This is a genomic window from Paenibacillus sp. ICGEB2008 (assembly GCF_000307675.1).
Taxonomy (GTDB): Bacteria; Bacillota; Bacilli; order Paenibacillales; family Paenibacillaceae; genus Paenibacillus; species Paenibacillus polymyxa.
In genome coordinates this window covers 1-57,671 of sequence record NZ_AMQU01000030.1, presented here as the reverse complement: position 1 = coordinate 57,671, position 57,671 = coordinate 1, and the positions used below count along the sequence as shown (strand labels likewise).

Sequence of the window (57,671 nt, the reverse complement as noted above, 5' to 3'; positions counted from 1 at the left end):
CAGGAAACATGCCTTTGAGGAGTTGCACATACTCCTGCACATCAGATGGGATATCAATGATCTGCCTTCCCAGCGAATGGAGTAAGGGTGCTTTTTACGGAGAGGAACGATTTGCTGGTCCACATGGCAGTCCTTTAACATCCGACCGAAGCTGCCTTCTTCGAGTCCGCCGACGCCGTGCAAGGAGACATCAAAGGTATATCCCTTTCGTGTGAATTTAGTAGCAAAGCCGCCAGCCAAAGTATGACTTTCAAACACAGCTGTCCGGTAACCCAACGCAGAAAGTCTGGCTGCACAAGACAAACCACCCAGCCCAGCACCAATGACAATAACATCATATTGGTTCATGATTTCATCTCCCTCGTTAACGTCGTTATATAAGTTAACAGTGTTAAGTTAAGGAGATTATATACCATCTCATCCCGGTTGAGAAGGAAAATTTTTTATAAAAACATCCAAAATTGTAGCGCTTTCACTTGTCAGATTCCAATGAGGATGCTATCCTTCAATTGGGATTGTTACTGAAAAGGCAAAACCCGAGTACACTTGTGTACCCGGAGTTTGCCTTTTTTTGATTTGTATGAGTTCCACAGCATACAGTCAAGCATCCTGAGCATATAGTAAGCGCTTTAAAAAAACAGCAAAGGAGATTATCTTATGCAAAAAAGACGTTTCGCCCTTGTTCTACTATCTTTCGTGCTCCTGCTTACGATCTTTTATCCATCCTCCAGCTCTGCCGCAGCAGCCGATGTTCCAGCACCACAGGCAACCCTGCTTACTGAGGTACAGCCTCTGGGTGAGGTTGTTTCTGCCGTTGTACTGAAATACAGCACCAATATTGACGGATCATCCCTGTCGACTTCCAGTTTTCAGGTTCAATCTGTGCTTAATGATGTATACGCAGACAGAACTGTGACTGGTGTATACACCAATGATACTGGTGCCATCACCAACCGCAGCACTTATGGCAAATATGTCGTGATCGAGCTGGATACACAGGATAAAAATGCAAGCACCCTTACTTACGATTCGACAAGCGCAGTCAATCGTATTAATCCGCTGAACTATTACATTAGCCAAAAGAAAGATATTGCAACTTCGAAGAAAACAGTCGTTCCAGCGACTGCACAGACTGTAAAAGCAACCGATAAAGTGACACCCATCGTAGACGATTTTCAAAAAAACACTTTTGAAAATAAAGACGGCTTCAAACTGAACTACTTTACGTTTGAGCCTAAAGTAGAACCTGGCAAAACCTATCCGCTGGTAGTATTCCTGCACGGAAACGGCGAACGTGGTGACGGAAACGGGGTTAACCTGTTAGCGAATGCCGGGGCCGTTACTTGGGCTTCTCCTGAGCAGCAAGCCAAGCACCCATCCTTCGTCATCGCTCCTCAAAGCCCGATTGACCTAGAGCATAAATTTATTTGGGCAGATGAACCGCGCAACAGTGCTGTTGCCGATTTGGTACGTGAAACGGCCTTGAAATATCCGATCGACACCAACCGCATCTATATCGTAGGTATTTCTCAAGGTGCCATGGGGACATGGAGATTGTTAGAAAAAAATCTTGATCTGTTCGCTGCTGGCGTACCAATTGCTGGTCTGACCAACTATGAAAAAGCTGTTAACATGTATGCCCCTGTTGACCCTACACACGTTGAAGTATTGAAGAACGTTCCTATTTGGGCCTTCCATGCAGCGGACGATACCACAGTAAGTCCTAAGAACTCAGAAGAAATGGTTGCTGCTATCAAAGCACAGAACGGAAACCTCATTCACTTCACTGAATACGAAGCAGGGATTATCAAACCTACAGGACACTTCTCCTGGGTTCCGGCTTTACAAAATCAGGATATGATTGAATGGCTGTTTGCACAAAAGAAATAAAAAAAGGCACCTGCCTTCCTGTATACCACCATCAGGAAGGCAGGTGCAATATCAAAATGAGGAGACTAAAAAATTTGACACTGGTATTGCCATTTGCAGTTAACTTGAAGCTTGTTACTTCGCGCGCTTCGCAGCTTTGGTCGTTCTTAAAGCCCGTCTGCGCGTTACCTTGTTCGGACTGCTGAGCTGTCTTCTGGCAGTAGCCACATCCGTTTTAGCCATGTGTAAAGCACCATCCTATTCACTTAGGCTCATATTGGGAGTCTGCGCCTAAAGGCTTAAATGATAATGAGAATCATAATCATTTAAAATTATATAATGAAATTTACGAGCATGCAAGAGATTTTGGGGAAGTATTATCTCGATTAAAAACTTGCGAATCTCCCTTTGCCCATATGAAAGAAGCGTCGGGACAGCAAGCCCAACGCTTTTTTATACTTAATAGCAATTTATACGATGATTAATTAACCTTGCCGCCCTCCACAACCAATTGATCCGTAAAGCCTTCTCCGTAAACGGAGGTCAGTGTGTCCTTATAGGCTTGATGGACAAAATTTTCTTTACCCAACGTAGCCAGTTCGTTGTTGATCCAATCCAACAGTTCCTTATTTCCCTTCGCTACTGCAGGGGCAATCGTATCTTGACCACCGAAGGCTGGAATGCTTACGGTAAAGCCGGGATTGGCCTTAGCCCAAGCGATCAGCTCTGTATTATCGTTCGCAATGGCGGCACCGCGTTTGTCTTTGAGAGCCGAGAAGATTTCGGTGTATTGATCGAATTTGAGCAGCTTGATGTCAGGATAATTTTTCGTGAAATAGGTCTCTGCTGTCGTTCCCTTGGCAACAATCAGCTTTTGATCCGAGCCCTTCAATTGGTCAATCGTGGTGATGGGAGCACTGTCGGGTGACACAATGCCAAAGGATAATTTCATGTACGGGTTAGCAAAATCGACTTTTTCTTTACGTTCATCGGTCACAGTAAAGTTAGCCATGATGATATCTACCTTGTTGGATTCCAAATAGGCAACCCGGCTGGCGGCATCCACCAGAACGAACTCCACCTTCGACTCGTCGCCCAAGAGGTCTTTGGCAAATCGTTTCGCAATATACACATCAAAGCCTTGATTTTTCCCTTCTGAATCTACGTAGCCAAAAGGCGGCTTATCCGCAAATACACCGATTCGAATCTTGCCATTCTTTTTAATGTCCTCAATTGAAGCAAATTTAGCCGAGCCTGAACTACCGTTGGTATTGCCAGCCCCTGCACATCCTGCCAAGCCGACAATCAGCAAGCTCAAAGCCAGTAATAACGTTGTGAACTTCATTCCTTTTCTCATCTGTATTCATCCCCTTATTTGTCAACATTTTGCATCATTCGGTTTCTTTCGCTTCTGGGTGCAATATAGAGACCAATAGAAACATTTCGATCTCTATATTGTGATTGGAAGTCGCTCATGGGATTGATGCAAAATGCTCATATCGTTTCGTACTGAAATATATCCAGAAAGTGCTGGGCACGCTCTGTTTCCGGTTGGGTAAAAAATTGCTGTGGTGTAGTCATTTCACATATCTGTCCTTGATCCATAAAAACGATACGATCTCCTACCGACTTGGCAAACCCCATCTCATGCGTCACGATAATCATCGTCATCCCCTGTTGGGCCAGCTCTCGCATGACATCCAGCACCTCTCTGACCATTTCCGGGTCCAAGGATGCGGTGACCTCATCAAAAAGCATAATTTCAGGATTCATACACAGGGCGCGCACAATCGCAATCCGTTGCTTTTGCCCGCCTGATAATTGTCGCGGATATGCATCCTTGCGGTCCAGCAAACCGACTCGCTCCAATAGCTGCTCCGCTTGTTTAAGCGCCTCCTGCTTGTTTCGCCGCTGAACTTTAAGCGGGCCGAGCAATATATTTTCCAAGACGGTCATATGCGGAAACAGCTCATAGTTTTGGAACACCATTCCGATATGCTGCCGCACCTCACGCCAATTCACTTTTCTATCCGTCAGATCCTGTCCTCTATAACGGATATCTCCGCCCTGAACTGGCTCCAGACCATTGAGGCACCGAAGAAGCGTGCTTTTTCCACATCCCGAAGGACCGAGAATGACCACGACTTCCCCTTTCCTTACGTCCAGACTAATCTGCTGCAGCACTTTTCGGTCGCCGAAGCTTTTGTCCAGCCCTCGAATTTCCAATAAAACCTCCACAGCCTCTTCCATGACACCACCCCATCCTGCTAATTTTGCCATCTGCGTTCAAATCTTTTGGAAAGTCTGGATAACGGATAGCATACAAGAAAATACAATATAAAAATAAAGCCATACACCCAAAAGGATGCCGAAGGCGCTTTGATTACACCAAGCTCAATAATCTGCTGCCCAACCTTGACCACTTCCACTACACCGATCAGTACCACGAGTGACGTGGTTTTGATCATCCGTGTCGCCAGATTAATAGAACCCGGAAGCATTCGGCGCACCGCTTGGGGAATGAGCACATGACGGTATAATTGCCAATAGGTTAGCCCTAATGCCTGCCCGGATTCCACCTGATGCTTAGGCAGTGATTCCAGCGCACCACGTACGATGTCACCAATCTCGGCTGCTCCCCACAGACTGAATACGATAACGGCCGTTAGTTCCCCGCTGATATTCACATTCAGCAAAGGCGTAAATCCAAAATACACGACATACAACCACACTAAAATCGGAATAATGCGAAATGTCTCCAAATAAAATCTCAGCACAAATCGAATCGGTCTTGATTGTAAAGTGCGGAGCAGACCCATCAAAATGCCTAGCAGCGTACCGATAATAATGGAGAGTAATGCAATTTCCAGCGTAACGAGCAATCCCCCTAACAGACGCTCAAAATTCGAACCCTCAAAAAGCACATTAATCCCCGAACTCAGCATATCGCACCTTCCTTTCCACCCACGTCAGCAGCATCGACAAAGGTAAAAGCAGAACGAGATATGCCAATACCAGCAGAATCAACGATTCTGTCGTTTTGTAGTACATACCGATCAGGTCCTTTGCCACATTCATCAGATCTAGTAAAGCAATGGCACCCACAATGGAAGTCTCCTTGAGAAGAAAAATTGCATTGGCTCCCAAAGACGGAATACTGATGGCAAATGCCTGCGGCAAAATAACATATCTCGCCAGTTGTATCTTGGACAGTCCGAGACTCAGCCCGGATTCCGTTTGGGTTTTACTCACGGCTTCGATTCCACCACGGAACGCCTCAGCCATATAGCCCCCGCCCAAAAAGGTCATGCCCACAATGGCACATGTCATTTCGCTCATATGCAGACCTATTTTGGTAAACCCGTAGTACAGAAAATATAACTGTACAAGCAGCGGCGTATTTCGGGAAAGCTCGATATAGGCTACAATAATTCCACTAATTCCTCTCACCCTGTAATACAGCACTATGCTACACAGCAAACCGACGACTAATGAAAACAGAATAGCAAAAAAGGCAATCTTCAACGTCAGCCACATGGCTTCTCCATATAGCGGCAAGCTTTCTACAATAAACTCCCAGTCTAAGTTCATATGTACATACCTTTCAATTTTCAATTATTCCTATGTATTTGCTATGCTTAATAACAATGATTGTATTCCTGCCCATTTATTACGTCAATACTTTGCTGAAAATTTGTCATATTTATCTATGATTAAGAAAGAAAACTGTTATTTCATTTCAGAAATAAATAAAAAAAGCCCAAAATGGATGAATTCCATTTTAGGCTTTGCTTTATGCTATACGATTCATCACACGATCGGCTCTGTAACTACAGGACCACCGAGCTTTTCTACAATTAAACGACTTTCCTCATTTAACCCTTGTAAGGTAATAGATTTACCTGCGTTTCTGTATTTTTGCAGCACCTTGCCAATGGCAGTAACCGCCGAGTGATCCCACACATGTGAATGGCTAAAGTCCACTACAACGCGCTCCGGATCATCCGAAGGTTCAAAATGATCGACAAAATGAGTCGTTGAGGCGAAAAACATCGGCCCTCTGACATGGTACACCTTTGCTTCCTGATCCTCAGTCGCACTGATACGGATTTTAGCCATTTTCCAGCCAAAATGCAGGGCACTCAACAGTACGCCTACGATCACGCCCTTGGACAAATCGTTCGTGGCCACCACGATGATGACCGTGACCACCATAATAAACGTATCTGCTTTGGGAACCTTGGCGATGTTTCGGAGCGACTTCCAATCCACGGTTCCGATACACACCATGAACATGACTCCCACCAATGCGCCCATAGGTACTTCCTTTACAACACCGCCAAGCACAAGCAGCAGAAAAGCCAAGAACACCCCCGCCGTGAAAGTGGACAGTCGTCCTCTTCCGCCTGAGCTTACATTAATGACGGATTGTCCGATCATGGCACAGCCACCCATACCCCCAAAAAAGCCATTTACAAAGTTGGCAATCCCTTGCCCACGGGCTTCCCGGTTTTTATTGCTTTTCGTTTCGGTCATTTCATCCAAAATACTGGCTGTCAGCAGTGATTCCAGCAGTCCAACCAGCGCCATCGTAAAGGAATATGGCAGCAATATCCGCAACGTGTGCCACGACCACTCAATTTGCGGCAAATGGAATGAAGGCAGCGAGCTGGTCAGCGTACCGATATCCCCTACCGTTTTGACATTCAATCCAAAAACATACGTAATGATCGTCATGATGATGATTGCTGTCAACGGGGCGGGAATGCTTTTCACAAATCTCGGTAAAATATACACAATGAGCAATGTCCCCGCTACCATCGCGTACATGATCCAATTGGCTCCATGAAAGTGGGTTAGCTGTGCCATAAAGACGAGGATCGCCAGCGCATTCACAAACCCGGTCATGACCGGCTGTGAAATAAAGCTAATAAAGCGACCAATTCTCAAAACACCCAGCAGTACCTGAATGATCCCAGCCAAAATAGTAGCTGCAAACAAATACTCCACGCCATAATCTTTGACCAAACCAACAACCACTACAGCTACAGCCCCGGTTGCTGCCGAGATCATCGCCGGACGTCCACCTGCAAAAGAAATGACAATCGCCATCGAGATGGAGGCATACAGTCCGACCATAGGGTTGACACCTGCAATGATGGAGAAGGCAATCGCCTCTGGTATCAATGCCAGCGCCACGGTCATGCCCGCAAGTATATCAGCCCGGATATTACCGAACCATTGTTGTCTAAGATTCATACTGTTTCGTTCCAGCCTCCTATATTCACAGAGAACAGCATTTTGACCCGCAACCCGATCTTGCTTTGGGCATCCGTCCAGCGGTCAAACACTAAGGCTCTCCTATCATTCAGCTCGTCTCTCTCAAACGAACCCCTTCCGTTACATCCAGTCCATCATTATAACGCAAGGGATTCGCAGAGACGAATGAGTTAAAAGGCTGTTTACAGAATGAAAACGTCTATTTACTTGAAATAGCGCCCGTTTTCTTTATCTAATTCGTTTTCTTATATTTAAAATTTTCGTAATTGCTGCACAAGCTCTGATAGGGATTCAGCAATCTCTGAGTCCGCATAGCGCTGGAGCAAACTCTCAAAATCAGGCAGCGCTTGCTTTAGTAACCGACAGCTATAGACATAATAGCTCCAAAAAGCTACCGGATCATAGCCACGTGCTTCTTCCTCTTCCCACTCCACTTCATCATCTTCTGGAGCGCTGTCTACCGGCCACAAATATTTCTCTTCTAGCAGCATAGTCAAGGATTCTACAGACTTCTGTGAGTCCGCTTGTAGATTTTCCATGTCCAATGCTTGAACAACCGTATGGTACAAATCCAACTCACTCAGCGTGATATCCTGCGGGCTTCTCGCATGCATATTCCGCAATAAGAATAGTAGCGCCCATGGGGTAACCTGCCACAATGTACCTTGATGCTCTATCAGATCAGCGATGGCTGCATACTCCCTATTGGATATCAATTGCGGCAATTCCGTGCCCCTACCATAAGGAGTAGTCAGGCGGTGCCACGGTACATCTGTAATTTGAAGAGTATTCATTGAGACAGTGTTCATCTTATGAGTGTCCATGACGCCTCCTTTGTTGTCGATATCTAGAATCTTCCTGATTTAAAAATTGAATATAGTAAAAAGGCAACCATCAAGAGCGCTACAACAAAACCAATTTCAATCGCAGGTACGTTCCACAGCATGGTCGCCTGGTGATTTAGCGATGAACCGATAATCAGCCCGACCATAATAATGCTGAATGCTAACAGCACAATACTGAATGACAGGCGATTGCTGATCTGATCCAGCTTGCGCAAAAGCTGTTCCAGCTCTGGTACAGTAACTTCCAGTTTAAGCTTACCCTTGCTGATAATTGAGGCCAGATGCCTCGTCTGTCTCGGCAGTTCCATCAGCGTCTCCATCAGCTCGGTTGCACTCCCCAACAGCTTGCCCCGAATACGGCGACCGCTGAAGCGTTCCTTCAGCAGCTTATTGCCAAAAGGCTCGGCCAAAGCAATAATGCTGAGATCAGGGTCCAGATGCTCTACAACCCCTTCCAGTGTCAGCAGCGCCTTGCCCAGCAGCAGGACGTCTGATGGCAAACCAATCCGATGGCGCTGTGCTGCGCCAAACAGGTCGTTCAAGGCATCGCCAATACTGACCTGTGAGAAAGGAACATCCGAGTAATCTTCGCGTATTTTGTCCAGATCAGCTCGCAGCGCATTCAGGTCAGCATCCGGGTCGACCAGCCCCAGTCGTTCGATGGCCCGAACCATAGCATCGGTATTTTTGCGCATCAGGGCGATCATGAGGGAAGCGAGATGATTCTTCATCTCTTCGCTCAGCCTACCCGCCATGCCAAAATCCAAGTAGGCGAGACCTCCATTTCTCAGGACGAGCAAATTGCCCGGATGGGGATCGGCATGAAAAAAGCCCTCTATAAAAATTTGATGCAGCATGCTGTTGACCAGCCGCTGCGCCAGTTCTTTCAAGTTGTAACCACGGTGTAATAACTCTTCACGACTCCCCAAGTGAGTCCCGTCCAGAAACTCCATGGTCAGTATACGTGAGGAGGTATGATCCCAGTATATTTTCGGAATATAGATATGTGGGTCCTGCTCAAATTGGAGCGCAATCTTCTCTGTGTTACGGGCTTCATGGTTGTAATCCAGCTCCTGAATGAGCGATCTCCCCAGCTCTTCCACCATCTGGCGAAGCTGATAACGCTCCACCCATTCCCAGCGCTTGGCTGCCATTGCGGTCAGTTCCCGTAAAATGTCCAAATCCCGCCGAATGATGCGATTAACGCCTGGACGCTGGATTTTAATCGCGACCATCTCGCCGCTGTGCAGCTTGCCCAGATGCACTTGCCCGATCGAAGCAGCCGCCAGCGGATCATCGTCAAAACGAACCAGTATGTTCTCTAATGACGTATCCAGCTCCTGTTCCAGAATGCCCCGCGCTGTTTCAGGCGAAAAAGGCGGTACCTGATCCTGGAGCTTGACCAGTTCGCGAATAATAGGCTCTGGCAGCAGGTCAGCACGTGTACTTGCCAACTGTCCAAGCTTGATGAATGCAGGCCCCAGGTCCTCCAGCACAAGCCGAATCCGTTCACCTAGCGTTTTCGACTCGGGGGTTTCTCTCGTCAGCCACTTGCGGGGCAGGGATAGCAGCTGGAACAGTCCCATTTCTTCCACCATATAACCAAAGCCATGACGCGCCAGCGCCATGGCAATTTCCCGGTAACGACCGGCGTGCTTCATGCGAACGGCCATTTTAATCCAACCGGTTCGCTTCTTCAGCGTCACTCGAACCCGTAAGCGCCGCCTTTTCTTTTTCCAGCTCCGCTACCTTTTTTTCCAACAATGCCACACGCTGCTCCAAACTTGTGACATCATTTTCGGTAGGTACTTCCAGTTCCTGCAAAATGCGGCTAACCTGCTCGCGGATCATGGTTTTGAATTGTCCCTGCTCCTCTGCTCCTCGTTCGATCAGACGATCGACCAGCGCTTTGGATTCCGAGGGCGCAAGTTCTCCCCGATTTACAAGATCCTCGACGGCTTTCTCCACCTTTTCTTTGCTGACAACGGTGAGGCCCCACCCCAATGAGATGGCTTTTTTGAACAAATCGCTCATAATATATCCTCCCCTACCTGTGATTACCTATAGTATAACCTGAAAAGGGGAGCCGCATAAAGCTCGCAGCTCCCCTCCCATAATGGTTGGAATGAATGATTATACTTAACCCGGAAAGCGTCCGGCCCACTTAGCAGCCTGAAGCAGCAGCTTACGGTATCCCTCGTGCTGGAAACTTGGCTGATTATGTCCAGGCATCAGGTAGACGACCCGGCCCAAGCCATAGGACAATGACCATGCAGCCGGCCACCACTGACCTTCATACTCGTATTCCATCAACAGTGTTTTTTCGGTGAATGGGTCAAAATCAAAACGATACGGCTCCTCCTGAATCTCGAACGGCTCGATCCCTTCCATAATTGGATGATCCGGCTCTGTTACCTTGAAGGAAAGCTGCTCCGCTGCCGGATGCCGCAGGAAGCGCGCTCCCATGAGCTGTGCTATTTCATAACGTCCTTGCAATGTGATTCCGTTATGCAGCACAAGCAGTCCACCTCCGCCGCTGACGTAGGACAGCAGTCCTGCTGTTTGTTGAGGAGACAGAACCTCCTTACGGCTATCACAATACGAGATGCATAGATCGAATGAGGCTAGATTTTCCTTGAGCAGCATTTTACGATTTTCACTGCATTGTACCGTCATCCAATCTTGTAAAATATGGCTAATCTCTTCGTCCACCCCTTGTAGCGGGTGAAACTCTGGATATGAATAATCTCCTAGCAGCAATGCTTTTCTTTTTTCCATCATAAATCCTCCTTGCCTGACTTGTATATAAGGACTTTAAAGGCGGGTCCCGTGCCAACGGTCTCTTGTTTGTGGGGTCAAAAAGCTCTAAAAAATTCCTTTGGCCCTCATCTTTTTCCCATAACACCGCCATCGTTGTCCAAGCTACGGCATATATAAATAATTCTACAGACGGCCTATTAAATCCTTTAGCAGAAGATTATAGCATATATGTTCGCTCGGAATAAACTAATTATAAATTTATAAACATGAACGCTGGCGATTCCGCCCGTTTATGGTATACTCGTAAGAAAAAAAGTGCGTCCATGCTCTATTAGCAATGAGGGGCCGCTTTTCGTAAGAAATCTATGCTTGCGGTTATAGAATTGATAAGAATTGCCTCAAAGCTTATACATTCTATAAATCTTAAAACACTGGGGAGGTTGCATGAATGAAAAGGACTGGAATGACCCGGCCCTTGGACAGCTTGGGACGAATTGTGCTTCCTAAAGAGTTGCGCATGACGATGGAGATTGACATCGGCGATCCATTAGAGTTTTTTATTGAAGGCCAAACACTCATGCTCCGTAAGTACAAATCAACCAATTGTATATTTTGCGGTTCGGTTGATACCAACACCTATTTTAAAGATCAGTTTATCTGCGATGCATGTGCCACCTCGATGAAAACGGAAGATTTACTTCCAGTCACAGCGACTGAAACCCAGTCACCTCCACTGAAGCAAAACATGCATATGAAAAAGATTTATCAGCGCACGGATGTTATTTTGGAGAAAATGAGAGAGCTTATGGAAGAACATCCGGCATCTTCACAAAAACAACTCGCGTCCATGCTTGGCGTGAGTCAGGGAAGGATTTCCCAACTGAAAAAGCTTATGTAGGCGAATCGTCCAAAAAACAATGTATACGCTTCCATGTTATGTAAGATTTAATTCATTTTATTTAGAACAGCCGGACCCTTATAGGGACCCGGCTTTTTTGTGTTTTAGTGGTAAGCCCGACATTTTTCAACCCAGCGTGCTGCTGCCTTGGGTAGAGAAGCGAGATGAATGTGTGTGTAGGCTGCCAAAAGGTTCCCTTTGGCATAACCTTCACTCTGAAGTCCGCGCATCCCCTTGGTTTGATAGGCAAAGGGATAGGGGGCGGCAGATTCATCATAGCTCATGACCGAATAATGAAATTCATGTCCACGAATCGTCTCTCCAGCCTTCAGCAGCAAGCAATCATGCAATGCGGTTGCTTCCCGGTATCCCAATGCAGCCCGCTTCTCCTGCATGCGAACGTCCGAAGGGATCACCCCGGCCATGTGGTGGGCGTGACCCGCCCGATCCGTAAGTGTCCGGGCCAGTATCATATAACCACCGCACTCGGCGAATACAGGCATATCCCGGCTCACTGCGTTGCGGATATCTTGCAGAAAGCCCGTATTGGCAGCGATATCTGCCGCAAACTCCTCGGGAAAGCCGCCGCCCAGATATAGGCCGTTGGCGTGCTCAGGGACGCGTTCTCCCGCCAGCGGACTAAAATAGACAATCTCTGCTCCCGCTTGGCGCAGCAAATCCATATTTTCGGGGTAGTAGAAATTGAACGCCGCATCTCTGGCGACAGCAATGATGGGACGTTCCCCAGTCTCGACTTCATGTCCTGCTGTGGGAGGCTGATCTGGAGGAAATAATGGGTGCTCGGGCAGACTGAGCGGCGGAGCCGAATCCGCCAATGCCCGGAGTGCATCCAGATCCGTACCCGCGCGAATCAGCTCTGCCGCCCGTTGGAAGAGCGGCTCCAGCTCGCCGCGTTCTACAGCAGGCACCAGGCCCAGATGACGCTCGGGAATATCCAATCCGTCATCGCGCTTTAACCAGCCGAGCACAGGGATGCCGCATTCCTGCTCGATTGCCCTTTTGACTATGCTGTAATGCCCCTGGCTACCGCAGCGATTCACGATTACACCCACAATGCGCAGCTTGGGCTCCAAACGCTGAAAGCCAAGCACGATGGCGGCCGCGCTGCGTGCCATGCTGCGCACGTCGACGACCAGCAATACCGGGCTATCCGTCAGCATGGCGATTTCGGCGGTCGAGCCAATATTGCTGAGCGGGTCCTTGCCGTCATATAGCCCCATGACGCCTTCAATCACGGAGATATCTGCGCCTTCAGATGCGCGGATAAAGGTTTCACGCACCGTATCCGGCGAGGTCATCCAGGAATCGAGATTACGGGAAGGCGTTCCGGTCGCGGCCGTATGATAGGTCGGATCAATATAATCCGGACCGCACTTAAACCCCTGCACTCGCAGGCCGCTGTCGGCGAACGCCTTCATCAGCCCGAGAGTCACAGTCGTTTTGCCCGCGCCGCTGCCCGTACCGGCGACAACGATACGACTTCTGCGTGCCGTGGCAGACGAGTCTGGCTGTATAGCCTGCTTCATATCGTCAGTCATAGGAAATCCGCGCTACAGACAACGTCATATTTCCGCTTTTTTTCTTCTCCAGCAGCCAATGGTCCGCACCGGAAGACAACAGGCTGATGGTTCGCTGACCCCATAGGCGCCAGTGTATTTGAAGACAGTTTCCGATGGATTGGGAAGCTGCACCGTGTTCAGCTCTGACGGAGTGTACGTCACCAGCTCCCAGCCGTATTTGGCGCAGAGGGCGAGCAAGCCCTCTTCATCCTTTTTCAGGTCAATCGTAGCAATATTCCGTACGCTTTTTACAGACAAACGCAGCTCTTGCAAGGTGTTCAGCACCCCAGCCTCCAGCTCCTCCAATGCAGTTCCCCGATTGCAGCCAATGCCAAGCACCAAGCTTTTAGGACGATACAACACGCCATTAGAAAGAAACCTCTCCTCTTCCTCAGGCTCCAACAAACGGTCACTTACGACCAACGCGGCGTTGAACGGTTCTTGTGCCGCTTCCGCCATTGAGGCATATACCTTGATATGTGCAGGTACTGGCTTGTCATAGCGCCACCAGTTCCGTTCGCCTGTCTCTTGTATGAGTACAACGGGCTCCTCGTTCACAACAGCGGCGCTCACAGGCGTGGCCTTATCGAAGCTATCGACCACCCAACCCAATTCCCGCCCCAACATATCCACTGGAATCGTGCCCTGCACGTCCGATGCAGTCGTGATTACCGCACGTGCCCCCAGTACAGCGGCTACATGACGGGTCAATTCATTTGCGCCGCCCAAATGCCCAGACAGTACGCTAATGACATGTTCTCCGCGATCATCAATGACGACCACGGCGGGGTCTACCTTTTTATCCACCAAAATCGGTGCAATCATACGAACCACCGCACCGAGGGAAATAAATAAAATAATACCGTTATATTGTTTGAATAAATCCGGCAAAATCAGTTTGACCGAACCTTCGAACAATTGAATGCCACGCTCCTGCTCGTCTCCACGCTCAAACTTGGACATGTAATACACATCCGTACCCGGAAAGCTGGCTCCCAAATTGCGGACCATCTCGACTCCATGCTTCGTGATCGCCACAGCGGCAAATGGATTACTCACCAGGCTTCACTCCCTTTCGGTAGCCGTGGGTGAACGACTTGTCATACAGCTTGGAACGATGTGCGTCCTTGTCCACTAACCCCGGGTCGAGCGCCCACCCTGCCAAAATCATGGCATGCATCGTAATGCCTGCTGCACGCAGATCGGCTGGCAATTGGGCAAGCGTCGTGCGCACGATTTTTTGGTCTGGCCAAGTTGCGCGCTGCACAACGGCTACAGGCGTGTCTTCGCTCCAGCCAGCCGCCAAAAATTCAACGACTACCTTCTTCGCCAGCGTTGCACTGAGGAACAGCGCCACTGTACAGTGATGGGATGCCAGATCACGCAGCTTTTCCCGATCCGGTACAGGTGTACGGCCTTCGGCACGCGTCAGAATGACCGTCTGCGTCAAGTCAGGCACGGTTAGCTCTGCACCCAGCACGGCCGCAGAAGCAAAGACCGAGCTCACGCCCGGTACGATTTCGTAGGCTACTCCGCGCTGCTTCAGCAGCACCATTTGCTCCAAAATCGCACCGTATACTGCCGGATCACCTGTATGTACACGGGCTACACTGCGCCCAGCCTGCACAGCCTCGCTCATAATCTCGACCTGCCGCTCCAAATCCATGCCTGAGCTTTGCAGTACCTGTGCCTCGGGCTTAGCCGTAGCAATCAGCTCATCGTTCACTAGTGAATCAGTGTACAACACCACATCTGCAGTACGTAGAATCCGGGAGCCTTTGACCGTAATCAACTCCGGGTCACCAGGGCCTGCTCCTACGATATATACCTTTGGCTCCAACGTCATTTGCTCACCACCATTAAACTCAAATATTCAAGCTCCTGTCCGCGCAGCTCACGAGCGTTGCGCCATACCATTTCATAAGGAGAAGTGACTTTGGTAATGACCGATGCACGATCGCCAAGATTGAGCTCGTCCAGCACATCCAAAATCAAATCCAGTACCTTGGCAACCTTGATAAACACGACCGTATCGTGATTCTCAATCGCCCGCTTCATCGCTTCGCGATCCTCCGTAGCCGGAATAATACCAACCTGCTGATCTCCGTCAGCCAAAGGCAATTCAAGCGCTGCCGCTGCTCCCAATACAGAAGAGATGCCTGGAATAGATACAATCGGCACCTCGGGATGAAGATCCTTCATCAGACGCGCCAAGTGAATAAAGGTACTGTACAGATTAGGGTCTCCTTCTGTGACAAAGGCTACATCCTTTCCTTGACTCAGAGCTTCCCAGCAAGCAACTACCGTTTTGTTCCACTCCCGCTCCAGTACAACCGGGTCTTTGGTCATTGGAAAAATGAGTCCCAACATCTCCTTTTCCTCCGGGTTAACGTATAATTCCACAATCTCGTGAGCATACGATTTGCCTCCCCGGCGCTTTTTCGGATATGCCACAACTGCACATTCCTGAATCATCCGGTACGCCTTGACCGTGATCAGCTCGGGATCACCCGGCCCCACGCCTACGCCATAAAGTGTTCCTACTGCCGCCGTATTCATGCTGTCTCTCCCCCTCTTGATTTACCAGCTTACTCCTCTGCTGCTCCGTCAGCCACGTCTACCGGCGGCTGTCCTGTAATAACATATATCGGATTGAGTCCGTCAAAACGAGTCATATTCAAAATCGGCTTGCTACGCGCTGTTTGCAGTAACGTCACCGAGGTTTCGAGTCCTACGGCTTGCATCGCCTTCATACCGTCATGCAGCGTCTCAATGGTTGCAGCATTCACTACAATTCGCCCATCCTTACGCAGACGGGAAGCGCACAGACGAATCAGTTCTGCCAGTTCTCCTCCACTCCCGCCGATAAACACGGCATCCGGGTCTGGCAGCTCGTCCAATCCGGCAGGCGCTTTGGCATGGATCACTGGAAAATCAGTGCGGAATTTGACCTTGTTCGCTTCCACATTGGCCAGATCGCCTTCATTCTTCTCAATGGCAAACACTTGCCCGTACTTGGCCAGCCGCGCACATTCCACAGCGACAGAACCGGAGCCTGCGCCGATGTCCCATACGATGCTTCGCTCGGTCAATCGCAGCTCGGACAAGCTAAATACGCGCACTTCACGCTTCGTGATCAGCCCTTTTTCCGGCTTGCGCTGGTGAAATTCCGCATCCTCGAAGCCAAATCCCCGGCGAATTGCTGGCACGTCTTCTCCCTTACGGCGACGCAAAACAACCACGTTCAGGGGTTGGAAGGTTCCCTGCGCCATCTCTTCCAGCGTATAATGCCGATACGCCTCATCCGGTCCTCCCAAATGCTCGCCGACAAAGGCATCATATTCCGTCATGCCATAATGCAGTAAATAGGCAGCGACTGCGGCCGGGTCATTCCGGTCGTCCGTTAGCAGCGCGACCTTGTTCTGTCCATCGATCCGCTGCGCTAGTCCGGTCATTGGACGACCATGCACACTTTCCAGCACCGCATCCTGCCAGCTTTCACCAAGACGCGCAAATGCCAGTTGAACCGAGCTGAGATGGGGTAAAATATCCAGGTGCTCAGCCCCCAGCTTGGCAGACAAATAGCCTGCAATTCCAAAAAAAAGCGGATCGCCTGACGCAAGCACGACAATATCCTTGTGCTCACGCAACCGTCCCAATTCTTCCACCACGGCGGATAAGCCGCTCTTTAATGTTCGTTTTTCTCCTGCGGCTGCCTCGAAAAAGGCTAGCTGGCGCTCACCACCCACCAACAGGTCGGCACGCTCAATTTGTTCCAGCGTCTCCTGCGACAGACCTGCCGCTCCATTTTCACCGATACCAATGACACAAATTACTCTACTCACCGACTCTCGCCCTCCCCAGCACGTTCCCTTTCAGCGTTACCAGTACCATTTCCACGGTGATTCCACCACCTGCATGCTCCAGACAATGCTGACACCCATAGGTACATAACTTTTCAAAAAAGCTCAGCGCATTCGCTTCGGTCATCATATCCGCCACCTGCGTAGCTGTATTCGCCTCAGCTACTGCCGTTGCAAGCGACTCGTCCACACCTGCCTCACGCGCAACCTGGGCCAAAAATCCAAAATCCACCGGAGCGCTCTTGGAGTGAACCATCATGACACCCTGAGCAACCTTCGACAGCTTGCCGGGCATACCGACGAGAATAATCTTCTTCATTCCCAATCGTTTGCCATGCTTGACTGCAAAGCCGACAAAGTCGCCCATCTGAATAAAGGCTTCTTCCGTCAGCTGATCATACATTTGCATCGCATATTTTTCACTGCTGCCGCCTGTGGTCAGGACAATTTCCTCGCAGTTCATCGCTTGTGCAACCGATATAGCCTGCACCACGCTGGCTTTATAAGCAGACGTGGAGAACGGAACGACTACACCGCGTGTGCCCAGTATGGAAATACCGCCAAGAATGCCAAGTCGCCCGTTCAGCGTTTTCTTGGCGATTTCCTCGCCGTCCGGCACACTGATAACGACACGGACACCCTTGGCCGATCCGTGCTCCTCAAGCACGCCAGATACGGCCTCCGTAATCATCCGGCGCGGCACCGGATTGATCGCGGCTTGTCCGACAGGCACAGGCAGACCGGGCTTCGTTACCCGCCCGACGCCGATGCCGCCGTCCAGCTCAATGCCCGGCTCCTCGCGCCAGCTAACAGAGGCGCTAATTCTCGCCTGATGCGTGGCATCCGGGTCATCGCCACCGTCCTTGATCGTCGTGCAGGAAGCTTCGTCCGCATCCAACACAGGCTCGATCAGTTCAAATGCATGATCGAAGCCCGCGGGCAGCGATATCACCGCTTCCTTCGGCGCTATGCCCGTAATGAGCAGTTGTACCGCTCCTTTGGCTACTGCAGCCGCACAGGCCCCCGTCGTAAAGCCTGACCGCATCGGCTTGTCCGGCGCGAGAGCTTCACCACTTTTCATCCGTTTGGGCCTGTCGGCGGACGCCGCTTCCTTTTCCATGCCAATTCCTCCTTAACCTCTTCTGCTGATCATGCTCTAATTCATTTCATGATACAGCAAACGGACAACCGCATCTAGCGGACAGCCATTAAGGAGATTGCATTCAATGCTGCTACGACAATCGTGCTGCCGCCCTTGCGTCCAATATTCGTAATGAACGGAATATCCAGCTTGCGTAGCTCGTCCTTGGATTCTGCCGCCGATACAAAACCTACGGGCATACCAATCACCAGTCCAGGCTTAGCCGCTCCTTCTTTCACCAGACGAATCAGCTCCAGCAACGCTGTAGGCGCATTGCCAATCGCATAGATTCCACCTTCGCCCGCCTGAATCGCTTTGCGCATCGAAATAATGGCACGTGTCGTGTTCAGCCTTTTGGCTTCTTCCATCACGTCCGGGTCAGATATGTACACATGAACATCCCCGCCAAATTGACGGATGCGATCCTTGCTCAACCCCGCCTGAATCATCTGCACATCTGCCACCACCGGCTGTCCTGCGCGAATAGCTGCAATTCCGGCTTCAATGGCTTTCGGATGAAATACCATGCTGCGCCCCAACTCAAAATCAGCAGATGCATGAATGACACGCTGTACAACGGGATATTGCTCTGCTGTAAATGGATGCTCTCCCAATTCTTCTGTGATCATCGCGAAGCTTTTACCCTCAATCTCCTGCGGCTGTACCGTTAGCGGTTTAAAATCTGTTTTAAAGTCCATGGTATCGACCACTCCCTTATGGAAAATTAGTTTAGGAAAAATAACTGCTCGTGTATTGAAATAACAGGTATTTCTATTAAAACACGTATTTTAAGATGACTATATTTTAGATACATGCCAGCAGTCGTTATGGATTAACTGAACCCGTAGGGACTTGAACCAACTCAAATGGAAATCTTCCCTGTTGCTGTGCGCAATGTATCAATTACTCCGTCGAAATGATCAAATACCGTACCAAACTCTACTTCCGGTCTGGAAATCAAAATGACGTGAATACCCAGATCCAGAGCAGATTGAACCTTCTCATCCACTGCTCCCGTGCGTCCGCTTTCCTTGGTGACCATCACGGTTGTACCAAAGTGCTTGTACAATGCTTCGTTCATCTCACGGGAAAAGGGCCCCTGCATGGCAATAATATTTTTTTGCTCCATCCCCAGTTCGCCGCACTTCTCCATATTGTCGAGGCGCGGCAGCATACGTGCAACCAGACGAATCTCCGGGTCTCCGAGTAAATGCTTGGTGAATGTGCCGAGCGTCTTACTGCCCGTCGTAAGCATGACAGAGCCTTTGAGTTGCTTAGCAATTAATGCGGCCTCTTCATAAGAAGACACAATATGGAGCAATGGATGATTGTCATACACCAGTCCCGTCCGCTCGTAGCGAATATAAGGAACTCCAGACTCGCGAGCAGCTGTCATCGCATTCGCATGTGCTTCTTCTGCAAAAGGATGACTGGCATCAACAACGGCCTGTATCCCCTTCTCCCGAATCATTGCACCCATTTCATTGGCTGTCATTCGGCCTGTACGTACGTCCAGCCCTGCTTCGGACAAGCTGGCCGCCGCGCTTTCGGTTACGACCGAAGTTAATACGTTAAAGCCGGTGTCACGGATTTGCAGCGCCAATTCCCTTGCATCGCTCGTTCCGCATAGCATGAAAATCATGAGCCATTCACCTGCCCGGTTACGTTCACTACAGACGGCGCATGTGAATGATCGTGATCATGGTCATTATGGCTGTGAGCATGGACATGCGCATGATCGTGAGCGTGGCTGTGTGTATGGTGCTCGTGATGGTGATCATGCTCATGTGCATGATGGTGGTGATGGTCATGGTCGTGATGGTGATCGTGGTCATGGTCGTGATCATGGTCGTGGTGATGATGGTGATGCTCCTGCGCTTCCAGACGGAACTGGCAGTTATCGCAATTAGCCGTAACCTTGCCGAACAAACCTTCGTTAGCTCGCTCCAGCACCAGCTCAACTAATTGAGGATGGAAGCCAAAATATCCGCCCATTTCCACTTGTAATGCAGGGTGAGCCTCGGCGAATTCCTGAGTCATTTCTCCAATGCGCTTAATCAGCACACCTGTGAATAGAAAATACGGAAGCACGATAATCTTTTTGGCCCCCAATCGTACACAACGCTCTAGGCCATCGGGAAAAGAAGGCTGCGTCACACCGATAAAGCTGCTTTCTACCCACGTATAAGAAAGCTTCTCCCACAGCATACGAGTGATTTTGAAAAAGTCACTGTTCGCATCTGGATCGCTACTTCCGCGTCCTAATACAAGTACCGCTGTTTCTTCGTCAGATACCTCGGTAGATGCCTCTACAGCGCTATTCATCCCTGCTGGAACTGCAACAGGGCGGGCCTCTTTCAAGCGGTTTAGCAGTATGCTAACGATTTTTTCGTGAACGCCAATCGGACGTCCGTATACAAATTCCACCTGCGGGTATTTTGCCTTTGCCCGGTCGATTGCCTTCGGAATATCAATTTTGGCATGCACTGCTGCGAACAAAATAATCGGAATAAAAACGACACGCGTCGCCCCTTTGTCCACACACGCCTGTACTCCTTCGGCAATACTTGGGCGTGCCAACTCCAGGAAGCAGGTTTCTACACACGTACCTGGCGCCCGATCTGCCACTGCTTGCGCAAATTCCAGTAGTTCCTGATTACCCTCTGGGTCCCGACTTCCATGTCCAACCAACAATATTGCATCCACTGCTGTGTTTTCCTCCTCATTGATAGGGATAGCCTACATGACGCCCTATTATATATATATGCTTGTATCCTGTTCATCAAGCCTACCAACCCACTTAATCACCACAAACCGCGTTCACTTCTACTGTTGCTGGTGCATCTTCATGCCGGAAACCCGCAACGATGCCTACACGTTTGAAAAACTTATGAAAACGCTCGTTCGGATGCCCTTTTTCCTTGTATTCAGCGATAATATTCTCCACGATGTCCGTAATCTGATCACCCGGAATTCCTTCCGCTACGGGCTGAGCGGCATGAGCATTACGGCCGAATTTTTTGCCGCCGAGGAAAAGATCATATCCTCCCTTGCGGTAGACAATTCCGATATCCTCCAGTACCGCTCCATAGCAGGCCATGCCGCATCCGTTCAAAGCAATGCTCGTTTCCTTGGGTGCCTGTAATCCGCCAAGCACAACCTGTAGGTGCTCAGCCACAGGCACTGCGTCATCCTTCTCCATATTACAGAAGTCGCATGCCTTGACCTTAAACACATCGCCGATCGGCATGACAATGAATCGTTCATCCCGAAGCCGTCCGACCAGTTCCTCGGGGTCTGCGCACGGCACGCGCAGCACGATCTGATGATCTGGCGTGTATTCCAGCTCGCCATCATCACCCGCTACCTCGGCGAGCAGTGCCATCTGCCGAGCAGTGAATTTCTTGTTTCCCACGCCAGGGGAAACCCCCACCTCAAACAGCGCAGGCTTGCCAAAGCCGCCTGACGCCTTCCCAGTGGTAGCCACCGTTGCCGTTCCGACGGCGCTCTGGGCAGCAGGCGCTTGCCCGCTCCAGCGAGCATTGGCTTCGCCCGGCAGCTTGCCGCCGACAGCTAGGCGGCTTAGTGCCTCTGCTGCCAGCGATGCTGGAGCCGCTCCGGTTTGCTTCGCGGGCGCAGCCTGCACGGTAGCCATCGCCTGCGGGCGTGCCTGCGTGGCAACCGCAGCGCTGCTCGCGGAAGGCTCGGGAGACGCAGACATTGCTCCACCTCCCTGCGGTGTATCCAGCGCGCGATCCTCTTGCGCGCCCAGCGACCACGGCTCCGCTTCCGTGCGAAGCCGCTGATGCGGTTTGAGCACTTGCTCGGTCGCGTCCAGCGTGTATTTACGCTGATAGCCGCGCGGAGTCACGATTAACCCGTCATACACTGTCGTCGAGGAATTGCCGATGATTACGGTCGTCAGCATCCCGATATCATGGTTCAGCATATCTTCCAGCGTCGTTACAATAACCTGCTGACGTTCACGATAAGCACTCTTCACCAGTCCAACTGGAGTTTGCGGATCACGGTAACGGAGCAAAATGGACTGCGTCTCCACAATCTGGCGGGTACGCCGACCACTACGCGGATTGTACAAGGCAATCACAAAATCAGCCGAAGCCGCAGCTTCTACACGCTTCACGATCGTTTCCCACGGGGTCAGATGATCACTCAGACTGATTGTGCAAGCATCATGCATAACCGGCGCTCCCAACAACGAAGCACAGGATTGAATAGCCGAGATCCCCGGCACAACTTCTACCTCAACCCCGTCCTCGCGACGCCAGCCTTTTTGCATCAGCACTTCGTACACCAGCCCTGCCATGCCATAGACCCCAGCATCTCCACTGGAAATGACGGCTACCTTCTTACCCATCTCTGCTTGGCGAACCGCCTCCTGCGCACGGCTCACTTCTTCTGTCATCCCTGTGCGTACAATCTCCTGTCCGTTCAACAACGGACGGATCAAATCAACGTAGGTATTGTAGCCGATAATGACCTCACTTTCGGCCAGCGCATCCAACGCCCGTTTTGTGATATGTTCCATATCTCCTGGTCCAAATCCAATCACCAGCAATTTTCCTAATGGGCTCATCGTGCTCCTCCTATCATCCTTTTCAGGGCAGCTATACTATCTATTTCAATAATTTGTGGCATCCTTTAACTCAAAAAACCCCATCCTGCCCGGATGGGGTTCCTATGTACGTATCTCTCTCACCAGACGAAACAGCGTAAGAAGACAGTTCTTGTCTTCCTCCTATCTGCCGTTGTTTTCCATCTGTTTTGTTTACGCTTCAAACGCTGCTGCACGTTCATATCCACGCAAACCTGTAACCAACATGGAAAAAGCAACGTGTGCCTGATTTCCTGATTTCGTACACCCATCCTCTCCGCGAAGGTTAACGGTGCATACAGATCAAGGTAGGTCTCCTGGCTTGGCATCAACGGATTCTCTCGTCTTCCCCGTTTTGTACGAGTGACCATTTAAAAGAACCCTCTTCCTTACAGTGGCGGGACCGCTCGGGACTTGCACCCGATTCCCTGTTACCCTTTGCTCAACCGCAAAGGCACCTTGTCTGTCCGCTATTTGATTATGGGTCTTATCATAACCTTGCCTCAATCAGTTGTGCAAGCACGAAAAAAGCTTTATTTCAAGTTCTCTGCTTTATTTTTCAACATATGCAGCAGTTCATCCGGGTCCGCAGATATACTCAGTAGCGCTGGATGATCAGCTCCGGTAAACCCTTCCTGCACGCTATGACGTACCATTTCTACCAACGGGTCAAAATATCCATTCACATTCAGCAGCCCAATGGGCTTGCGATGTATACCGATTTGCGCCCAGCACAATACCTCGAACAGCTCCTCAAAGGTTCCCAAGCCTCCCGGAAGGGCTATAAACGCATCGGCCATCTCGCTCATCGCCGCTTTACGTTCATGCATGCTTGCTACCTCAATAAACTCGGTAACTCCCCGATGAATGATCTCTGCATCGAATAACAGGGTGGGCATAATGCCGGTGACCTGACCTTCACCCGCCAGCAGTTCATCCGCCACCTTACCCATCAGCCCTCTGCTGGAGCCTCCATAAATTAAACGGATATGCTGGCGAGCCATAGCTTCACCCAGCTTGCCTGCCGCCTCAACATATACCGATGAATGTCCAGGTCTGGACCCTGCAAATACACAAATAGAATTCATAAACGTCTCAGCTCCTGTCCTCAATATCATGCATCGAAACTTATTCATTATATTAGATAAATATTTTCGCTATAACAAAAAACTTTGCGATGCATGTCCAACAAAAAAAGATAAAGACCTCGTAGGCCCTTATCTCTATTTTACTCTGTATTAGTAAATATAAGTTCATTTTTAGCTTACTGCATTTATCATTTCCAGCTCATTTCAAATGACCGTTCACGCTCTTCAGACCACAGCCATGCACCGAATCGCTATGTTCGAAATATTTGCCCAGTTCCACCATCATCGCACCCATGCGCTCTTCAGTTGGAAATACGACTCGTTCAATCCCTTCTTCCAAAATGGATTGTGCAGTCACCTTGCCTACCGATACAGCAATGACATCTTCACGAAAGGCTTCCAGTAAATCCTCCATTCGATTTTGCTTTCTGGCATATTGGGCCAAAAATCGAATTTGCGGACCACTCGTGAACGTAACGGCATCAATCGTACGGTTTATAACATCATCTAGTAGCGCCTGCAATTTTGCTTCTTCAGGTGGGATATGCTTATAAGGAAGTACTTGGCGGGTCACTGCGCCTTGCTCATCCAGCCACTCTACCAACCGGGGGGCCGGGTCTCCATGCAGTTGCAACAGTACTTCCTTCCCCTTCAGATCATATGGGGCAAAAGCCCGTGTCAATCCGATCAAACTTCCGTCCTCGTCCCGTACTGCTGGCGTAAAGCCGCGCTTTTTGAGTCCATTGACCGTCTTGTAGCCCCGTGCTGCAATGTTGGAGGATTGCAGCAACTCTATAATCTGCTCGGCCACGCCCATATCCTCTGCCATATCGAACAGAGCATCCAGTCCCATACCTGTCGTGAAGATGTACCAGTCCGGAGGGTTCTTCACCCACGATACAACAGCGTTGCGCAGCTCAATATCATCCAGAAAAACAGTCCCCTGGGCCGGGCGTTCTACTGGCTCGCCCCCCATCTTCATAACTAGCAACGCCATTTCTTCTGCTTTACGGGGACCGGCAAGAGCGACTCTCTTACCTGCCATGCGTTGTGCCATGCTGTTGCCTCCCTTGTAGATGTCGTATTTCTTTCTACCAAGTATACAATCAGAAAGGCAAAAGACAAATAAGAATTACTTTTTCGATAAATACAGTAATCTTATAAGTGGGCGTGTCCTGTTTCGCTTTCCTGCTGGCCTTCTTTCTGATCACTTCTATCCCTCTCCCTGCCAGATGATGAGTTATCATCACCTCTCCCTTTAAATTTGGGTCGGAGCAACATCCACAGCAAGAAGGGCATGAATACAAAAAAGATGACCATCACCGCAGTCCATTCCCGGCTGAAATCATAAATTTGTACGATGTTGGAGAACAGCATAAACGAACAGACATAACCTAACAAACCTAAGGGCCAAACCATCAGACTCCCCCAGACATGGGCAAACATGCGCTTTACCGCCAAACTGGTAACGTACAGATCAATTCCAATCTTCGTAAGAAAGGCTGGTACGGTCAGTGCTGCCACGAACAAGTCGAACCGATCCAGGAAGTCCGTTAGTTGCAACTGACGCACCAGTTCATACGATGGATAAAACAGTCGTGACAAGATAGGAACTCCAATCACCAACTCCGACAGCAACACCAGCATGATTATAATAGCGGTTCCGAGTAAATGCCCCAACCACGCACTACGTCCATTATAGCTCTTCCCAGAAATCACAAAGGGAACGATCATGATATCGGCCATATATCCGAGCATGCGCCAGCTCCCCTTGATCACTCCATCTACCTCCGGATGTAAATAGGGTCTCAGCATCGAAAAATCCATATTACCTCCAAAAAAAAGCGGCATAGTCAACAGTGTCACAATCAACAATGGCACAAAAATCTCGGTCATATTGACAAGGGTACTTATCCCCCCTTTAACCATAAATGCCATAGTCAATAGCACAATAAGAGATACGACCACAATCGGAGTCAGCGGCAAAAGAACCACCTCCACCAGATCGGTAATAATCCTCAAATCCCGCGCAAAAATGATCAGGAATAAAATGAAATAGACTGCAAGCAGCATACGTCCCAGCACAGGGTGAGAGCTTACCATCGCCTCCATCAGATCCTGATCAGGGAAACGGCGTTTGAGTTTCAACATCGCCCAGATCGGCAAGCAGAGCACAATGGCTGCAATTATACAGGTCCAGTAGGCATGCTGATTCGCGTGATCTGCTGCCTGCGCCGGAGCATGTATAAGGGTAATACCGACCTCCATCAATACACTAAACAGCACAATTTGTCTGGTTGTGAACTGTTTCATGCAGGTACATCCTCCTTTTGCCCGCAGGCATCCATTACACGATTTACAACGTAGGGGGGAGCCACATGTCAATAAAGCGGGTCAGCCAAGTAGCCACATAAACAGTGCTCTTCGTCGATGTGCCATAAATCCAGATGCCAATGCTAATGACATACAATACGCGGGAGACCCAGCGATTGACGGCAGGTGCATTGCTAATACGTTTACGGTCAATCAGATACATGAAGATCATAGCCAGCAATAAAGGTAATAGAAAAACTTTATTCATTCTGGATTTGCTCCTTTTTGACCCCGAATGGCTTGGTGACCGCCCCGATATTCTCAATATGCACGACCGGATCTATGGTGACCTCCACCTTGGGATACAATTGCTCCCACTGAGGTTTAATCCGTTTCCACTCATCCGGGTGATTCGTAATAATAGCCCGGCCCAGGCCAAGCACGTCTGAATGATACTTTTGCTGAATCACATGAACAGCCTCTCCCAGCTCCCTCTTAATTTCCTCGACCGTTTGCTGCTCCAACCACTTCAAATTCTCCTCCCTGGAAATATCGAAGCTCGTCTCATTTTCCTTCACATTCCCATTGCAGTTCATATGAACCGTCATTCGAATTTCGTCCCCCCGAATAAAAGGCTCGATATGAACTTTATTTTCGATGAGATGCACAGATATATAGCCTCTACCTTTGGGAGGGGGGATAAAAATTTCTGTTTCTTTGGCTTGCTCCATACCCAACAGCAGAAACCGACTGAGGTGGTTATCAATAATCCCTGTTAATCTGTCTTGGCGAAAGACAGCCAGTCCATCAACCTGAATATTTGTCTTCTTGTCTTTAAGACTATCAGGCCCATTCTTCACCAGAGACATTACTGGAACTATCGGGTCAATGCCTTCCAGCAGGACGGAATTCATCAGCAGCTTAACGGAACGAGGTTTTTTCATATAGGAAAAGTTGAGCTCACGCACCATTTCCGCTGGATATTGCTCAATCGGAGCATCTGCCTGAAGCATTTCCATCGCTGACCCCTTTGTAATAACAACAAGGGAAGACAGGCGGTTCTGCGGAATACGTGCAATGACATCCATCATTTTGCTAATTCCTTCTCGGGCTAGCGTCTCCCCGAGCAGCAGCACCCGTCGATGAGAATAATTCAGTGTTCGCGAAACCTCTCGCTGTTCCTCAGTACTTGCTCCCCGGAAGCTTGGACCTGTTTTGGACTCCAGGTAGTAGGACTTCGTACCACTGGTACCCCCCCCTCCTCCTGTGCTGCCCGAAGATCCGAGCTGTCCGGGCAGAGCAATTTGCATCGTTACCCGGTATTGATCGCCTTCCTTATCCAGTCCGGTACCCATCACAAAGGCCACATCATTCACTTCACGGCGATCCCAACATCCTCCCAAAAGAATAGAACAAAGCAGTAGACAACAAAGTACAGCTGCTTTACGTATTTGCTGTGTATTTGATGTGGGCTTCATCACCATCCCTCCTCGGTTTTAGGCGATCCGTTCATCTCTTTCTTCGCTCGTTTGTTGTTGTCCTTACCAATCCATGAAGGACGTTTGGTCATTTTCCACCAAGGTGCACGGACGATAATATCCTTTTGATCCATATGGTTGTACGGGCTATATCCACTCATATAAGGGACACCAAACGATGTTAGCTTGGTTAGGTGCGTAGCAATCAGCGTTGTCGCAATAATGATGCCAAACAAGCCAAATAAACCAGCCATCAGCATGATTGGAAATCGCAGCAGACGAACCGTAATGGCAAAATTAAAACGCGGTATGGTAAACGAGGCAATACCTGTGAGCGACACAACAATAACTATTGGCGCCGATACGATTCCTGCCTGTACTGCGGCCTGACCAATAACGAGCGCCCCAAGGATACTGACGGCCTGACCAACCGTTTTGGGGAGACGAATCCCAGCTTCTCGCAGCGCCTCAAAGGAAATTTCCATCATCAATGCTTCCACCAGGGCTGGAAAAGGGATGGATTCCCGAGCCGCCGCAATACTCAATATGAGTGTCGTCGGCAGCATATCATGATGATAGGTCGTCACCGCTACATATAATGCTGGCAGAAAGAGAGCCATGATGAGAAAAAGAAAACGAATCCAGCGCACCATATTACTGATGAAGAAGCGCTCGTAATAATCTTCGCTCGCTTGCATCATTTGCCACATCGTGACTGGTCCAATCAGGGCAAAAGGCGTGCCGTCCACAAAAATGGCAAACCGTCCTTCCAGTAATTGCGCGGTGACGGTATCGGGACGTTCGGTGTATTCCATTTGCGGAAACGGTGAATATGGGTGATCCTCAATCAGTTCCTCAATATATCCAGTCTCCAGAACACCATCAATTTTAATATCGCTGAGGCGCTTTTTAACATCCTCCACCAGCTTCGGATCTATGATCCCTTCAACATAGGTAAGGACGACGCTCGTTTGAGTTTCTGTTCCGAGGGTCATGCTGTGCATCTTGAGCTTGGAGGTCTTCAGCTTGAATCGTAGCAGTGCCGTATTCACGCGAAGTGTCTCTGTGAAACCCTCACGTGGCCCACGAATAACAGCCTCGGTCTGCGGCTCCTCCACGCCACGGCGAACGCCTCCCTTGGCGCTGAAAATATAAGCACGAGCCGTTCCATCTACGAACAGAGCGGCATTGCCGTCCAGTATCGCTGCCGATACCTGCTTCCATTCGTCCATCGTTTTGGTCTGGGACATGGAGATACGAGTCTCATCCAGCGGCTCCAATTTGCCGTTCACTTCAGGGTCCTTGAGCATCATACCCAAGATGACAGGCCGCAAAATATGATCCTGCAAATCCTCTGATTTTACCGTGCCTTCGAAATATGCCAGCAACCCTTTTCGTTCAGGGGAAATCATGAGCTCTCGGTAGACGATATCAGAGCATTCCTTGAAAATATCACGCATTGCGACCCTATTGTCTTCCAGACTGCTGCGCAGTGGCTCTTCCAGCCATGAAGACTCAGGCAGCCCTTTGGGCACACGAGCATTTCGTGTTTTGCGTTCAGCGGCTGGAACCGCTCTCCGGCTCCACGGTAGCTTTGGCAGCTTGGGAAAGCGCCCTTTCTTCATCGTTAGTCCCCCCTTTACGAATAAACCGATCAGTTAATATGACATATAGGATGTACCAGCCTGCAAAGGATTATGTATCCAATGAACTCACCATCTTGAACACATAACAAAAAGACCCTGCAATGATGCAGAGCCTTCAAAAATCAATTATACATCCGAACATTTATGATCAAGAAGATTTAATCTCCCCAATACTCCTCGGGATGGTATTCAATCTCAGAACCGGCTTCGAACGTAAGCTCGCCGATCTGAGCATGATATTGTACACTTTCCGGGGTGACGTAATACCAATGCTTTACCACGAATCCGCCATCTGCGGGTGTTACAAAACGAAATACGTTCAGCTCCTTGCTGAAACGCACAATCGCCTCCGCTGCCTCACTCGGCAACTCTTGAAGCGTGAAGCGAAACACGCCGTCCGCCGATTCCAAACGACAATCGAAACGCTGCTTGCGGCTGTCAGCAAAGCTTCGCCCTGTGACGGCATGCTTGATCAGCCATGTTTCCTGCTGCGCCATTGTGCGCACCTCCTTTTAGGGCAAATCAATCAACATATAAAAAACAGAATCCTCTGCCTTCAGTGATAGCTTCGGCTCCTCCTCTATGCGAGCAGAGTCTCGGCCTTGGAGAAGATGTCCACCGTTGACACGCAGTGAACCCTCGATGACGAACAGGAACACGCGCCGACCCTCGGCCTGTGTAAATTCTACTTGTTCCCCGGGCTGAAGCTTGCTTAAATAAATCGTTAAATCCTGATTAATTGAAGCTATTTCACCCTCCGTGCCGGGTACACGCTTTCCAGCAACGACAGGCAGGAGCTGACCTTGCAGACGTTCCGTATTGAACGTTGTAGTCTCATAGGAAGGTTGCAATCCTCTTGTGTGCGGACTGAACCACAATTGCAGCAGACTGACATCCTCGGTTTGCGAAGCGTTGTGCTCCGTATGAATGATGCCGTGCCCCGCTGACATTCGCTGAATGCCTCCAAAACGGGTCACCGCCACATGTCCACGGTTGTCTTCATGACGCAGCTCCCCATACAGCACAATGGAGACAATCTCCATATCGCTGTGCGGATGCGCCCCAAAGCCCCGGCCTGGTGCGATGACATCGTCATTACAGACACGCATAGGACCAAACGCTGTATTGTTCTCATCCTGATACTCCGCGAATGAAAAGCTGTGGCTCCCCCGCAGCCATCCCTTATCGAAGCTGAATCGGGAAGCAGCCGGATATATTGTAAACATAATAGCCCTCCTTCAAGGATGAACAATGAGATCAAATCCCTCTCATTGTACCCGAGCCCAAGCCATAAAGCTACGCTTCTGTCTGAGTGGTAATCTCATCTATAAAAGACTGCAAGGTACTGGTAACGAAGGCCTCCTTACGGCGGATAAACACCGTTGTCACTTCATTGTAAGGCTCAGGGATGGCATGACCGCACACAAGACCTTGAGCCACCAGCCCGCTGATCGAGGATTCGGGGAAAACGGTCATTCCAATGCCTGCCGCTACACTGCCGATAATCGTCTCAAATGTCCCAAACTCCATGATCCGCTTGGGGATAATCCCCTCCATTTTGAGCCAGGTTTCCAGTCTTCCCCGATATCCGCAGCCTTTTTTATATACCAGGAGCGGACGAGTTGTAAAATCGTCAACCGAAAAGTCATTTCCTTGAGATACGAGGACCAGCTTTTCCTGAAATACATCAAACTGTTCAATGAGCGGATGCTTGACTGGTCCGGTTACAAAGGCTCCATCCAGTCGCATTTCTGCAACCTCCTGCACCAGTGATTCCGTAACCCCGGCCTTGAGGGACAATTCGACATCCGGGTACTTACTGTAGTAAGCATGTAAAATGGCTGGAAGGGCAATGACAGTCTCCACGATACCAATCTCCAGCACCCCTGAAGGTGTAGAGGTGTTCTGAAACGCATGCTTCATTTCCTCAAATTGCGATAAAATGCTTTTCGTATATTGCAGCAGACGCTTGCCCTCAGCATTGAGGATCATCCCCCGCTTATGTCTATAAAATAAAGGCGTCTGCAGTTCCTTTTCCAGCAGCTTGATTCTGGCCGTTACATTGGACTGGACGTAGCTAAGCTCGGCTGCAGCCTTGCTGACACTGCCATGTGCAGCCACCGTCTGGAAAATGTTTAAATCGTTCAGATCCACTACTGTTCCCCCTTATTGTGAAGGGCAAGGACCACCAAAATTGACGCGCCTTGTCACTTATCATCATTTTAAATGATCATAATGTTTATTTTCAATCATTTTACCAACAGCTTCCTATCCTTTATGATGTGTCCATAAGATATGTCCGCTGAGACCGGCAAGGAGGAGCTTCTGTACACCATGAACAAACAGATCATGACCGGATCTTTACTATGCCTGATCGCCAGTATGTCCTGGGGGGCGATGTTTCCGGTTTCGCACATTGCATTACAGCATATTAATCCACTGTACTTTTCATTTTTGCGCTATTTATCGGTTACACTCATATTAATAGTGCTATTGTGGCTCAAAGAGGGACGGACTGCATTTCGCTTTGATGGCAAGGGCAAGGTGTTATTGTTCTTCGGAACTATGGGATTTACCATTTATAATATGGCCGTTTTCCAGGGACAGCACGCGATGGGGGCAGCAGGTACCCTTGTAGCTGCTATTATGGAAGTGCTAATGCCGATGATCTCCATTGCGATGGTGTGGATCATGACCCGTAAAATGCCTCCAAAATATACATTAATCAGCATGTTGATTGCGCTGGCTGGGGCATTACTGGTTATCACGAACGGCAAATGGACCTTTTTCACGCTTGCCGGACAACATCTATTGGCGCTGCTGCTTATTTTCGTGGGTGTCGTCGGTTGGGTCGTATATTCCATGGGAGGCAGTCATTTTGCAGGGTGGTCTACTCTTCGATATTCAACCTTGACCTGCCTGCTTGGAACTCTGGTTTCTTTTGTAGTCGTGACCTTTGCCTCTGCTTTCAACTGGATTGCAGTGCCGGATTGGCAGCACGTATGGTCAGTCAAATACGAAATGAGCTTTATGATCCTGCTTCCAGGGCTAGCGGCCTTGCTGAGTTGGAATGCCGGAATCCGCAAGCTGTCTCCGCTAAACGGTATTCTATTTATTAATTTTGTACCGATTACCACGCTGGTACTTATGTATTTCCAAGGCTATGCCATTAGCCGTTTTGAACTGTACGGGACTGTACTGGTCATTTTCGCACTTATTCTGAACAATATGTTTCAGAGAAGCTCTCTGCGTCCGTCCAACAGCTCACGGGGTGCCCGTTTCCGTCTGAATCGCCGCAAGTCGTTCAACGGTGACTTCTAACCCTGCGAACCAAAATTATGATAAAACATCAAAAAAAGCGCCTGGATACGGAATATAACCTCCGGTATCCGGGCGCTTTTTATCATTTCAGGATTTTTTTTCAACCTGGAAACGTCCAACCAATTCGCGCAGCTCCTCTGCCATTTGGCTCAGGTCTGCTGTGGATGAAGCAATTTCCTCGATGGAAGCCAGCTGTTGCTCAGCCGCCGCTGAGATCGACTCGGTGTTGCTCGCTGCCTCGTCCGAGATGTGGGAAATATCGCTCATAATATCTGCGACGCCTACAGTCCCCCGTGCCATTTCCTGAGTCACTCCAGTAATATCATGGATATGCCCCATCGCGCGTTCGACAGCCTGACTGATTTCCGCAAAGGAATGCTCGGATGTGGTTACCGAATCAATACCTTCCGTCACCCGTGCCCGCGCTTGTTGCATCGCGCCCAAAGCATGGTTCATATCCACCTGCATCGCTTCAATGCGCTCCGAAATCAAGGTAGCCGATTTGGCAGATTCCTCAGCCAGCTTGCGTACCTCTGTAGCAACCACGGCAAATCCTTTGCCATGTTCCCCAGCGCGTGCGGCCTCAATGGATGCATTCAATGCCAACAAATTAGTCTGTTTGGCAATACCAGATATAACACTGATAATATTCACGATTTCACCGGAACGCTCACTCAGGGAGTCCATAGCTTGTCCAAGATCATGAACAGTCTCGTCGATATCATGCATTTTCTGTACAGCCTGCGTAGCAGCCTTGCTACCTTCCTGTGCTGACTCGGCGTTCATCTTCACATGTTCAGATACACCCACCATACGCTCGGATACATCCGCTGCTTGCTGAGCCAGTCCCTCCATACTCACAGAGCCATGCTTGACGCTTTGTAACTGACGTTCGCTGCCTACAGCCACTTCCTGAATAGCAATAGTAACATGCTCAATAGCTTGGGTCGTCTGATCTGCACCAGCAGCCAGCTCCTCCGCTGAAGAACTTACCCGATCTGTCGTTTCGCGTACGCTTCGAATCATCGTGCGCAAACTATCCACCATGGTTTGAAAGTGAGCAGACAGTTCACCTACCTCATCTGTTTTTCCAGTTTCCAAATCACCCGTCAAATCTCCTTCGCTGATTCGTTCTGCTGATTTTTGCAGCTTACGAATCGGTACCAGAACAGAACGGGTAATTAGAAAAATCGCGATAAGCGCAATTACCAACGAGGCAGCCAGCACGAAAATAGTTACATAACGCATGGCAGCGGTGGCATCGTTAATCTCGGATTGATAGAAGGTACCTGCAATTTTCCAGCCGGTATCCTCATTCGTTACATAAGTCAAATATTTCTCGCGACCTTCATGCATATATTTAAAATTCCCGCTCGGCGCAGTATACAACTTATCAAGCGAATTCTCCTGAGGAGATGAACCCGCTTTAGCCGTAGGATGGACCACGAATTTCTTCGAATGATCCAAAATGATGATATACCCCTCTTGGCCCACTTTGATGGAGGCCAGTTTACGTACACTTTCCAGATTCAGAGAGATCCCGATAACTCCAGACTGGTCGGAAAGCGTCTGAGATACTACAACAACAGGAATACCCGATGAATTGATGATAACAGGCGTAATTGCAACCTTACCGGGCTGCTTCATCGCTTCTATGTACCATGGTCGTGTGCGAGGGTCAAATGTTCCTTCATCCTCCTTAGGCACCCCCCGGATCATCAAGCCCTCTGGTGTACCGACAAAAATATCTGTAGCATCTTCGTGCAAGCCCTTGTATTGGATCAACTTGGGCTCAATCAAGGGGCTATTTCGACCATCAATCATCGAACCGTCGAGGCGTTCCGCCAAATATTGCACATCTTCAATTTTACTGGCGATTGCATATTCAATCACGGAGTTAGCGGTCGTTACCCCCTGATTTGCGCTGCTGTAAAGCTGTTTCTCCATAGCATTATACGACGATTTATAGGTTGCAATGGAAATGCTTAAACTCGGAATCAGCAAAACAAGTAAAAAACCTAAAATTAACTTGTTCCTGAGTGTCCAAATGGTCTTTCTTTTTCGCGTTGTTGCCATGTATCTTTCTTCCCCTTTGCTCAAAAAGCGATATTATTTCATTACATTCCATGGAAGTTATATCGGCAGAAAGCAGCAAAACATTTACAAAGAATTTTCATAAAGGAGAAAAACAAAAACCACGTCCTATGAGACTAAGGACGCGGTTATATGAACATTTAGACCTGCACGTTACTATTTTCAGCCTTTTTACGGCCAAACAACTGATCCACCGCCAGAAAGCGTCCACCAACCAGGGCTTGCTGAAGACTAGTGAACAAAATCAGGAGATCAAATTCAATCGAGCCAAAAGGTTGTCCTTTTTTTGCAGTCAGCAATACTCCGATCATTACGATGGTCAATGCTGCTCCAGCCAGTCGTGTTCCAATACCCAGAACCAGTGCAATCCCTCCAACCAACTCAACCGTAGCGACCACAGGGGCCATCCAGCCAGGGAGTCCGAGGCTCTGGAAGAAGCCGGAGGTTCCGTCTAGTCCCTGAAACTTTTGTGCACCGTGAACGATAAAAATAACTCCTGTAAAAATTCGTACCAATAACAATCCAATATTCGCAAGCGTTTGATTCATAAGCTCATCTCCTTTAAGTTGTATACGGATTAGATAATTAACACTACAAAATGTAGTGTTATACATATCAAGAACCGGTAGCGCACAAGGCGCCACCTTCTATGATACATATTGCCAAACTAGATTAACGCCAGTGTAAACATAAGCGTTAACATGACGAGTACATAGCCTGAAAACATAATCGAACGCCAAGGCATCTGAATGGTCGGCTTTTGTTGAGGGTCTAGAATACGTGAGATCCGATAATTAATGGACGTCTCTGCAAAAGAGGAACAAGCGGCGGAGTTTACCAGACGGGCATTAGCGGGTGTCATACTCAGAAGCTTGAGCAATGCGCTCCCAATTCCAACCGGTGAACCGGCTCGATGAATCGCTTCGTTGTCCGCCAAGATTTCACGGGCCGTCTTATAATGGTTGGTAATGTGACGTAGCACCGGCAAGTAAAACAGCTGTGTAGCGCACATTTGCAGGAACCAGGTCTTCAATGGATCATAATGCTTCATATGATAGGCTTCATGGTATATAACCGCTTCTTCCTCATGCTTGTCCAGTACGGACAACAGTGCAGAGGACAATACAATTCGCGGCTTCCATAAACCCATGGTGAAGGCAGCAGGCTTGGCATAATCAATGACCCAAATTCGATCGGTCCCGAGTTCGCGATATCGCTCACCCAGTGCTTCGGTCAACGGCAGGTCGCGCATTCGATGCAGTCTGCGGAAAGCTGCCCTGGTAGCCATGCACTGTCTGACTGCTTCTCCTCCGGCGATACCGAAGGTTACAAAAACCAGTCCACTGAGCGCATCCACCATGTAGCCGATTCCATAGTGCTGCAACAAACTTCTGCAAATTTGAAACACGTTAAAATTCAATTTCCAGCCGAAAACATGCTGCCCGGCGTACATCCCCATCTGCATAAGGGCAAAACCCGAAATCAAGGCGCCTGCTGTAAACAGTAATTTAGAACGTGTTTTCCACATCGTCTACATATCCTTTTTCCATTGTTTAATTTTTTGTTCCAAACGTTCGATCAAAATCGGATCAGCTACTTCCAGAGCATCAATCATATGGTTAACAGCAAGCGGACCAAATTCATCCACCAGTTCGTGACTCAGCTCTTTGGATTGCTCATCCATAAACTCTTCTCTGCTTAAAACAGGACGGTATAAGGACGTTCTCCCGCGTATACTTTTGCTCAAAATCCCCTTTTCCACTAAACGGTTCATCACGGTCATTACCGTATTGAAGTTAAAGTCCCGATCCCCCTCCAATGCGGTCTGCACTTCTTTGATACTCCGATCCGAAGTGGACCATAAAATATCCATGATTTTGGCTTCCAGAGGCCCGAAAAATCGGTTAAGTCCGGTTTCGCCAGCTTTAAAATTCAGTCGTTTCATAAGAAGCACCTCACACTACCGATTGTAGTGTATGTATCCTGATAAAGTCAACTGTCACACCTAGTGTCAGCTTTAGGCACCGTATACAAACCGCCGAATGGTATCCATCCGGCGGAATTTATCGATATTCATAACTTTCCGTTTAATCTGCCAATCTGTATCCTACACCTCTTACGGTTGCTATATATTCAGGCTCCGCAGGTCGATCGTCCAGCTTCTTGCGCAAACTTTTGACATGCACATCTACAACATTGCTGCCGCCGACAAAATCGGTTTCCCAGATATCATGCATCATTTGCTCGCGCGAGATCACTTTTCCTTGAGAATCTATCAGCTTCAATAGCAAATCGTATTCTGTTTTGGTTAGATTCAATAGATTCTCTTCCTTATATACCAACATTTTATCACGGTCAATCCAGATATCCTTGAACACCGTACGCTGACTGGTTTGCGCTGCCTGGCGGGAAATCACCGGATGACGCACAATCATCCGCTCAATGTCATGCACCATTTGGTTGGATGCTAGTGGCCATATCAGTACCTCTTCCGAAGGAAGCAGCTCATGCGCACGTAAAGACATCCGATCCTGAACCACATACATGACTGGTGTGTCTTTCATATATTCATGCTCAAGATCATTGCGGATACTCAGCAATTCACGCCGTGGATCAGTGGCGGTCAAATCGTAAATCAAGAGGTCGCTCCCCAAATGACGCTGCACTTCAGGCTCCCAGCGATGGAAGACCATTACGTCAAAACACGCATCTGACAACGTACGCACCACACCGTGGACTACACCCGGTACGGAACTGATCAGGATGATGCGACGCGTGGTCGGACAATACAAAGGTTCATTAGAAGGAACGGTCTGCACCGCAGGTGTAGACGGGGCAGACAACATCGATGTCCAACTGCCCTTCACCCGTCTAGGCATGTCAGCTACTTTAATACGATTCGTTACTTGATTCGCTTGCTTTGACATTCCTTACACACTCCTCCGAATACGACATGGGCATGGGCAATCGTATATCCCGTTTCATGCGCAACCGTATCAATCCAATCGTGTGGGACTTCACTCATCACTTCATCTACTCGGCCGCATACCTGACAAATAATATGCTGATGATCGTCCATCCGACCATCATAACGACTAGCAGCTTCCCCTAGTTTCAGCTCACGGATTAATTCCTTATCCGTTAAATAACGCAATGAATTATAGACCGTTCCATAGGCCAGATTATATCCGCGCTCCATCAACCGATTCATAACATCGGCAGCGGTAGGATGATCGTGGGCCTCACGGACCACATCATATACCGCTTGGCGCTGCGAAGTTAAATTTAAAGTTCTCATACCGCATCTCCCTTAACCAACGCAGATTATATTTATTACAAACTTATAATCACAATAAAAATTAATTTAGAATAAGTATAAATCTTAATTTATTTCAAGTCAATGAGATCGGATAAATTGTGCCGCTTTGCAACACAATGTATACATGATATACATTCAGCTCATGGAGGGATGTTTGATGAAAACACTTTGGATATTCATACTTTTTATGCTACTAATGCTTGGGACAAGTGTGTCGGTAAAGTGGCTTTTTGGTGTTCATCATCCTTGGGAGCCTGTTTCATTGGCTTTTCGCACGATGCGACCATCAGAATATATTGTGCTGGTGGGAATGCTCATGGTGCTCCTTATAAATGTAGGCAAAAAGCCAATAGGAAATGCATTTCGCTTCCTGTTCTCACAATGGTCACGTTTCCTCAAAGTTTCAACTTCTTCCTCTGCTTCTCCGCAAGAGAGCCAGCAGGAAGAACAAACAAGGAATAACGTAAACAAATAATGGATGAACATAGATGAGGGACAGTCGTCCAAATTCAAAGTGCTCACTCAGGTTTGTTGCCCCTATCTGTGACCATAGTAAAACAATAATACCGCAAGGTAAGAGCACTTTTCGGTACGGTAAACCAAATATATCCGATATCCCCAACACTGCTGCATAAGAAAACAAGGCCACTTTAAAAAAGTCTCCGATAATAATGGACATCAGTACAATAACATCTGGACGCTGCACATATTCCGAAAGCTGCACGTTCTGGAATGTACTTAATAATGGAAAAATAGAACGCTCTGTTATATCGGTCCCCAGCACGGTTACATTTAGTATTGCGACTTCAACTAAAATAGTGCCTCCAGCTAAAATACTTATATATCCAGCTTTGGTGATCTGTGAAGGCCTTTTTACAGAAGGGACAAACATCATAAAACAAATCAGCTCACCAAAAGGAAAAGCCAAACGATCCCTTAGGGCTGACATGAGTACAGGTTTAAAACCCTTACTCATGACGGGCATCAGTTCTTCAAGATGAACACTGCCCGATAAGAGCAATAATGTATTTCCCAAAAGCATAACGATGAGGATTACTACAAAAAACACCTGCCCCGTACGGGCCAGTACTTCAAAGCCAAGCCAGAGGACATAGATTGCACAGAGAATCATCAGAAAAGCCACGACTAGGCTCGGTGTTTTTTCCAGTACAGACACACGAACCAGTTCAGTCTCATCACGTAAATTTCTACTGGTCAAATACAAAAAAAACAGAATGTACAGTACCCCTATTGCCGTTCCACCCTTATTCCCTACCAATTGACGAGCATAGGTAGTCAACATTTGGCCGGGGAATCTCTCTGCCGTGTAGGTGTACATCCGGAACAATACCATTCCGACCAGCATAGCAATAGTCTGAGCAATCCAAGTATTCCGTTCATATTCACTATCCATATTAATAATGACTGCATTTCCTAGAATAAAATGGAACATCAGAATGAGCATTTGTCCGGTACTGATGTATGTTTTATTGGCAAGACGATGACTCATGGGGCATTCTCCTCTATTTTTTTATTCCGGGTCTTTTTCAGCCACGATACAATTAGAAGTAAGAGTGGAAAAAACACGGCAAATATCGGAAACAGCCATTTCAGTACAAACTCGCCTGTTTCAAGGTGATCTTGATAACCCAGTGCCATTAATACACAAGAGACTAACATGATCAGCCCAAATGGCAGAATCAGTTTATGGTAGGATATTCTCAATACATCCTCTGCCGCTTTAACTGCGGCATAATAAAAGATGAAGATTTTGAAAAAATCAAAAATTATAACGCTCATCACGCCGATCACATCGACTCTGTCGATAAAATCAGATATTTCGACCTTGCTGATCATAGTAAGCAGGGGATAAGTCGCCCGTTTGAACACGTCCTCTCCTAGTACAAGCACATTGGACAGCGTAACAACAGACAGGAGTAGCCCTCCAAACAATATAGCAGAGACCCCTACCCCATTGGCACGATAGCCTTTTTTTAAGGTGGGAAGAATCATCGCAAACGTAACCATCTCGCCGTACGGTAGCATTACGGCCTGCGAATAAACTACTTGCCATATCCGCTGCCAGCCATGCTCGGCTATGGGCAATATATTGCCCACATCCACAATGCCTGCCAACAAAATCAACATATTAGTAGCGAGACCCAGCAGCAGTAGCAAAATCAACATGATAATGGCCGTCCGGCCTGCAACCTCAATTCCCAAATACACCACATACATGACAAGTACAACCATTAAGCCACAGATGACTGTCAACGGCGTATGCTGAAGTGTACGGTCAGCAATCAGGATCCCCGTGTCCCTAAGATCCCGTGCTCCGCCGTAGAGAAAAAACACGATATATAAAAAAGCAAGCGCGCTCCCTGCTTTCTTGCCCAAAAGAGCTCTGCAGTATTGTGTCATAAGCAAATCAGGAAAACGTCGGTGCAGGCTGCCATAGCAAACAAAAAGCAATGCCCCAACAATCGTGGAAATGAGGATGGCGATCCATGCATCCTTACCCGCATCCCTACCGGGAATAGACATCATGGATGTGCCCAATTCAAACAGCACCATGAGAGAGATCATTTCTTTTGAACTTATCTGTGTCTTCTTCATCGCCTTCCCCCCTTCCTGATTTCACTAGTCGGCTTCTCCCCTTGAGTACGGGTTGGTTCGCGACTGTGTATGCTTCAATACCGAAGTCACCTGAACACGAACGGTGCTTTCTGCAAAATAACGGCTCCAATCGGAAGAGAGCCTTTTCCATTGTTTTGGGTATCTCCTCTCAAGTGCAAGACCTAAGCCGAACACATCGCTGCCAGTACGCTGAACCTCTTTGACGGTTGATAAAATGACGCGTTTCGTTTCCTCTGCCCATTGCTCCTGCAATCGTTTGATAACCTCTGAACTTTTCAGGTTAATGGAACATTCAGCTTCCTGTATTGCTCCGGTCTGCTTCAAATGAATTACAAAAACAGGCTCACCTCGCTCCATCTGACTGTCTATATGGGTTTTAGAGAACAAGGTTTCAATACTAACGGTTTCCCCTTTCTTATCACAACTCATTGTTGTTTCCGCACTTTTCACTTTGTTATTAATCAAAGACAGTCCAACTGCTTGGCCATCGTCCAACCAGCGGACAAGACGATCTTTTTGGAATACTCCCATCCCATTAATGTGAACAACTGCTTCCGGTAAGACATTGTCCACATTGTCCTTCCGTGAGGCCTGCTCCAAATTGCCGCTCACCTCTACGCCCGTAAGCACAGGACCACTCCCTTTACTGGACATGCTGCGAATGACATCATCGACACTCACCGCGTAATCCCCAGCGTACAAATTTTGAGATAATTCCAGCTTTCCTGAAATATCATTAGCGGGAATGCGGCCGATCGCAGTCATGGTTGCCAGTACATCCTTTCCAGTTTCACCGCGTGCTATCAGCATTTTCATCGTCAGACGGGTTTCCGTATACCTTTCCAGAAAATCCAGCGTATCGCCAATTCCATGCCGTGCCAGCTTTTCTCCGATGACGACCAATCTAGCATGCGCCAGAGAAATAGTCCGTGGGATCCTCTGTGAAGCTTTGCGAATCGCTTGAAACAGACTTTTGCCCTTTTCCCGATACAAAACGACAGGGGTATCTCCTCTCGCTTTGGCTCCAGCGATTTCATCTGCCACGATCACCTGCAGGGAGACCTCATATTCTGACTCCCCCGCCATATCAATTCCTATTCCCGCTACTACGGCTCGCTGGTTCAACTCCACAGAATCCCAGCAACTGGATAACAATGGAGCGAACAGAAGCAAGACCAAACACAGTCCTCCTATTCTCCCCTTAAAGGTTACAGCACTTTGTTCATTCCTCTTCCCCTGATACACCCTGATTGCCCCCCTCCTGCATCGGCGTGGTTTTATCCGAAGGGGAATTTCCGCTTCCATCCTTCATTCGTTTCTGGTTCTTAGACGTAATGCTTTTAGGACGTTTCTTCATCATCCAGAATGGGAGTCGCAATACGGCATCCTTTTGACTCTCCAGCACAAAAGGACTAAAAGGCGCCATGTAGGGCACCCCGAAGGAACTCAGACTGTTCATATGAGCAATTAGCGCAATCAGCCCCAATGTAATGCCGTATAGGCCCATGAACGCAGACAGGATCATGAAAATAAATCGGCACAATCTCCCGGCTACTGCCATGTTGTAGGCTGGGATTGCGAAACTGGCTATCCCCGTCAGGGCTACTACAATCGTGAGTAGCGGGGTGACAATTCCGGCTTCCACAGCCGCTTGACCCAGCACAAGCGCTCCTATAACGGATACCGTTTGGCCACCCGCACGCGGCATTCGGATACCTGCCTCACGCAAAATCTCAAAGGTGATCTCCAGAATTAACGCCTCTAGAAATGCCGGAAAAGGAACGGATTCCCGCTGAGCTAATATGCTAATCAGCAATGGAGTCGGTATCATTTCATAATGATATGTTGTTAAAGCAATGTAGAGAGAAGGCCCTAGAATAAGAATAATGAAGCTGATATATCTAATGAGCCGAACAACAGTCGCCATATCGTAACGCTCTTCATAATCCGAAGAGTTCTGGAAAAATTGAGCAAACACTGTGGGCATCACCAATACAAACGGATTTCCGTCTATAATGAGCGCCACTCGGCCCTCCATAATATTGCTGCTGATGGTATCAGGTCTTTCCGTGTTAAAGATCGTTGGGAAGGGTGTGAAATGATTTTCTTGTATCATCTCCTCAACCATGCCGGACTCAAATATAGCGTCAATGTTGATGCTTTCTATCCGTTTACGAACCTCCTCTACGACACGTGGATTCGCAATATTCTTCATGTATAGCATGGCCACATTCGTGAGAGACGTGCTTCCCACTTGAAACATTTCCAGTGTAAGATCAGAGCTTTTAATCCGTCGCCGAACCAGAGAAATATTCGTGAACAGAGATTCCACAAATCCATCTTTTGGTCCTCTGACGACTGTCTGGGTTGTTGGCTCGCTGACAGCGCGTGTCTCTCCCCCACGTGTACCGCACGCAATGGCTTTTTCGCAGCCTTCCAATAAGATGATTGTGTCCCCCATTAACAATTGCTTCATCATGGAATTCCAATCATCACAGTCCTTCACTTCTCCAAGTGCAAGCGCGTGACTCTGTATTTTTGTGTACAGCGCCTCTGCGCTCTCCACCTCCACAGCTACCTCAGCAGATGGGCGGCTAAGCATGGATTTCATGATGAGTTCATTCACCGTATCCGTTTTGGCCATACTATCTAGAAACACAATAGCGGCGGGGACATCCGCCCTAAGGCCCACTTTAAAGCGGCGAATCAGAAAGTCTGGGCTATCTGACGTCAACTCCTTAACTTGCTGCAAGTTGGTTTCCAAACAAGCCTCGATTTTTAAATAGCGCGGAGAATTTCCATTCTTCTTATCCACACCCGATTTTCTATTATGTTTGCGATAGGGATAGCGAATCATGAGCAAACCTCCTCTCCAAATGGCAACAGTACACTACCTATTTCCTAATTAATGTATCTTTGGAGTATGCTCAATCTGTTCCCAGTTATGCACCAAGCACTCGATCGAAACGTTTTAAGCAAACCCAGCGTAATAAATTTGAATAAATTTTTAATTTTTTAAGCCTAATGTCAGTTCTTTTTGATAAAATGAAGGAATATGCCTCTCGGGAGGGTTAACATCTTGTTTAGTACGTTTTTTGTAAATACCTGTATCCTTGTCACCTTTTTGTACATAACCGGTCTTGTTTCACAAAGGTATAAAATCCGTCTACACACCTTAACGCATAAGGTACATTGGATTGGTGGCGCTCTTTTTGGGTGCTATGGCATTGTTATCATGTACTACTCCATTCCAGTAGGATTTAATACCATCGCTGATCTTCGACATCTGGCTATCGTAGCTACCGCAACTTATATCGGCGCCCCAGCTGCGCTTATGGCAACGCTTTTTATATGTTTAGGCAGACTATTGCTGTTTGGTATCAACACTCAAGCCATCGTAGGCGCCATTTTTATACTGCTCGCTGGTCTGGGGTGTGCTGTACTGTCACATTTGTCCTGGTCGCGTTTACCCAAGCTGATTATGATGAATGTTTTTGCTTTGGGCATTATATTCTGTCCCCTTATGATAAATTTGAAAAATCTCGATGATGTTCTGCACGTGTATCCGCTCCAATTCTTCATTTCCATGGTCGGCGGATGTCTTCTGTACCTCATTGCTGAATCTATCAACACATCCAATGAGCTGTTACTTCGACTGGAGCATACCTCCTACACAGACCATCTCACTAATTTAAGCAATAGAAGACAGCTTGAGTTCTCATTGGAAGAACAGCTCCCTCAAGCTCGTCAACGTCATGAGCACTTATCTGTACTGGTGTTGGATATTGATCACTTCAAGAAAGTCAACGATACCTACGGACATGCCGCAGGCGATACAGTGCTGCGTCAGCTTGGGCAGATTTTAATGGAAAAGTGCCGTACTAATGATGTAGTCACTCGCAGCGGGGGAGAAGAATTCACCGTACTATTGCCGAATTGTGCTTTTCGGCAAGCATTACGCATAGCTAATCAGATTCTTAGCGGAGTAAATCAGTACGAGTTTGTTTTAGCGGACGGACTTATTCTTAAAGTCACCGTGTCCATCGGCGTGACCACCTTCCCTGGTACAGGAGAAGATATATCCGGAGCAGCCCTGCTGGAACAGGCGGACAAAGCATTATATGAAGCTAAAAAAGCAGGACGTAATCGGGTTTGCTCCTATGAAATATAACTTGAGGCATGACCCTTACACAGAAATAGCCGATACAACCCTCTCTTGAGGATCGTATCGGCTATTATCCTTTTAAAAAGAAAAGATGTTAATCCCTAGGGGAAGGTGACTTGGCATCCTTATCTTCAGTATGATTGCAATTCCCCACCACAAGGGATGTACGCTTGGCGAGCGAAGCAAGCGTATGAGATTCCCATACTTCCAGCATACGACGTTCACTCTCAGCTAAAATCTCAGATACGGCGATCGCCAACTCCCCGCAAAAAGGGTTCGTCTCCGGTTCATGCATCATCCCCGGGAAAATGGGATCACATATTTCAATGGCGTGGTATATATCAGCAAGTGTAATATGATCCGCTGAACGGGTAAGCACATAACCTCCCTCGCGCCCTTCACGTGCTGCAATCAAATCAGCCTGCACAAGCCGTGTCAGCACTCTGCGCACCAAAGTGACTTCGCAATCAATGGAGCGGGCAATAGAGCCGCTGGCACAAAGCTCCCCGTGTTTTTCCAAATAGACAAGCGCCTTTACCGCAATTCCAAGCCATTTGGGCGTTGCGGTGCGTAGTCTTTTTTCACTATTCAAATGAGATGACACCCCTAAGCTGTAGAAACTTCGTTGAATGCATTGTACGTGATGTCAGATGTAAGTTCAAGCCTGAAAGCCGGAACCCTCTGGATCCCTAGCGCCCAAAGTAAAATGACCTAGTCGTACTTCTCCACTAAGTGACAGATAAACATCCCGGATGCCGGAGGCTGACTGTACCTTTTCCGAGAGTGTCACCCATGCTTGTGCCCCTCCTGTATTACCCACATTGATGCGTGCCACAGCTTGGCTGTCTGGCCCATCCAAATGCAGTTCAATGGCTGCATCACTGCTGTTGCCTGACACGCGGCACTGAAACTCGGCTACACTCACCGTATTCATGTCTACGCCATGAAAAGCAATCCAACCAGAACGTTGCGGTGAACGGGGACGTACACAGGCCTCCCTTTGCTCCTTGCTTTCATCCAGCAGGATGTCGAAGCAATCATCAAAGTTTTCAGCTCGTATCCTTGGTCCAGCTTGCCGTGGTGGAATAACTTCACCTCGAACGTACACAGGATGCTCCAATCGAATATCTGCTGAGGAGGCACCTGCCAGCAGTGTATATTCACCCGATTCAACGCAATAATAATCCCGTGTGACATCCCAAATCGCCCAATCCTTTACCCGAACCGTAAAAGAGACCGTTCGCGTCTCACCTGGCTCCAAGCGAATGCGTTGAAATCCACACAGTGTCTTCAACGGGCGCTTTACGCGCGAGGCTTCAGAGCGTACATATAGTTGTACAACCTCTTCACCAGCAGCTCCCCCTCGATTCGTCACATCTACCCACACCTGGATAGCATCTGCGGCGTCAAGTGTAGCCATAGATTTAACGTTATCCTTATGGGCGTCTGTATGCAGATCACTATATTCAAATGGCGAATACGTTAGCCCGTGTCCAAATGGATATAACGGTTCACCTTCAAAATATTGATAGGTACGACCGCCACGAATAATATCATAATCCCTGATATCACCCAATTGATCCTCGTTCTGAACCCAGGTCATGTTCAGACGCCCTGCGGGTGCGTAATCTCCAAACAATACATCCGCTATGGCTGTACCATGCTCTTGTCCCGCATGAGACGTATATACGATCGCTGGAATATGCTCTTGAAGCCAAGGAATCGCAAATGGATAGCTGCCCGTCAGAACCACAATCGTATTCGGATTGACGCGATATACTTCCTCGATAAGTCGTTGCTGGGAAGCAGCCAGTTCCAGGCCTGGGCGATCATTCTCTTCTTTTCCGTTAATGAGCGGGTGATTTCCAACGAATACAATCGCTGTATCTGCCGCTTGCGCAGCGGCTATCGCCTCCGCCAAGCCATCCGATACCGTCTCAATACGGAAAGTCGTACGGTCGGAGTCTGTGACGTTAGATGCAGGAGTTGCGGATTCCATCACCTTTAAGGAGCCTTCCGTTCCTGCGATCACTGGCTTACCATTCCACGTGGTCCACAGATGCTCTCCTTGTTCTACAGGAGTCAGTCCAAAGACCTCTTTAACATACCAGCCATACGCTTCAGCAGCTGTCACACGAAGCGTCTCCTCATCGCTCGTCACATAGGTACCCAGATGTTCATCATGCAGTGTCACGCTGCCATAGCCCCAATCTGTCATGGTCAATACCGTTGGCTCTCCACCCTGGGACAGGCGCATATCGCCAGAAGAATTAACTATGAGCTTCGCGCCATCAGTCGATGCCGTCAAGGTCACACGATCTTTGGCATCGGAGTACACGACACGTTCCTCCGCGCCCCCGCTTTCCAGCTTGGCACGAATCGCCTCCAGCGGTGTAACCCGGTAAGGCAGCGTACCGGAATACCAGTCGCGGAACACCTCATTGCCATGCGAACCAATGACCGCTACTTTGCCGCACTGGGCAGGGTTCAATGGCAGAAGCTTTTGCTCATTTTTGAGCAGTACGATCTGCTCCCTCGCCGCACGCAACGACAATGCACGGGCTTGCTCTGTCATTAAAGCCTCTTCCCCGATGGAGGCATATGGATTGTCTGCCGCCGGATCAAATTCCCCCAAACGAAAACGAACACGGAACGTATGGAACAATGCCCGATCCAAGTCCTCTTCTTGTAGCGAGCCCTGCTCCAAAGCTTCTCGAATCGCCTGCTTGGAGAGCTCTGCATCATCGGTAATGCTGTCAATTCCAGCGCGAATAGATTCAGCCACGCCCGGCGTATGGGAAACGTAATATTGATGGTCGTTTACAATCCCCATCACATCACCCGCATCACTTACGACAAAGCCGTCCATTCCCCATTCGCCTCTGACAATATCGTTAACACCATGGTATAACGTAGCAGGCGTCCCGTTAATCAAGTTGTAAGAAGTCATCATCGACTGGGCTCCGCCCTCCGTAAAAGGCTTCTCAAATGCTCTTAGATAATATTCTCGCAGGTTTCGTGGGTCTATGCTGGAGGAGCCAATACCCCGGTCCACTTCATTATTGTTACCTAGAAAATGTTTTAACGTCGCAACCGCTTTCAAATATACCGGATGATCACCCTGTATCCCTTTGACTAACTCCTTCGACAATTCTCCCGTCAAATACGGGTCTTCGCCGTAGGCCTCCTCATTCCTTCCCCATCTTGGGTCACGCTCCATATCCACTGTAGGCGCCCACAGGGTAAGACCGTTCAATTTTGGATCACGACGATAGTAGACACGCGCCTCATCTGCAATAACAGAGCCGATCTGACGCATTAACTCCGTATCCCAAGTACAGGCCAAACCCACAGGCTGAGGAAATGAAGTGGCCTCTCCCAACCAGGCTATCCCGTGTGCTGCTTCCGTACCGTGCTTGTAAGCTGCAACTCCCAAACGGTCAATGGCCGGCTGGTATTGCAGCATAGATTCGATCTTTTCCTCTAAGGTTAGTCGCGACACGAGATCCCGTACACGCTCATCTAGTTGAATCTTCGGATCTTGAAATAAATATTCGATACCCGTTGTTTCATGACTCAAATCCGTCATCTCCTTAGCTTCATTAAGATGATAAAAAGTTATGCACGAAAGCGCTTTAATATATCATAACGAAAAAGGATTACACCAGCAACAATACCGAAAACATCCTAAATTGGATGAAATACAAACCGCGGCATACGAGAAAAAAAAGTTGCAATTTCTTTTTCTTATATAAAGCTAAAAATGATATTTTTTGGTATAATCAGGATATATCATTGAAGGAGGAAGCGCTGATGAAAAATACCGGAATGACACGGCCTCTGGATCAGCTGGGGCGAATTGTACTCCCTAAGGAAATGCGCACCACTATGGATATCAATATCGGTGATTCGCTTGAATTCTTCGTAGATGAAGAAGGATTTGTATTAAGGAAATACACGGGTGTCTCCTGCAAATTTTGCGGCGCAGTGGATCATTTAACTTATTTTCGGGACAGCTTTATTTGCGCTGATTGCATCCAGTTATTAAAGAACGATGAACATGTACATGCCACAAGCAACGATGCCATCCAGGCTCAAGAACATACCAAATCGAACCAAGCCAACACTACCTGGCAGCCCAAGCATTCCAGAGTGCAACAAGGTGAAATGGTAAAAAAGCTCCGCAAGCTGATTCAGGAACATCCGAACCTGCCACAAAAAGTGTATGCAGAAATGCTCGATATTTCCCAAGGCCGTGTGTCCCAACTGAAAAAGCTGCTCTAAACCTTCTAAAAATTTTTTTCCCAATATCATATACGATGTACTCGAAAACCTACTTATTTCACTGTAACTACAATGGCCAGGTGTAGAGTAAGGTGCATATCTGTGGATGTGTCCCTTATTCTATACCTGGCCTTTTCCTGCTTCTCGCCTCTATCAATGTGACAATAGTCACATACTCTCAATGTCTACGTATATACAATATATAGATCGAAACAATTGGTTATCACTAGATATCATCAATATGTTGTTTTTGTGAAAAATATATATTTTTTACTATATGGAGGGTTTTACGATGAAGGTGCTGGAGGAACATCAATTATACGACATCGGTGAGCGAGTCATTGGGGCACAAGATCTGGACATGCTGCGGGAGAATGCAAATTTAAATGGAGAATCGTTTAGCGGCAAAATGAGCAAGCTTGGCTCGGAATATGCCAAATGGTATGCGCGCCTGCGTGTACTTCCGCCTGAATTAACAGACGCGATTGACCATGGGTATGTATATGTTCACGATTTGGACCAATATGCGCTCGGAACTACAAATTGTATCTTTATCCCATTTGGTCGTTTGCTACAAGACGGTTTCAATACAGGCAATGGCTCTGTACGCACACCGCAAACAATTATGTCTGCTATGGCACTGGTCGCCATCATATTCCAGTCTCAACAAAATAGCCAATTTGGTGGTGTCTCTGCCAATAAAATAGATTGGGATCTAGCTCCATACGTTGCTCGTTCCTTCCGCAAGCACCTGCGCAAAGGACTCCGGTTGTTCAAGGAAGAAATAGACTCCAACTGGTCTGATGACGAACTGCATTTAGCCAATACCCATTTGCAAGAAGTCTGCCCTCGTTCATACTCATTTGCCTATGAGGAAACGGAAACAGAAACCCGGCAGGCCGCCGAGTCGCTCATTCATAACCTGAACACGATGAGCAGTCGGGCAGGGGGGCAAATTCCGTTCACTTCACTGAATTACGGGATGTGTACGTCTGCTGAAGGTCGGCTTGTTTCGCAATCGCTGCTGGAAGCCACGATTCGTGGACTGGGCAGCGGGGAAACTCCTATTTTCCCACAACATATTTTCCAATGTAAAAAAGGAGTCAACCAGGCAGAGGGCGATATCAACTACGATTTGTTCATAAAAGCGGTAGAATGCTCCAGCAAGCGGATGTATCCCAACTTTGTGAATGTGGATGCTACCTTCAATCTGCCTTATTACCGCGCAGATGACCCGGATACCATCATTGCCACGATGGGCTGCCGTACCCGTACCATTTCTGACCGTTTCGGCAGAAACCGCCAGAGCGGCAAGGGTAATCTCTCATTTAATACTATTAATCTGGTACGGCTCGGGATTGAATATGGTATTTGCACAGGCAAGCGTCTGACACCTGACCGTGACCGCTTTGACGCGAGACTGGAAGAGGTTATGCGAATTGCAGTAGACGGTCTAATCCATCGCTATCATATCCAGACCAGCCAGCCAGCCAAAGCCTCGGACTTTATGATGCGCGAAGGGGTATGGGAAGGCGGAAAAGAACTGGCACCTGATGAGAAGGTGGGAAGCGTCCTAAAGCACGGTACGCTTTCGATCGGATTTATCGGGCTGGCTGAGTGTATGAAAGCATTATACGGAAAACACCACGGAGAGGATGATTTTGTATACCGTGAAGCACAGCGAATCATCACCTCCATGCGCGTGTATTGTGATCGAATGAGTGAACATCACAATCTAAATATTACACTGTTCGCGACACCTGCCGAAGGGCTGTCGGGCAAGTTCACATTGCTGGATCAACGTGACTTCGGAGTTATTCCTGAAGTAAATGACCGGGAATATTACACGAATTCCTTTCATATTCCGGTGTATTACAAGCTCCCGGCTGCTCGTAAAATCAGCTTGGAGGCTCCGTTCCATAATCTATGTAATGCGGGTGCAATTTCATACATCGAGCTGGACGGTAATGCGCGGAATAACCCGGAGGCGTTTCTTAAAATTGTTCAATACGCGCTGCATCAGAACATTGGCTACTTCTCCATCAACCATCCGGTGGATCGTTGTACGGAATGCGGCTATGAAGGGATTATCGGGACAAGCTGTCCTCAATGCGGCACGGATGAGGAACACACGCACTTTCAGCGTTTACGTCGGGTAACCGGATATCTGACAGGTGATTATACCGTTCGTTTTAATGCTGCCAAGCAAGCCGAAGTTCGCGACCGGGTGAAGCATAAGTGAATTTGTGCGGCTATATTCCGGAATCTCTGAATGAAGGATACGGCCTGCGCACCGTCGTATTCATTAGCGGTTGCCGCCATGCCTGTCCCGGCTGCTTTAATCCAGCTTCGTGGAACTTTCGCGCAGGGGAGCCATTCACGCCCGAGCGTCAACAGGAGGTCATCCGTGATATCATGGATAATCCGCTGTTGGACGGATTGACTCTCTGCGGGGGAGACCCTTTTTTCTCAGCAGCAGAATGCTCGCAATTTGTACGTGACTTCCGTGCGGCTTGTCCCGACCGAACCGTCTGGGCCTACACAGGCTTTGTTTACGAAGATCTGCTCATGGATCAGGAGCGACAGGAGCTGGCGCTATTGTGTGACGTGATTGTAGATGGCCGTTTTGTTGAACAGCAAAAAGATCTGACCCTCCCCTTTCGGGGCAGCCGTAATCAGCGCCTGGTAGATGTGAAAGCCAGTACTCAAGCAGGTTACACCGTTTCATTAGCTTAAAGGCGATGTTCTACTTAGCAAGATGCTATACCAAAGACAAGTTCCCCACGATGGGTTGGGCTTGTCTTTTTTGCATATAACTAACAGATTGCACCCCAGTTTCTATTACTGTTTCTATTGCACATCCTGTGAGTTTCACTTATGATGGTGAACAAGTATACGAGTGCATAATTATTCGTCATACCTTAATCGCATAGTTTGGAAATAGGTGTCTGTTCTATTCAGATCAGACTTAAAAGGGAAGCCGGTGCAAATCCGGGACGGTCCCGCCACTGTAAACGGGGAATGTTCAGCTGCTCATACACCCACTGGTCCACAGACCGGGAAGGGATGCTGAACGTCATGATCCGTAAGTCAGGAGACCTGCCTATTTTAACAACATCGCAGTACCTACGGAAGATAGGGAGGTGTTAAGAGCAGTCGCCGTATTTTTGAATTTTAATCGCGGAGGCATTCTTTCCCCTACTTATTTTTAGCCTTGGGGACAGAATGCCTTTTTTGGTACGTAAAAATAAACTGGCTACCACTTAGGAGGAAACCTACATGTCCATTAACGAACGATCTACATTGTCCGGTTTGACTAGCAGTAATCTGGGATATCCGCGTATCGGCGGGAACCGGGAATGGAAGAAAGCACTGGAGCGCTTCTGGCAGGGTAGTATTAACGAAAGTGAACTGCATAGTGAGATGAAAAGATTGCGGCTGGAGCATCTGAGCAAGCAACGTGACAAAGGGATTGATCGCATTCCTGTCGGAGACTTTTCCTATTACGATCATGTGCTGGATACATCTGTGATGTTCGGTCTCGTACCCGAACGGTTCAACTATCGTCCTACAGGTCCGGTTCCTCTGTCTGTGTATTTCGGGATGGCACGTGGGCAGAAGGGAGCTACCGCCAGCGAAATGACCAAATGGATGAATACCAATTACCACTACATCGTTCCCGAATTGGAAAATGCGGCTCCAGTGCTCACTGAAAATAAGCCCTTACTCGCTTATCGTGAAGCAAAGCAGGAGCTAGGTATTGACGGTAAACCGGTTCTCATCGGTCCCTACTCATTTGTTGTTTTATCCAAAGGCTATGATCGTAAGGATCTGGCCTCTATTATACGAACCTTCCTGCCTTTATACGCCCGAGTCCTGTCCGAACTAGCAGCAGAAGGCGTACAATGGGTCCAAATCGATGAACCTGTCCTGACCACCTCATTCCCAGTAGAGGATCTGGATATTATTCAGGAGGTCTATGAAGCTTTGACCCAAGCTGCTCCCTCCTTAAACATCATGCTGCAAACCTACTTTGGTAGCCTAGATCATTATGAGCGTCTGACTGAACTTCCAGTCCAGGGACTGGGTCTTGATTTTGTCTATGATGATGGCGAAAATCTCCAGCATATATCGCGACATGGCTTCCCCAAAGGGAAAACGCTGGGTGCTGGTGTCATTGATGGGCGCAATATATGGCGCAGCGACCTGAATGCCATGGCTGCGCTGTTGGGCCAGTTAGCAGAACAAATCAATGCAGAACAGCTTATCGTGCAGCCATCGTGCAGTCTGCTGCATGTGCCGGTCAGTCTGGAAGCAGAGCACAAGCTGGACCGAGAGCTGGTGCATGCCCTAGCCTTTGCCGATGAAAAGCTGGATGAAATCGCAGTCTTGACGGCTGCACTTGGTAAGCATGATCCATCCGCACTTGCCAAGCTTGAGCAAAGTGCGGAAGCGGTAGCCCGCTTCAACAGCTCAGCGGCAAGGGTACAGACAGCTGCCGATTTGGCCAACCTGTTGGCAAAGGAGCCACTATCACGCAGCGTTCCTTTCGCCGAGCGCCGTATAATTCAGCAAAATAGGCTGAAGTTACCCCCACTGCCTACGACGACCATCGGCAGCTTCCCGCAAACTGCTGAGGTTCGCAAGGCCCGTCTGCACTATCGCAAAGGAGAATGGTCTGCCGAGCAATATCGGACATTCATCCAGCAGCAGATCAAGGAATGGATTGATATTCAAGAGGACATTGGCATAGATGTGCTTGTACATGGGGAGTTTGAACGGACCGACATGGTGGAGTTTTTTGGCGAAAAGCTGAAAGGCTTTGCTTTTACACAAAACGGATGGGTGCAATCCTACGGTTCCCGCTGTGTTAAACCGCCGATTATTTACGGAGATGTGTCGTTCGATCAACCAATGACTGTGGAAGAGGCGGCATTTGCCCAATCGTTAACCTCCAAACCAGTTAAAGGAATGCTTACAGGCCCTGTGACCATTTTGAACTGGTCCTTTGAACGCAATGATATTCCACGCAGGCAAGTTGCTTTGCAATTAGCTCTGGCATTACGGGCAGAGGTAGAGGCACTCGAACAAGCGGGTATTAGCATGATTCAGGTGGATGAACCCGCAATTCGCGAAGGGCTCCCGTTGAAAAAAGAACAACAGCAGGCCTATCTGGATTGGGCGGTTCAAGCCTTCCTTGTGACCACGGCCACTGTTGAACCTGCGACCCAAATCCATACACACATGTGCTATTCCGAATTCCAAGATATGATCCAGTCCATTTCAGACATGGATGCCGACGTGATTTCTATTGAAACCTCTCGTAGTCATGGTGAACTGATTGTTAGCTTTGAGGATCAGGTGTACGACAAAGGCATCGGTCTGGGCGTGTACGATATCCACAGCCCGCGCATTCCTGATGAATCAGAAATGCTAAGCATGATTCAGCGTGCCTTGCGCGTACTGCCAGCAGATTTGTTCTGGGTTAATCCAGACTGTGGGCTGAAAACCCGCACCAAGGAGGAATCTGTCGCCGCGTTGCGGCAAATGGTACAGGCGGCTCAAGCAGCCCGAGCCGTGCTGTCTGTATCCAACTAATATTTTTATCGTATCCAATCACGTTGTTATATCCATCATATCCTATTCCCTTTTCGGTCTTTCTATTAGAGACCGGAAGGGAGTTATTTATTCCAAGTCATATAATGTATATAAACCTTGAATATGCTCGATTTTTAGCTGCTTCAGATGTACGCCTAAGCCATGCTCTCGATCCCAGGAACAATTAAAATTCAAATATAGTTCATCCTTTTCCGATGAGTCGGAAATCAGTATAGATATAAGCTGCATTCGATCCAGCAATTGCTCTGGTCGCTCCACATAAGGCGCATATTCATTAGGGTCCTCTCCCCATAAGCTGTATGCCTTCCGATACTTTTCCACGATGTCTACATAATGATGGTATATGGACTCCAATACTTGAGGATGGATCGCTGACGAACATGCCATATACTTCTCCCATGTCTTTCTCTGAGGTTCCGTAGGTTCTTCTATAGCCTGTGCCTGTTCTTCAGAGTCGGCTCCCACGATAAATTCGACTTCTACCTCCGACGGATGCCCGCAAAAATCAAGATGTACCACACCACGCAGTACAACCTCCTCCGACACATCCCAAGTCTCATCATCCTGTTCCAATTCCCTATACCAGTGCTTCCAGTCCATCCTTTATCCACCTCTTTATAATAGGTAATCTTTAGCTCTATTGAACACTTTACAATCTATCATTTTAATGAATGAAATTAAAGTAACATTCTGTGGGTGTTTCCAGCCAGAAATCGAGGAATTTCCAAATAAAACTACTTTATTCTACAAGATTTGCTATTCGTGTAAGCCTTCAAGAAAGAAAACCGGCCCATTTTGACCCGAAGATTTTATTATTAAAAATTTAGTACCTTGCATTAATCAGTACATGATGTTAAATTATACCTGACTACTGATTTATAATTAGTACCCGTGACAAATTATGCACAAACACACGTTTCTTCCCCTTATTCCGAACGACACCTATGAATTATGATTACATCAGGAAGGGAGCATCGCTCGTGAATGTGAACATCCAATTCAAAAAAGGGGTACTGGAACTATGCGTTCTAGTTCTAATTGGACGTAGAGACCGCTATGGCTACGAATTGGCTCAAGCCGTCTCCCGTCATATCGAAGTAGCAGAGGGAGCCCTATATCCACTGCTTCGCCGTCTGGTATCCGAGGGATACTGCACGACGTATTTACAGGAATCGACCGAGGGCCCGCCCCGTAAATATTACCGGCTGACCGATACCGGCAGCCATTATACAAGATTACTTACACGGGAATGGAATGATTTTGTCCATCATGTCGCAAGCCTACTGAAGGAAGGAGATCCTGATGAATAGAAAACAGTTTCTTACAGAGGTGGAGCAGCGCCTATCTCCTCTCCCTGCAGAGGTACGCCATGAGTTGCTTAGTGATTTGAGCCAGCATTTTGACTACGGCTTGGCCAATGGAAAAAGCGAAACTGAAATTGCCCATGAGTTGGGGAACCCAGAGGATATTGCCCGAGAAGCATTGGATGTTCCCAATGTAGGCTGGAACGCTTCCCCTCCACTTCGCCAAGGAAGCTTCGCACGCAATCTTTTTACTTTCTTAGGGCTGCTGTTTCTCAACTTGTTGATCTCCATCCCGATTCTAGCTACCCTATGGGCGGTATGGGCTTCATTAACCGCAGTGGCGGTCAGTTTCGTTGCAGCCCCTCTACTCGCCGTCACTGATTATGCGCTCAACAGCACCTTTTACCCGACCAAATTCTTCTTCTCCATCACGTTAACAGGTATGGGGCTATTGCTGCTGCCTGGGGTACGTTATCTCCTACTCCTTATGGTAAAGGGCACAGTGCGATACTGGAAATGGAATCAGACTACCCTGAGGGGAGCTTACTAACAACATGAATAAAATGTGGTTTATTGCAGCTGGATTGTGCATTGTCATCGGTGTAGCCGGAATGGTGGTCTACGGTGCTCCATGGAATCAACAAGTAATGAAAGAAACAACAGCTATAAATAAAAAATGGACATTCACACGTGGTCAGCTTCAAAACCTGAAAGTGGACAGTTCTGATGATGTTTCTATTTTGTTCACTCCTGGCTCTGGCGACCAAGGTACGATACGCATCAGCGGAGAAGTTCAGACAAAAGTAGCCGACCAGATTCATAATGCCCGAATTGAGAACGGTAAGCTTACCATTCAATCGAAGCCGGCCCCTTCCTTGTCATTCCTTTCGTTTACCCCTGATTTGGATCAAACGATTACTGTAGAGATGCCTGCTGGGGAAACACTAGCTGATCTGCAGGTAGATACACATTCAGGAAATGTAAAACTTCAAGATGCCTCCGTGGAGAATACTTCTATTACTGCTACCTCAGGCACTGCCGAGATTACAAACCTCCGAAGTACCCACCTGATCGCAAATCTAACATCCGGTAACTTTATAGCCAATCAGCTTACAGCAGATATGGAGCTAAAGCTTACTTCAGGAGATGTCACCATCCGCGATTATAGCGGTAACGGCCTTCTATCCCTAACCTCAGGGGAATCTAATATTACGCAACGCACCGTATCCAACTTGGAAGTGAATTCTGATTCCGGTGATGTAAATATTAAGCAGGCTCTCGATTTTAAAGGTGTCTATAATGTCCACTCTGACTCTGGAAGCATAAACACTCCCGAATCTGTTCCCGGCGCCGCGAGCGTGATCAAGGTCGAAACCACTTCAGGGGATATTGATATTTCCAAATAGGAGGCTACTACATAATGTCTCATCAGGCGAAGTTTGGTTCAAGGGGTTTAACCTAGTATAATGTAACCATGTGCTCAGATGCACAACCACGTTATATAGTGATAAGGAGGAGACTGGATAGGAAACTTAAAAACAAAACAGCCATT

52 protein-coding genes, 2 pseudogenes and 2 riboswitches (1 of these 56 running past the window's edge) are annotated in these 57,671 nt (G+C 48.2%); of the genes and pseudogenes, 11 read left to right on the top strand and 43 right to left on the bottom strand.

Annotated features, from left to right (window positions below; genetic code table 11):
• Window positions 1-348: pseudogene (locus C400_RS0124805) on the bottom strand (phytoene desaturase family protein); it reaches 1,190 nt to the left of the window's first position.
• Window positions 349-657: 309 nt separating this feature from the next.
• Here C400_RS0124805 and C400_RS0124800 point away from each other — a divergent pair.
• Window positions 658-1,890: a PHB depolymerase family esterase gene (locus C400_RS0124800; RefSeq protein WP_017428608.1), complete on the top strand. Its 1,233-nt coding sequence runs from the start codon at window positions 658-660 to the stop codon at window positions 1,888-1,890.
• Between the two features lie 114 nt (window positions 1,891-2,004).
• Here the strand turns inward: C400_RS0124800 and C400_RS27225 are convergent, their stop codons facing one another.
• From C400_RS27225 to C400_RS0124745, 10 genes are all read right to left on the bottom strand, one after another.
• Entirely contained in the window at window positions 2,005-2,112 is a 108-nt protein-coding gene (locus tag C400_RS27225) for a putative metal homeostasis protein (protein WP_017428607.1), read from the bottom strand.
• Window positions 2,113-2,350: 238 nt separating this feature from the next.
• On the bottom strand, window positions 2,351-3,226 hold the full coding sequence (locus tag C400_RS0124790; RefSeq protein ID WP_017428606.1) for a cysteine ABC transporter substrate-binding protein: 876 nt from the start codon (window positions 3,224-3,226) through the stop codon (window positions 2,351-2,353).
• A 137-nt stretch (window positions 3,227-3,363) separates the two neighbouring features.
• Window positions 3,364-4,119, bottom strand: coding sequence for an amino acid ABC transporter ATP-binding protein (locus C400_RS0124785; RefSeq protein ID WP_017428605.1), 756 nt, complete (start codon window positions 4,117-4,119; stop codon window positions 3,364-3,366).
• Window positions 4,120-4,136: 17 nt separating this feature from the next.
• The gene (locus C400_RS0124780) at window positions 4,137-4,814 is read right to left on the bottom strand and encodes an amino acid ABC transporter permease (RefSeq protein ID WP_016822816.1); all 678 of its coding nucleotides are present in this window, start codon (window positions 4,812-4,814) and stop codon (window positions 4,137-4,139) included.
• Window positions 4,795-5,460: an amino acid ABC transporter permease gene (locus C400_RS0124775; protein WP_016822815.1), complete on the bottom strand. Its 666-nt coding sequence runs from the start codon at window positions 5,458-5,460 to the stop codon at window positions 4,795-4,797. The genes C400_RS0124780 and C400_RS0124775 overlap by 20 nt, the downstream gene beginning before the upstream one ends.
• Window positions 5,461-5,679: 219 nt before the next feature.
• Window positions 5,680-7,128 carry a SulP family inorganic anion transporter gene (locus tag C400_RS0124770; RefSeq protein ID WP_016822814.1) on the bottom strand — a complete coding sequence of 483 codons (1,449 nt, stop codon included), beginning with the start codon at window positions 7,126-7,128 and terminating at the stop codon, window positions 5,680-5,682.
• A 272-nt stretch (window positions 7,129-7,400) separates the two neighbouring features.
• Window positions 7,401-7,973, bottom strand: coding sequence for a hypothetical protein (locus tag C400_RS0124760; protein ID WP_026065517.1), 573 nt, complete (start codon window positions 7,971-7,973; stop codon window positions 7,401-7,403).
• Window positions 7,974-7,996: 23 nt separating this feature from the next.
• On the bottom strand, window positions 7,997-9,667 hold the full coding sequence (locus C400_RS0124755) for an ABC1 kinase family protein (protein ID WP_026065516.1): 1,671 nt from the start codon (window positions 9,665-9,667) through the stop codon (window positions 7,997-7,999).
• Window position 9,668: 1 nt separating this feature from the next.
• Window positions 9,669-10,028, bottom strand: coding sequence for a phasin family protein (locus C400_RS0124750; protein ID WP_016822808.1), 360 nt, complete (start codon window positions 10,026-10,028; stop codon window positions 9,669-9,671).
• Between the two features lie 105 nt (window positions 10,029-10,133).
• A complete protein-coding gene (locus tag C400_RS0124745) occupies window positions 10,134-10,772 on the bottom strand; it encodes a ThuA domain-containing protein (protein WP_017428602.1) in 639 nt (212 codons plus the stop codon).
• Window positions 10,773-11,202: 430 nt separating this feature from the next.
• On the opposite strand from C400_RS0124745, the gene C400_RS0124740 reads away from it, so the two are divergent.
• A complete protein-coding gene (locus C400_RS0124740) occupies window positions 11,203-11,652 on the top strand; it encodes an AbrB/MazE/SpoVT family DNA-binding domain-containing protein (protein ID WP_013373515.1) in 450 nt (149 codons plus the stop codon).
• Between the two features lie 104 nt (window positions 11,653-11,756).
• On the opposite strand, the gene C400_RS0124735 is transcribed toward C400_RS0124740, so the two are convergent.
• The 19 genes and pseudogenes from C400_RS0124735 to C400_RS0124640 form a co-directional block, all read right to left on the bottom strand.
• On the bottom strand, window positions 11,757-13,211 hold the full coding sequence (locus tag C400_RS0124735; RefSeq protein ID WP_017428601.1) for a cobyrinate a,c-diamide synthase: 1,455 nt from the start codon (window positions 13,209-13,211) through the stop codon (window positions 11,757-11,759).
• Window positions 13,204-14,291 (bottom strand): annotated as a pseudogene (locus C400_RS0124730) (cobalt-precorrin 5A hydrolase). Before C400_RS0124730 ends, C400_RS0124735 begins: the two are co-directional and overlap by 8 nt.
• The gene (cobM, locus tag C400_RS0124725; protein WP_013373518.1) at window positions 14,284-15,078 is read right to left on the bottom strand and encodes a precorrin-4 C(11)-methyltransferase; all 795 of its coding nucleotides are present in this window, start codon (window positions 15,076-15,078) and stop codon (window positions 14,284-14,286) included. Before cobM ends, C400_RS0124730 begins: the two are co-directional and overlap by 8 nt.
• Window positions 15,075-15,791, bottom strand: a complete 717-nt coding sequence (cobI, locus tag C400_RS0124720) for a precorrin-2 C(20)-methyltransferase (RefSeq protein ID WP_017428600.1) — start codon at window positions 15,789-15,791, stop codon at window positions 15,075-15,077. Before cobI ends, cobM begins: the two co-directional genes overlap by 4 nt.
• 29 nt (window positions 15,792-15,820) lie before the next feature.
• Window positions 15,821-17,077 carry a precorrin-6y C5,15-methyltransferase (decarboxylating) subunit CbiE gene (gene cbiE, locus C400_RS0124715; protein WP_017428599.1) on the bottom strand — a complete coding sequence of 419 codons (1,257 nt, stop codon included), beginning with the start codon at window positions 17,075-17,077 and terminating at the stop codon, window positions 15,821-15,823.
• Window positions 17,070-18,215 (bottom strand): cobalt-precorrin-5B (C(1))-methyltransferase, encoded by a 1,146-nt coding sequence (locus C400_RS0124710; protein WP_017428598.1) that lies wholly within the window; start codon window positions 18,213-18,215, stop codon window positions 17,070-17,072. Before C400_RS0124710 ends, cbiE begins: the two co-directional genes overlap by 8 nt.
• A 74-nt stretch (window positions 18,216-18,289) precedes the next feature.
• On the bottom strand, window positions 18,290-18,934 hold the full coding sequence (locus C400_RS0124705) for a precorrin-8X methylmutase (RefSeq protein WP_013373522.1): 645 nt from the start codon (window positions 18,932-18,934) through the stop codon (window positions 18,290-18,292).
• Window positions 18,935-19,098: 164 nt separating this feature from the next.
• Window positions 19,099-19,878 (bottom strand): precorrin-6A reductase, encoded by a 780-nt coding sequence (gene cobK / locus C400_RS0124700; RefSeq protein WP_016822798.1) that lies wholly within the window; start codon window positions 19,876-19,878, stop codon window positions 19,099-19,101.
• On the bottom strand, window positions 19,875-20,942 hold the full coding sequence (locus tag C400_RS0124695) for a sirohydrochlorin chelatase (protein ID WP_017428597.1): 1,068 nt from the start codon (window positions 20,940-20,942) through the stop codon (window positions 19,875-19,877). The genes cobK and C400_RS0124695 overlap by 4 nt, the downstream gene beginning before the upstream one ends.
• Before the next feature lie 94 nt (window positions 20,943-21,036).
• Window positions 21,037-22,833 carry a precorrin-3B C(17)-methyltransferase gene (cobJ, locus tag C400_RS0124690; protein WP_017428596.1) on the bottom strand — a complete coding sequence of 599 codons (1,797 nt, stop codon included), beginning with the start codon at window positions 22,831-22,833 and terminating at the stop codon, window positions 21,037-21,039.
• 308 nt (window positions 22,834-23,141) lie between these two features.
• Window positions 23,142-23,327, bottom strand: a riboswitch (cobalamin riboswitch).
• A 57-nt stretch (window positions 23,328-23,384) separates the two neighbouring features.
• Window positions 23,385-23,939, bottom strand: coding sequence for a TIGR00730 family Rossman fold protein (locus C400_RS0124680; protein WP_017428595.1), 555 nt, complete (start codon window positions 23,937-23,939; stop codon window positions 23,385-23,387).
• Between the two features lie 199 nt (window positions 23,940-24,138).
• Window positions 24,139-24,996, bottom strand: a complete 858-nt coding sequence (locus C400_RS0124675; RefSeq protein ID WP_017428594.1) for a uroporphyrinogen-III synthase — start codon at window positions 24,994-24,996, stop codon at window positions 24,139-24,141.
• Window positions 24,997-25,097: 101 nt separating this feature from the next.
• The gene (locus C400_RS0124670; protein ID WP_017428593.1) at window positions 25,098-26,252 is read right to left on the bottom strand and encodes a GerAB/ArcD/ProY family transporter; all 1,155 of its coding nucleotides are present in this window, start codon (window positions 26,250-26,252) and stop codon (window positions 25,098-25,100) included.
• 43 nt (window positions 26,253-26,295) lie between these two features.
• Window positions 26,296-26,520 carry a hypothetical protein gene (locus C400_RS0124665; protein WP_016822791.1) on the bottom strand — a complete coding sequence of 75 codons (225 nt, stop codon included), beginning with the start codon at window positions 26,518-26,520 and terminating at the stop codon, window positions 26,296-26,298.
• A complete protein-coding gene (locus C400_RS0124660) occupies window positions 26,513-27,730 on the bottom strand; it encodes a Ger(x)C family spore germination protein (protein ID WP_017428592.1) in 1,218 nt (405 codons plus the stop codon). The genes C400_RS0124665 and C400_RS0124660 overlap by 8 nt, the downstream gene beginning before the upstream one ends.
• Window positions 27,730-29,355, bottom strand: coding sequence for a spore germination protein (locus C400_RS0124655; RefSeq protein ID WP_016822789.1), 1,626 nt, complete (start codon window positions 29,353-29,355; stop codon window positions 27,730-27,732). The genes C400_RS0124660 and C400_RS0124655 overlap by 1 nt, the downstream gene beginning before the upstream one ends.
• Window positions 29,356-29,534: 179 nt before the next feature.
• Window positions 29,535-29,873 carry a hypothetical protein gene (locus tag C400_RS0124650; RefSeq protein WP_017428591.1) on the bottom strand — a complete coding sequence of 113 codons (339 nt, stop codon included), beginning with the start codon at window positions 29,871-29,873 and terminating at the stop codon, window positions 29,535-29,537.
• A gap of 15 nt (window positions 29,874-29,888) precedes the next feature.
• Window positions 29,889-30,602, bottom strand: coding sequence for a pirin family protein (locus C400_RS0124645; RefSeq protein WP_017428590.1), 714 nt, complete (start codon window positions 30,600-30,602; stop codon window positions 29,889-29,891).
• A gap of 70 nt (window positions 30,603-30,672) precedes the next feature.
• Window positions 30,673-31,530 carry a LysR family transcriptional regulator gene (locus C400_RS0124640; RefSeq protein WP_016822786.1) on the bottom strand — a complete coding sequence of 286 codons (858 nt, stop codon included), beginning with the start codon at window positions 31,528-31,530 and terminating at the stop codon, window positions 30,673-30,675.
• Window positions 31,531-31,710: 180 nt separating this feature from the next.
• Between C400_RS0124640 and C400_RS0124635 the strand changes: the two genes are divergently transcribed.
• Window positions 31,711-32,697 (top strand): DMT family transporter, encoded by a 987-nt coding sequence (locus C400_RS0124635; RefSeq protein WP_017428589.1) that lies wholly within the window; start codon window positions 31,711-31,713, stop codon window positions 32,695-32,697.
• 87 nt (window positions 32,698-32,784) lie between these two features.
• Here the strand turns inward: C400_RS0124635 and C400_RS0124630 are convergent, their stop codons facing one another.
• The 10 genes from C400_RS0124630 to C400_RS0124585 form a co-directional block, all read right to left on the bottom strand.
• A complete protein-coding gene (locus C400_RS0124630) occupies window positions 32,785-34,773 on the bottom strand; it encodes a methyl-accepting chemotaxis protein (protein WP_017428588.1) in 1,989 nt (662 codons plus the stop codon).
• Between the two features lie 158 nt (window positions 34,774-34,931).
• Window positions 34,932-35,339: a DoxX family protein gene (locus tag C400_RS0124625; RefSeq protein WP_013373539.1), complete on the bottom strand. Its 408-nt coding sequence runs from the start codon at window positions 35,337-35,339 to the stop codon at window positions 34,932-34,934.
• A gap of 119 nt (window positions 35,340-35,458) precedes the next feature.
• A complete protein-coding gene (locus C400_RS0124620; RefSeq protein ID WP_016822783.1) occupies window positions 35,459-36,319 on the bottom strand; it encodes a M56 family metallopeptidase in 861 nt (286 codons plus the stop codon).
• Window positions 36,320-36,322: 3 nt separating this feature from the next.
• Window positions 36,323-36,736, bottom strand: coding sequence for a BlaI/MecI/CopY family transcriptional regulator (locus C400_RS0124615; protein WP_016324858.1), 414 nt, complete (start codon window positions 36,734-36,736; stop codon window positions 36,323-36,325).
• Between the two features lie 142 nt (window positions 36,737-36,878).
• Window positions 36,879-37,718 (bottom strand): response regulator transcription factor, encoded by an 840-nt coding sequence (locus C400_RS0124610; protein ID WP_017428587.1) that lies wholly within the window; start codon window positions 37,716-37,718, stop codon window positions 36,879-36,881.
• Window positions 37,694-38,089, bottom strand: a complete 396-nt coding sequence (locus C400_RS0124605) for a Fur family transcriptional regulator (RefSeq protein ID WP_013373543.1) — start codon at window positions 38,087-38,089, stop codon at window positions 37,694-37,696. The genes C400_RS0124610 and C400_RS0124605 overlap by 25 nt, the downstream gene beginning before the upstream one ends.
• A 424-nt stretch (window positions 38,090-38,513) precedes the next feature.
• Window positions 38,514-39,620 (bottom strand): GerAB/ArcD/ProY family transporter, encoded by a 1,107-nt coding sequence (locus C400_RS0124600; protein ID WP_017428586.1) that lies wholly within the window; start codon window positions 39,618-39,620, stop codon window positions 38,514-38,516.
• Window positions 39,617-40,726, bottom strand: coding sequence for a GerAB/ArcD/ProY family transporter (locus C400_RS0124595; RefSeq protein WP_017428585.1), 1,110 nt, complete (start codon window positions 40,724-40,726; stop codon window positions 39,617-39,619). The genes C400_RS0124600 and C400_RS0124595 overlap by 4 nt, the downstream gene beginning before the upstream one ends.
• A gap of 24 nt (window positions 40,727-40,750) precedes the next feature.
• Complete coding sequence (locus tag C400_RS0124590; RefSeq protein ID WP_017428584.1) at window positions 40,751-41,926, bottom strand: Ger(x)C family spore germination protein; 1,176 nt, start codon at window positions 41,924-41,926, stop codon at window positions 40,751-40,753.
• A gap of 43 nt (window positions 41,927-41,969) precedes the next feature.
• Window positions 41,970-43,604 (bottom strand): spore germination protein, encoded by a 1,635-nt coding sequence (locus C400_RS0124585; RefSeq protein WP_016822777.1) that lies wholly within the window; start codon window positions 43,602-43,604, stop codon window positions 41,970-41,972.
• 222 nt (window positions 43,605-43,826) lie between these two features.
• On the opposite strand from C400_RS0124585, the gene C400_RS0124580 reads away from it, so the two are divergent.
• Window positions 43,827-44,918 (top strand): diguanylate cyclase, encoded by a 1,092-nt coding sequence (locus C400_RS0124580; protein WP_017428583.1) that lies wholly within the window; start codon window positions 43,827-43,829, stop codon window positions 44,916-44,918.
• An 88-nt stretch (window positions 44,919-45,006) separates the two neighbouring features.
• On the opposite strand, the gene C400_RS0124575 is transcribed toward C400_RS0124580, so the two are convergent.
• Together C400_RS0124575 and C400_RS0124570 are read right to left on the bottom strand one after the other, a co-directional pair.
• Window positions 45,007-45,504: an Rrf2 family transcriptional regulator gene (locus C400_RS0124575; protein ID WP_016822775.1), complete on the bottom strand. Its 498-nt coding sequence runs from the start codon at window positions 45,502-45,504 to the stop codon at window positions 45,007-45,009.
• A 66-nt stretch (window positions 45,505-45,570) separates the two neighbouring features.
• A complete protein-coding gene (locus tag C400_RS0124570; protein ID WP_017428582.1) occupies window positions 45,571-48,492 on the bottom strand; it encodes a glycoside hydrolase family 3 C-terminal domain-containing protein in 2,922 nt (973 codons plus the stop codon).
• Between the two features lie 233 nt (window positions 48,493-48,725).
• Between C400_RS0124570 and C400_RS0124565 the strand changes: the two genes are divergently transcribed.
• The 4 genes from C400_RS0124565 (at window position 48,726) to metE (ending at window position 54,794) form a co-directional block, all read left to right on the top strand.
• A complete protein-coding gene (locus tag C400_RS0124565; protein ID WP_017428580.1) occupies window positions 48,726-49,196 on the top strand; it encodes an AbrB/MazE/SpoVT family DNA-binding domain-containing protein in 471 nt (156 codons plus the stop codon).
• Window positions 49,197-49,488: 292 nt separating this feature from the next.
• Window positions 49,489-51,438, top strand: coding sequence for an anaerobic ribonucleoside triphosphate reductase (locus C400_RS0124560; RefSeq protein ID WP_017428579.1), 1,950 nt, complete (start codon window positions 49,489-49,491; stop codon window positions 51,436-51,438).
• On the top strand, window positions 51,435-51,932 hold the full coding sequence (gene nrdG / locus C400_RS0124555; protein WP_016822771.1) for an anaerobic ribonucleoside-triphosphate reductase activating protein: 498 nt from the start codon (window positions 51,435-51,437) through the stop codon (window positions 51,930-51,932). Before C400_RS0124560 ends, nrdG begins: the two co-directional genes overlap by 4 nt.
• A gap of 189 nt (window positions 51,933-52,121) precedes the next feature.
• Window positions 52,122-52,317: riboswitch (cobalamin riboswitch) on the top strand.
• A 158-nt stretch (window positions 52,318-52,475) separates the two neighbouring features.
• Window positions 52,476-54,794, top strand: a complete 2,319-nt coding sequence (gene metE / locus C400_RS0124550) for a 5-methyltetrahydropteroyltriglutamate--homocysteine S-methyltransferase (RefSeq protein ID WP_017428578.1) — start codon at window positions 52,476-52,478, stop codon at window positions 54,792-54,794.
• Window positions 54,795-54,881: 87 nt separating this feature from the next.
• Here metE and C400_RS0124545 read toward each other — a convergent pair whose 3' ends face one another.
• Window positions 54,882-55,415, bottom strand: coding sequence for a DUF6985 domain-containing protein (locus tag C400_RS0124545; protein ID WP_016822769.1), 534 nt, complete (start codon window positions 55,413-55,415; stop codon window positions 54,882-54,884).
• Between the two features lie 380 nt (window positions 55,416-55,795).
• On the opposite strand from C400_RS0124545, the gene C400_RS0124540 reads away from it, so the two are divergent.
• The 3 genes from C400_RS0124540 to C400_RS0124530 are packed head-to-tail and all read left to right on the top strand — an operon-like array spanning window position 55,796 to window position 57,525.
• Window positions 55,796-56,125: a PadR family transcriptional regulator gene (locus C400_RS0124540; protein ID WP_016822768.1), complete on the top strand. Its 330-nt coding sequence runs from the start codon at window positions 55,796-55,798 to the stop codon at window positions 56,123-56,125.
• The gene (locus C400_RS0124535) at window positions 56,118-56,669 is read left to right on the top strand and encodes a DUF1700 domain-containing protein (RefSeq protein WP_017428577.1); all 552 of its coding nucleotides are present in this window, start codon (window positions 56,118-56,120) and stop codon (window positions 56,667-56,669) included. The genes C400_RS0124540 and C400_RS0124535 overlap by 8 nt, the downstream gene beginning before the upstream one ends.
• Window positions 56,670-56,673: 4 nt before the next feature.
• Window positions 56,674-57,525 carry a DUF4097 family beta strand repeat-containing protein gene (locus C400_RS0124530; RefSeq protein WP_017428576.1) on the top strand — a complete coding sequence of 284 codons (852 nt, stop codon included), beginning with the start codon at window positions 56,674-56,676 and terminating at the stop codon, window positions 57,523-57,525.
• The last annotated feature ends 146 nt before the right edge of the window (window positions 57,526-57,671 follow it).

Coding starts and splice junctions, on each gene's coding strand:
- C400_RS0124800 (WP_017428608.1), top strand. CDS start 658: ATGCAAAAAAGACGTTTCGCCCTTGTTCTACTATCTTTCGTGCTCCTG.
- C400_RS27225 (WP_017428607.1), bottom strand. CDS start 2,112: ATGGCTAAAACGGATGTGGCTACTGCCAGAAGACAGCTCAGCAGTCCG.
- C400_RS0124790 (WP_017428606.1), bottom strand. CDS start 3,226: ATGAGAAAAGGAATGAAGTTCACAACGTTATTACTGGCTTTGAGCTTG.
- C400_RS0124785 (WP_017428605.1), bottom strand. CDS start 4,119: ATGGAAGAGGCTGTGGAGGTTTTATTGGAAATTCGAGGGCTGGACAAA.
- C400_RS0124780 (WP_016822816.1), bottom strand. CDS start 4,814: ATGCTGAGTTCGGGGATTAATGTGCTTTTTGAGGGTTCGAATTTTGAG.
- C400_RS0124775 (WP_016822815.1), bottom strand. CDS start 5,460: ATGAACTTAGACTGGGAGTTTATTGTAGAAAGCTTGCCGCTATATGGA.
- C400_RS0124770 (WP_016822814.1), bottom strand. CDS start 7,128: ATGAATCTTAGACAACAATGGTTCGGTAATATCCGGGCTGATATACTT.
- C400_RS0124760 (WP_026065517.1), bottom strand. CDS start 7,973: ATGGACACTCATAAGATGAACACTGTCTCAATGAATACTCTTCAAATT.
- C400_RS0124755 (WP_026065516.1), bottom strand. CDS start 9,667: ATGGCCGTTCGCATGAAGCACGCCGGTCGTTACCGGGAAATTGCCATG.
- C400_RS0124750 (WP_016822808.1), bottom strand. CDS start 10,028: ATGAGCGATTTGTTCAAAAAAGCCATCTCATTGGGGTGGGGCCTCACC.
- C400_RS0124745 (WP_017428602.1), bottom strand. CDS start 10,772: ATGGAAAAAAGAAAAGCATTGCTGCTAGGAGATTATTCATATCCAGAG.
- C400_RS0124740 (WP_013373515.1), top strand. CDS start 11,203: ATGAAAAGGACTGGAATGACCCGGCCCTTGGACAGCTTGGGACGAATT.
- C400_RS0124735 (WP_017428601.1), bottom strand. CDS start 13,211: ATGACTGACGATATGAAGCAGGCTATACAGCCAGACTCGTCTGCCACG.
- cobM (WP_013373518.1), bottom strand. CDS start 15,078: ATGACGTTGGAGCCAAAGGTATATATCGTAGGAGCAGGCCCTGGTGAC.
- cobI (WP_017428600.1), bottom strand. CDS start 15,791: ATGAATACGGCGGCAGTAGGAACACTTTATGGCGTAGGCGTGGGGCCG.
- C400_RS0124710 (WP_017428598.1), bottom strand. CDS start 18,215: ATGGAAAAGGAAGCGGCGTCCGCCGACAGGCCCAAACGGATGAAAAGT.
- C400_RS0124705 (WP_013373522.1), bottom strand. CDS start 18,934: ATGGACTTTAAAACAGATTTTAAACCGCTAACGGTACAGCCGCAGGAG.
- cobK (WP_016822798.1), bottom strand. CDS start 19,878: ATGATTTTCATGCTATGCGGAACGAGCGATGCAAGGGAATTGGCGCTG.
- cobJ (WP_017428596.1), bottom strand. CDS start 22,833: ATGAGCCCATTAGGAAAATTGCTGGTGATTGGATTTGGACCAGGAGAT.
- C400_RS0124680 (WP_017428595.1), bottom strand. CDS start 23,939: ATGAATTCTATTTGTGTATTTGCAGGGTCCAGACCTGGACATTCATCG.
- C400_RS0124675 (WP_017428594.1), bottom strand. CDS start 24,996: ATGGCACAACGCATGGCAGGTAAGAGAGTCGCTCTTGCCGGTCCCCGT.
- C400_RS0124670 (WP_017428593.1), bottom strand. CDS start 26,252: ATGAAACAGTTCACAACCAGACAAATTGTGCTGTTTAGTGTATTGATG.
- C400_RS0124665 (WP_016822791.1), bottom strand. CDS start 26,520: ATGAATAAAGTTTTTCTATTACCTTTATTGCTGGCTATGATCTTCATG.
- C400_RS0124660 (WP_017428592.1), bottom strand. CDS start 27,730: ATGAAGCCCACATCAAATACACAGCAAATACGTAAAGCAGCTGTACTT.
- C400_RS0124655 (WP_016822789.1), bottom strand. CDS start 29,355: ATGAAGAAAGGGCGCTTTCCCAAGCTGCCAAAGCTACCGTGGAGCCGG.
- C400_RS0124650 (WP_017428591.1), bottom strand. CDS start 29,873: ATGGCGCAGCAGGAAACATGGCTGATCAAGCATGCCGTCACAGGGCGA.
- C400_RS0124645 (WP_017428590.1), bottom strand. CDS start 30,602: ATGTTTACAATATATCCGGCTGCTTCCCGATTCAGCTTCGATAAGGGA.
- C400_RS0124635 (WP_017428589.1), top strand. CDS start 31,711: ATGAACAAACAGATCATGACCGGATCTTTACTATGCCTGATCGCCAGT.
- C400_RS0124630 (WP_017428588.1), bottom strand. CDS start 34,773: ATGGCAACAACGCGAAAAAGAAAGACCATTTGGACACTCAGGAACAAG.
- C400_RS0124625 (WP_013373539.1), bottom strand. CDS start 35,339: ATGAATCAAACGCTTGCGAATATTGGATTGTTATTGGTACGAATTTTT.
- C400_RS0124620 (WP_016822783.1), bottom strand. CDS start 36,319: ATGTGGAAAACACGTTCTAAATTACTGTTTACAGCAGGCGCCTTGATT.
- C400_RS0124615 (WP_016324858.1), bottom strand. CDS start 36,736: ATGAAACGACTGAATTTTAAAGCTGGCGAAACCGGACTTAACCGATTT.
- C400_RS0124610 (WP_017428587.1), bottom strand. CDS start 37,718: ATGTCAAAGCAAGCGAATCAAGTAACGAATCGTATTAAAGTAGCTGAC.
- C400_RS0124605 (WP_013373543.1), bottom strand. CDS start 38,089: ATGAGAACTTTAAATTTAACTTCGCAGCGCCAAGCGGTATATGATGTG.
- C400_RS0124600 (WP_017428586.1), bottom strand. CDS start 39,620: ATGAGTCATCGTCTTGCCAATAAAACATACATCAGTACCGGACAAATG.
- C400_RS0124595 (WP_017428585.1), bottom strand. CDS start 40,726: ATGAAGAAGACACAGATAAGTTCAAAAGAAATGATCTCTCTCATGGTG.
- C400_RS0124585 (WP_016822777.1), bottom strand. CDS start 43,604: ATGATTCGCTATCCCTATCGCAAACATAATAGAAAATCGGGTGTGGAT.
- C400_RS0124565 (WP_017428580.1), top strand. CDS start 48,726: ATGAAAAATACCGGAATGACACGGCCTCTGGATCAGCTGGGGCGAATT.
- C400_RS0124560 (WP_017428579.1), top strand. CDS start 49,489: ATGAAGGTGCTGGAGGAACATCAATTATACGACATCGGTGAGCGAGTC.
- metE (WP_017428578.1), top strand. CDS start 52,476: ATGTCCATTAACGAACGATCTACATTGTCCGGTTTGACTAGCAGTAAT.
- C400_RS0124545 (WP_016822769.1), bottom strand. CDS start 55,415: ATGGACTGGAAGCACTGGTATAGGGAATTGGAACAGGATGATGAGACT.
- C400_RS0124535 (WP_017428577.1), top strand. CDS start 56,118: ATGAATAGAAAACAGTTTCTTACAGAGGTGGAGCAGCGCCTATCTCCT.
- C400_RS0124530 (WP_017428576.1), top strand. CDS start 56,674: ATGAATAAAATGTGGTTTATTGCAGCTGGATTGTGCATTGTCATCGGT.